The 40,977-nt window shown below is 48.6% G+C and carries 32 protein-coding genes (1 of these 32 running past the window's edge); 7 read left to right on the top strand and 25 right to left on the bottom strand.

The genetic code is table 11. The features are described from left to right. The first annotated feature begins 334 nt into the window (after positions 1-334). Both ASC49_RS12500 and mltA read left to right on the top strand, forming a co-directional pair. Positions 335-925, top strand: coding sequence for a DNA-J related domain-containing protein (locus ASC49_RS12500; RefSeq protein WP_055463583.1), 591 nt, complete (start codon positions 335-337; stop codon positions 923-925). 53 nt (positions 926-978) lie between these two features. Continuing rightward, positions 979-2,094, top strand: a complete 1,116-nt coding sequence (mltA, locus tag ASC49_RS12495) for a murein transglycosylase A (protein WP_055463594.1) — start codon at positions 979-981, stop codon at positions 2,092-2,094. 10 nt (positions 2,095-2,104) lie between these two features. Here the strand turns inward: mltA and ASC49_RS12490 are convergent, their stop codons facing one another. Genes ASC49_RS12490 through ASC49_RS12475 form a run of 4 tightly spaced genes read right to left on the bottom strand, consistent with a single transcriptional unit; the run spans position 2,105 to position 4,392 of the window. Beyond that, on the bottom strand, positions 2,105-2,875 hold the full coding sequence (locus ASC49_RS12490) for an energy transducer TonB (protein ID WP_245624710.1): 771 nt from the start codon (positions 2,873-2,875) through the stop codon (positions 2,105-2,107). Beyond that, a complete protein-coding gene (locus ASC49_RS12485) occupies positions 2,872-3,309 on the bottom strand; it encodes an ExbD/TolR family protein (RefSeq protein ID WP_055463582.1) in 438 nt (145 codons plus the stop codon). Before ASC49_RS12485 ends, ASC49_RS12490 begins: the two co-directional genes overlap by 4 nt. Further along, the gene (locus ASC49_RS12480) at positions 3,306-3,728 is read right to left on the bottom strand and encodes an ExbD/TolR family protein (protein ID WP_055463581.1); all 423 of its coding nucleotides are present in this window, start codon (positions 3,726-3,728) and stop codon (positions 3,306-3,308) included. Before ASC49_RS12480 ends, ASC49_RS12485 begins: the two co-directional genes overlap by 4 nt. Further along, positions 3,718-4,392 carry a MotA/TolQ/ExbB proton channel family protein gene (locus tag ASC49_RS12475; RefSeq protein ID WP_055463580.1) on the bottom strand — a complete coding sequence of 225 codons (675 nt, stop codon included), beginning with the start codon at positions 4,390-4,392 and terminating at the stop codon, positions 3,718-3,720. The genes ASC49_RS12480 and ASC49_RS12475 overlap by 11 nt, the downstream gene beginning before the upstream one ends. Before the next feature lie 141 nt (positions 4,393-4,533). Between ASC49_RS12475 and ASC49_RS12470 the strand changes: the two genes are divergently transcribed. Genes ASC49_RS12470 through ASC49_RS12460 form a run of 3 tightly spaced genes read left to right on the top strand, consistent with a single transcriptional unit; the run spans position 4,534 to position 8,887 of the window. Next, on the top strand, positions 4,534-5,853 hold the full coding sequence (locus tag ASC49_RS12470; protein WP_055463579.1) for a DASH family cryptochrome: 1,320 nt from the start codon (positions 4,534-4,536) through the stop codon (positions 5,851-5,853). Then, a complete protein-coding gene (locus tag ASC49_RS12465) occupies positions 5,850-7,340 on the top strand; it encodes an FAD-binding domain-containing protein (protein WP_055463578.1) in 1,491 nt (496 codons plus the stop codon). The genes ASC49_RS12470 and ASC49_RS12465 overlap by 4 nt, the downstream gene beginning before the upstream one ends. After that, positions 7,337-8,887 carry a cryptochrome/photolyase family protein gene (locus ASC49_RS12460; RefSeq protein WP_055463577.1) on the top strand — a complete coding sequence of 517 codons (1,551 nt, stop codon included), beginning with the start codon at positions 7,337-7,339 and terminating at the stop codon, positions 8,885-8,887. The genes ASC49_RS12465 and ASC49_RS12460 overlap by 4 nt, the downstream gene beginning before the upstream one ends. 28 nt (positions 8,888-8,915) lie before the next feature. Here ASC49_RS12460 and ASC49_RS12455 read toward each other — a convergent pair whose 3' ends face one another. The 6 genes from ASC49_RS12455 to ASC49_RS12435 all read right to left on the bottom strand — a co-directional run bounded on the left by ASC49_RS12455 (position 8,916) and on the right by ASC49_RS12435 (position 16,011). After that, positions 8,916-10,235, bottom strand: a complete 1,320-nt coding sequence (locus ASC49_RS12455) for an MATE family efflux transporter (RefSeq protein ID WP_055463576.1) — start codon at positions 10,233-10,235, stop codon at positions 8,916-8,918. Between the two features lie 60 nt (positions 10,236-10,295). Further along, complete coding sequence (locus ASC49_RS19620) at positions 10,296-10,463, bottom strand: DUF2256 domain-containing protein (RefSeq protein WP_072242103.1); 168 nt, start codon at positions 10,461-10,463, stop codon at positions 10,296-10,298. Further along, a complete protein-coding gene (locus ASC49_RS12450) occupies positions 10,435-11,697 on the bottom strand; it encodes a multidrug effflux MFS transporter (protein ID WP_055463575.1) in 1,263 nt (420 codons plus the stop codon). Before ASC49_RS12450 ends, ASC49_RS19620 begins: the two co-directional genes overlap by 29 nt. A gap of 90 nt (positions 11,698-11,787) precedes the next feature. Then, a complete protein-coding gene (locus ASC49_RS12445; protein WP_055463574.1) occupies positions 11,788-13,350 on the bottom strand; it encodes a cation:proton antiporter family protein in 1,563 nt (520 codons plus the stop codon). An 81-nt stretch (positions 13,351-13,431) separates the two neighbouring features. Next, positions 13,432-15,012, bottom strand: a complete 1,581-nt coding sequence (locus tag ASC49_RS12440) for an L-lactate permease (protein WP_055463573.1) — start codon at positions 15,010-15,012, stop codon at positions 13,432-13,434. A 117-nt stretch (positions 15,013-15,129) separates the two neighbouring features. Continuing rightward, entirely contained in the window at positions 15,130-16,011 is an 882-nt protein-coding gene (locus tag ASC49_RS12435; RefSeq protein ID WP_055463572.1) for a LysR family transcriptional regulator, read from the bottom strand. 135 nt (positions 16,012-16,146) lie between these two features. Between ASC49_RS12435 and ASC49_RS12430 the strand changes: the two genes are divergently transcribed. After that, complete coding sequence (locus tag ASC49_RS12430) at positions 16,147-17,709, top strand: NADH-quinone oxidoreductase subunit L (protein WP_055463571.1); 1,563 nt, start codon at positions 16,147-16,149, stop codon at positions 17,707-17,709. Further along, positions 17,709-20,111, top strand: a complete 2,403-nt coding sequence (locus ASC49_RS12425; protein WP_245624708.1) for a YbcC family protein — start codon at positions 17,709-17,711, stop codon at positions 20,109-20,111. The genes ASC49_RS12430 and ASC49_RS12425 overlap by 1 nt, the downstream gene beginning before the upstream one ends. Before the next feature lie 210 nt (positions 20,112-20,321). On the opposite strand, the gene xdhC is transcribed toward ASC49_RS12425, so the two are convergent. From xdhC to ASC49_RS12355, 15 genes are all read right to left on the bottom strand, one after another. After that, positions 20,322-21,164: a xanthine dehydrogenase accessory protein XdhC gene (xdhC, locus tag ASC49_RS12420; protein WP_055463570.1), complete on the bottom strand. Its 843-nt coding sequence runs from the start codon at positions 21,162-21,164 to the stop codon at positions 20,322-20,324. After that, entirely contained in the window at positions 21,161-23,524 is a 2,364-nt protein-coding gene (gene xdhB, locus ASC49_RS12415; protein ID WP_055463569.1) for a xanthine dehydrogenase molybdopterin binding subunit, read from the bottom strand. The genes xdhC and xdhB overlap by 4 nt, the downstream gene beginning before the upstream one ends. Then, the gene (gene xdhA / locus ASC49_RS12410; RefSeq protein WP_055463568.1) at positions 23,517-24,959 is read right to left on the bottom strand and encodes a xanthine dehydrogenase small subunit; all 1,443 of its coding nucleotides are present in this window, start codon (positions 24,957-24,959) and stop codon (positions 23,517-23,519) included. Before xdhA ends, xdhB begins: the two co-directional genes overlap by 8 nt. 220 nt (positions 24,960-25,179) lie before the next feature. After that, entirely contained in the window at positions 25,180-25,659 is a 480-nt protein-coding gene (locus ASC49_RS12405; protein ID WP_055463567.1) for a DUF2059 domain-containing protein, read from the bottom strand. A 73-nt stretch (positions 25,660-25,732) separates the two neighbouring features. Then, a complete protein-coding gene (locus ASC49_RS12400) occupies positions 25,733-26,281 on the bottom strand; it encodes a M23 family metallopeptidase (protein WP_082443831.1) in 549 nt (182 codons plus the stop codon). Positions 26,282-26,390: 109 nt separating this feature from the next. Beyond that, entirely contained in the window at positions 26,391-26,903 is a 513-nt protein-coding gene (locus tag ASC49_RS12395; protein WP_245624707.1) for a P-loop NTPase family protein, read from the bottom strand. 15 nt (positions 26,904-26,918) lie between these two features. Further along, the gene (locus tag ASC49_RS20055; RefSeq protein ID WP_245624706.1) at positions 26,919-27,074 is read right to left on the bottom strand and encodes a nucleotide-binding protein; all 156 of its coding nucleotides are present in this window, start codon (positions 27,072-27,074) and stop codon (positions 26,919-26,921) included. A 180-nt stretch (positions 27,075-27,254) separates the two neighbouring features. After that, on the bottom strand, positions 27,255-27,917 hold the full coding sequence (locus ASC49_RS12390; RefSeq protein ID WP_055463566.1) for an NADPH-dependent FMN reductase: 663 nt from the start codon (positions 27,915-27,917) through the stop codon (positions 27,255-27,257). 23 nt (positions 27,918-27,940) lie between these two features. After that, positions 27,941-30,163 carry a methyl-accepting chemotaxis protein gene (locus tag ASC49_RS12385; protein WP_055463565.1) on the bottom strand — a complete coding sequence of 741 codons (2,223 nt, stop codon included), beginning with the start codon at positions 30,161-30,163 and terminating at the stop codon, positions 27,941-27,943. 283 nt (positions 30,164-30,446) lie between these two features. Continuing rightward, on the bottom strand, positions 30,447-31,868 hold the full coding sequence (locus tag ASC49_RS12380) for an FAD-dependent oxidoreductase (RefSeq protein WP_055463564.1): 1,422 nt from the start codon (positions 31,866-31,868) through the stop codon (positions 30,447-30,449). 85 nt (positions 31,869-31,953) lie between these two features. After that, positions 31,954-36,405: a glutamate synthase large subunit gene (gene gltB / locus ASC49_RS12375; protein ID WP_055463563.1), complete on the bottom strand. Its 4,452-nt coding sequence runs from the start codon at positions 36,403-36,405 to the stop codon at positions 31,954-31,956. Between the two features lie 401 nt (positions 36,406-36,806). Further along, entirely contained in the window at positions 36,807-38,423 is a 1,617-nt protein-coding gene (locus tag ASC49_RS12370) for an SPOR domain-containing protein (protein ID WP_055463562.1), read from the bottom strand. A 28-nt stretch (positions 38,424-38,451) separates the two neighbouring features. Beyond that, entirely contained in the window at positions 38,452-39,552 is a 1,101-nt protein-coding gene (aroB, locus tag ASC49_RS12365) for a 3-dehydroquinate synthase (RefSeq protein ID WP_055463561.1), read from the bottom strand. 4 nt (positions 39,553-39,556) lie between these two features. Beyond that, a complete protein-coding gene (gene aroK / locus ASC49_RS12360) occupies positions 39,557-40,096 on the bottom strand; it encodes a shikimate kinase AroK (protein ID WP_055463560.1) in 540 nt (179 codons plus the stop codon). A 38-nt stretch (positions 40,097-40,134) separates the two neighbouring features. After that, a protein-coding gene (locus ASC49_RS12355; RefSeq protein ID WP_055463559.1) for a type II and III secretion system protein crosses the window boundary here: on the bottom strand, positions 40,135-40,977 show its 3' portion. It continues 357 nt past the right edge of the window; only the last 843 of its 1,200 coding nucleotides appear in the window; the start codon falls outside the window, past its right edge; it ends in the stop codon at positions 40,135-40,137.

Genomic DNA, 40,977 nt, shown 5'->3' with positions numbered 1-40,977 from the left:
GACTCAGAAAACCCAATCATGATTTATCTCCGTAAAAATGGAGAGGTTAGTGTGATTGAATTAACGAGTGAATGTGTAGATTACCGGACGCTTACATAGCGCTTTAGCAAGTGCTGAGCCAGCTCACCTCCGGTGCCTGGTAAGTCTGGGCGCGGGGATTGATACTGTCTTAGGACCCGTTTCACCCACAGCTGGGGACCCAAAAAAACCGCCATTAACGCCAAAAGTAACAGAATGTATACTAGCATACGTAAATAAACCTCGTGGTTACATGTCGTGCTTTGACCCTTCCAATTTACGTCATCTACACTTAAATGGACCTTGGAGCACCGATATGAGAAACCCTTTAATACCCGATATTTTAGCCTTTCTTCGCGATCACCCAGAGGGAATCGAAGAGTATGATCTACTCAAGGCACTGAAAGCCAAGCACCCTATGCTTAGCAAGCTGGCAGAGGATCAAAACTTGCTGCTGTTTCGCCAGCACTTTTTAATCATGAATGCTCTGTATCAGCTGAAAAACAGCCTCTGGGTTGAGGAACAAATCACCCTTAATATCACGGGTATGCGCGTCAACCTACAATACGCGCCGCCAGAAGCAACCAGTGACTGCACCACCTTATCCGATAGCCACGATGCCAAGTTAGGCGCTTACTACATGGACTGGGACGAATACGTCAACACTGATAAAGACGCTGTCGAGCAGCTACTGCAAAGCTTTTACAATGGCATTGCCACCATTGATGAGCGTAAAGATGCCTTAAAGACCCTAGCATTACACGTTGACTTCATTGATGATAAAGACGCGATTAAGCGTCAATATCGCAAGCTAGCACGGGATGCTCATCCAGACCGTGGTGGCGACCCAGAGCGCTTTATCAGTCTACGCCAAGCTTATGAATGCCTTATGCATGCATTAATCTGAACTTATTGCGCGATTCTTCAGTCTTATCGTTTTTATCTCTAGCCGTTGTTCCTATGACACCAAGATTCTTAGTTTTACTTTTACCTTTGTTGATTTTATCTGCCTGTAGCACGCGCGAAATTGATTCCTCAAATGACTTCCCAAATAACGGACGTGATAAAGAAGCGCCTAAGCGTGAGCAGCTGTACCTTGGCGAACGCTTACCGCCGGGCTTTCCTTACCCTGATGCGACTTTTGTAAATGGGATTCAGCAGCAAATACGCTATCTAGATCGTATCAAGCCGCAGAACTATGACTTGGATAATATTCAAGTAAGCCGTGATGATTTGCGTGCTACGGCGGAGGAAATCCGCACTTGGATCGACCACCCGACTTATTGGCCGCAGCTAAGTGCTCATCAAATCGCTGGCATGGATCAGCGTGGCAACGTGCAAATTACCGGCTACTATGTGCCAATAATGTCGGTTCGCCATCAGCCGGACGAGATTTATAAATACCCGCTCTATCGCAAGCCTAATTTACCCAAAGGCACTCCGCTACCGTCTCGAGAACAGATTGATTTTGAAGGCGCTTTGGACGGACAAGGTTTAGAGATCGCTTATACATCAAGCTTAGTCGATAACTTCTTCCTGCATGTGCAAGGCTCAGGCATGGTGGAGTTTGAGGACGGTGAGCGCCGTTTGCTATCTTGGGGCGGAGTCAATGGCCATGCCTATCGCAGCATAGGAAAAATACTGATTGAACGTGACGAAATTCCCCGTGCGGAGATGTCGGCTCAAGCGATCCGTGAATGGCTCGCGGCTCATCCGGAACAGATGCGTGAAGTCATGTCGACCAACCCCAGCTATTTGTTCTTTAGTGAAGGACTGACTCAGCCCGTCGGCGCTGCTAACGTACCGTTGACACCGCTTTACTCAGTAGCGGTTGACCCTAAAGTCATCCCCCTTGGCAGTATCTTGCTAGGTGAAGTGCCTAAACTCAATGCCCAAGGAGAATTGGTTGGCCATGAGTTTCGTCTGTTGTTGGCGCAAGACAAAGGCGGCGCAATCAAGGGTCCTGGTCATATCGACTGGTACCAAGGAATTGGTGAAGAAGCCCACTTTCACGCAGGACAGTTGAAGCACTTTGGTCGAGTATGGCTGTTGCTGCCACGCTCGACCAAGCAGTGATGGGCGTTTTTTAACGCAGCTCGAAGGCCACAGGTAAGGTAATATCCAGTGGCTTATCGCCCATATCCAAGCTGAACGCAGGCAGGGGTTGAGCACGATGCACCATATCCACAGCTGCAGCATCAAGTCGCTCAGAGCCAGAGCTTTTTACAACACGAACATTGCTGGCATCACCGCTAGCATGGGCGGTAAAGCGAATGGTCACAACCCCTTCTTCACCACGGCGACGTGATTGACGAGGGTAGCGCTTATTTTGTGCCAGCTTCGCTGCCAATTTTGCATAGTAGTTTGCCGTGGCTCCCGCCGCGCCGCCACTGGTTGCAGCATTAGAACTGCCGGTAGAGGCTTTCTGCTGCACCACGGTTTGCGTCGCATTTGTTTTTTCAGCCACCGGAGGCTTGGGCTCAGGTTTCGGTTCGGGCTTTGGCTTTGGTTTCGGCTTTGGTTCAGGCTTCGGTTCGGGCGCCACCACTTCACTGGTTTGCTTCACTTTAACCTCTTCAACCGGCGGTTCAGGTTCTGGCTCAGGTTCCACTTCAGGTACTGGCTCTGGCTCTTTAATCGGCTCAGGTTCTGGCGGAGGCGGAGTCACTTCTGCTTGAGCAACAACGGTTTCCTCTGCAACCCCCATATCGCCCATCATGCCTAGATCAAACTCAATCCCCTGTTGGCCAGCAGCCAAGCTACCTGAGTCTTGGTTATGATAAAACGCACCGTAGAAAGCCCCCGCATGAAGAGACACGGCTATACCTCCGGCAATCATCCAATGCTGTTTCTTCACAACGATTGCCCCTGTCCCAATTGCGTCGCCACACTCACTTTCGTCAAACCCGCTCGTCTAATGGCTGAAAACACCGGGCGCATGTCTTCCACCGCCAACGCGCCATCTGCTTTGATTTGTACCCAAAATGCTTCTCTGTCTTGCGCTTGCTCAAACCGTTGCGTTAAACGCCCTTCCAGCACATCCAACTCAATCGGCTCATCATTGAAATACAATTCTTGATTCGCGCCAATCAACAACAAGACATTTGGATCCGAAGTCGGACGCGCTTCGTTGATCGAATTAGGAGGAGTAATTTGGATCGGATCAGACTTTTGGATTTGCCCTGCCACCATAAAGAAGATCAACATCAAGAAAACGACGTTAATCAGAGGAATGACACTGTCATCCCCTTGGCCATCACGCTGGGCAATAAACTTTTTTTCAATGTTCATTTTGTCGCTTCGTTAAATGCGTTGGCAATGGAAAGCTTTTGCGCGCCTTGAAGTTTCAGTTGATCAGCAAGGGTCATCAGAGACTGAAGTGTCACGCCCTCTTCCGCCTGTAGTACAAACAAGCGATCGGAATGAGCTTGGACAATATCGCGAATACGATCACTGTCACTGAGTGATATAGCTTGGCCTTCAAACCAAACCATGCCGTCATTAGCTTGCAGGTCAAATAGCAGTGGGTCTTGCTTGTCTTCCATTACTTGCTCTGGCGTTGGTGGCGCTGCTAGGGGGGTATCCACAGTACGCCACGCTACGAAAGAAGACGTTAACATAAAGAACAGCAACAAGATAAACACCACGTCAATCAAGGGTGTCAAGCTGATCAGCTGCTTGCGACGCGGCTGTCCCAGCTTAAGCGGCATGCAGCACTCCGCGAGCAGCTACCGCAGCTAGGCGTTCACCTTCCTTCGAAGTAAAAACCTGTGTCACCGCATCGTTCATAATATGCGCCACACGCTCTACCTTACGCTCTAACCAAGCATGCATTGCTACGACAGGGATCGCTACCGCAATACCCACGGCAGTCGTCAGCAATGCCTGCCAAATACCACCTGACAGAACCGATGGATCCACTTGGCTACCGGCGGCTTCCATCTGTTGGAACGCAGTAATCATACCCAAGACAGTTCCCAACAAACCCAACAGTGGGCTTAAGGAAGCAATAATTTCCATAGGACGTAGAAATGAACGCAAATCATGCAACACATTCAAGGCACGACGCTCTGCTTCTTCACGCACCGTTGCTACATCACGATTTGCATGACGTAGCGCGTCCATGGAATACGCCACAATACTCTCAACTGGACGCTTGTCAGACAACTTTGCTAAAGCGCCATCGATATCACGATTACGCCATGCATCCAGTGCAGCGTCTACAGACTTACGGCTTTCAGCGCGCAATGTGGTTAACTGCCATGTTTTTGCCAAGACGATGGTCACCGCGACCACTGAAAACCCCAGCAAAATCCAAACGACTGGACCGCCGACGATTAAGAAGTCTTTGATTTGATCCATTGTGCTATTCATTGCACGCTCCAAGAAGGTAAAGATTAACTTAAAACAATGATATTCATTCTCACCTAGATTTACAAGAATATCCCACACAGATTATTACAATCCAAATAACACTTTTTTGCGTAATACTTGTTAGTAAAACAGGAGAGTCCTATGAGCATTGGAGTTATTTGGTTTGGTAACGATTTGCGCACTGCTGATCAAGTCATGCTGTGGCACGCTGCCCAAGAGGTAGAGCAGCTAATCTGCGTTTATTGCGATTCTCTTCTACCGCAGCATTCCGCGCTCAATAGTTTATCCGCCCCGTCTCCCAAACGGGATCGTTTTAACAATGATGCGTTAGACGAACTAGCAAGAAATCTCAGTGCCCTTGGTCAAACACTGTTTGTGACCCAGCAACACGCCCAGATCGTCCTCCCTGTATTGTTTAACGAGTTACCTGTTACCCACGTCTACCGAAATCATCACCCAGGATGGTATGAACAGCAATCACTCAACCAGCTTATATTTGATTTCCCTGATATTCAATTTAAACAGTACTCAGGGTTAACCCTATTTGATCGAACAGCATTGCCCTTTAACTTGGAAGAACTTCCCGACAGTTTCTCTAAATTCCGTAAATTGCTGGAATCTATCGAGGTCACTGCACCGGTGCCCGATGTCAACCAATTGCCGCCAACGGCGGTTTTAGCTTTACCAGGCTTTAAGCCTTGGCCAATTCGTACGCCGCAGGAACATGCCTTATTCAATGGCGGAGAACAGGCAGCGCTAACGCAATTAAGCGATTATTTTGCCACCAACTTACCCAGTACCTACAAAGACACTCGTAATGAACTAGACGGTTGGGAGAACTCCACCAAACTTTCTCCTTGGCTAGCCCAAGGAAGCATCTCGGCACGTCAAATTAAAGCCTGCTTAGAGGCCTATGAACGGGATCATGGGGCCAATGAGTCCACTTATTGGATTTTCTTCGAGCTAATGTGGCGTGAATACTTCCATTGGTATGCCAGCCGCTACGGCAGTCGATTATTTCGTAGTCAAGGTATCGGCAAAGGACATTACCAAGGCAGTTTTTACTCTGAGCGCTTTCGCAAGTGGTGCTCAGGCAATACGCACTACCCGATCGTTAATGCCTGTATGAAACAGCTCAATGAAACGGGGTTTATGAGCAATCGCGGGCGTCAGTTAGCAGCCAGTTGCTTAATTTATGACTTAGGCATTGATTGGCGTTATGGCGCGGCCTATTTTGAATCGCAGTTACTCGATTACGATGTGGCATCAAACTGGGGAAACTGGCAATACATCGCTGGGGTTGGTGCTGATCCGCGAGGTGGTCGTCACTTTAATCTAGAGAAGCAGACACAACTGTACGATCCTGAGCATCGTTTCATTGAAAAATGGCACGGCCATCAATTTGATCAACAACTGGACTCCTTGGACGCCGCCGATTGGCCAATCTCTCCGAATCCATGAGCGCGCCCCTTCCTGATACACCAGTGGTCGTATGGTTTAAACGAGATCTCCGGTTGAGCGACCACGAACCGCTGACTCGCGCCATCGAAACAGGCCACCCAGTGGTGCTCCTATACCTATTTGAGCCTGAGTTGCTTGCCGACCCTCATTACGATGAACGCCATTGGCGTTTTGTTTGGCAGTCGCTACAAGATATGCAACGCACCCTCGATAAATACGGTGCTACGCTACATATCCGTTTTGATGGCGCTCTTAGTGCTCTGCAGTCGTTGCATCACACACTCGGTTTTTCGGCGCTTTATAGCCATCAAGAAATTGGCATTGGCGTCACCTTCACGCGTGACAAGGCCATTCAAGCTTGGTGTCGTCAGGAACAGATAAACTGGCATGAAACACCTACCGGTGCCGTCATTCGCGCTTTGCAAGACCGTGAACAATGGGATAAGTCTTGGCAGCAAGTTATGCGCGCGCCCATCACGCCAACGCCGTTGGCCAAGGCTGTGTGGTGCCGCACGACAAGCCAGATCGAGCAGATCACCCCAAGTTGGCAAACGCCGCAAAGAGGCATGCAAACAGGTGGTTCTACGCTTGCTTGGCAAACCCTAGAAAGTTTCTATGCCGGACGTGGGCAAAACTACTACCGTGAACTATCCAGCCCTCTCACCAGTCGCAATGCCTGCACGCGTCTATCGCCTTATCTCGCGTGGGGCAATATTAGCCTGCGTGAGGTCTATCAGGATCTGCTCTCCCGCTGGCACACCAAGGGCTGGCGGCGTACTTTGGTGGCGCTGAGTTCAAGGCTGCATTGGCACTGTCATTTCATACAAAAATTTGAAAGCGAGTGTGCCATGGAATGGCGTCCGGTCAATCGCGCTTATGGTGATTTCCCTTATCGTCAAGACGATCAGGTCGAGCAAGATTTGTATGCTTGGCAGGTGGGCCAAACTGGCTTTCCTATGATTGATGCATGTATGCGAGCTTTACACTCTACTGGCTATATTAACTTTCGTATGCGCGCTATGCTGGTGAGCTTTTTGTGCCATCACTTGAATCTTGACTGGCGTTTGGGTGTACACCATTTAGCACGTCTGTTTTTAGACTTTGAACCGGGTATTCATTACCCTCAATTTCAAATGCAGGCGGGCATCACTGGTGCCAACACTATACGCATTTATAATCCAGTGAAGCAATCTCAGGAGCAAGATCCTGAGGGCATATTTTTACGGCGCTGGCTCCCAGAGTTAAGGGAGGTTCCTAGCCCACTGATTCATACACCTTGGGAAATGACGACAATGGAGGAAACCTTGTATCAATGCCGCATTGGCCACGATTATCCCAGCCCGATGGTATCCCTGACGGATGCTGCAAAATCTGCTCGCGAACGCCTCTGGGGATTCCGTAACTCCAATCAAGTAGTACGGGAAAAACAACGTATTTTGGCCACTCATGTCCGTACTAGCTCGCGTCGCCGCGGAGGCCGTTCATGAACCAATACCACACCCTACGCGTCATCCTAGGCGACCAACTCAATGCTGCTCATCATTGGTTCCGTAAACCTGAACCGGGGGTGCTGCATCTGATTGCGGAACTGCATCCTGAAGCCACTTATGTAAAGCACCATATTCAGAAGTTGTGCGCCTTTTTTTTGGCCATGGAGAACTTCGCCAGCGCCTTACAAGACGCGGGGCATCATGTGCAATATCTGACCCTCGATGACACTAAAGGCCAAACACTGGAATCTTTGGTTCTTGGTATGGCCGACGCTTATCAAGTGCGTCGCATTCAACTACAGCGGCCTGACGAATATCGCGTGATGATGGAATACCAGAACATTGCCAGCAAAGCATCGGTGTCCGTATCACTTACCGATACAGAGCACTTTATGCTGCCGTTTGAAGAAATTCCGCGCCATTTCAAAGCCAAAACGACGATTCGCATGGAGCATTTTTATCGTAAAATGCGCCAGCGTTTTAACATCCTAATGGAAGAGGATCATAGCCCAGTTGGCGGTAATTGGAATTATGATAACGCCAATCGCCAAGCCCTCAAGCCAAAAGACCTCGCACACATTCCTGAGCCACTGCTGTTTGGTCACGATGTGAGCCATATTTTGCAACGTATTGAGCGCCATGACATTCCATACATCGGCACACCCAAGGCAACATTGGTATGGCCAGTTTCACGTCATGATTCGCTGACCTTATTACAGTATTTCTGCGATCATCTGCTGCCCAACTTTGGCCGTTTCCAAGATGCCATGACCGATCAAACGCCCCATGGTTGGAGCCTTTATCATTCACGTCTGTCGTTTGCGCTCAACAGCAAAATGCTTCATCCAAGCCATGTTATCAAAGCGGCGGTGTTGAGTTATCGCTACCGTAAGGACATCGATATTGCGCAGGTGGAAGGCTTTGTGCGCCAGATATTGGGGTGGCGCGAATACGTACGTGGCATGTATTGGATCAATATGCCGGACTACCATGAGCAAAATGCCCTCAATGCTGAGCGCGATCTACCGGAGTATTTCTGGACCGGTGACACCAAGATGAATTGCTTGGCTAAAGCCATCGGCCAATCACTTGAGTTCGGCTACGCCCATCATATCCAGCGCTTAATGGTCACTGGCAACTTCTGTATGCTTACGGGCATTCATCCCGATCAAGTGGATGAGTGGTACTTAGGGATTTACGTAGACGCCATCGAATGGGTTGAGCTGCCTAACACGCGCAGTATGAGCCAGTTCGCCGACGGCGGTTGGGTCGCATCGAAACCGTATGCAGCCAGCGGCAGTTACATTCAAAAGATGAGCGATTACTGTTCATCCTGCCATTACGACGTCAAAGAAAAAGTCGGCGAACAAGCCTGCCCATTAAACAGCTTGTATTGGCGCTTTATGATTCAACATCGCAACAGGATGCTGAAGAACCCTCGTATTGGCATGATTTACGGTAACTGGGATAAGCAAGATAAAGCCCAACAGGATGCCGCCTTGGCACGCGCAGAATGGTGCTTGGAGAATATCGAAGCGCTGTAGCGCTTCGATATGTTTGTTTTTTCAGGGGCTAGGCTGACTTTAGAGGACAGACCTGCTTAAAGGTCGATTGGTAAATCCGCCAAGCCGCCGCGCCAGCCATGATATTGCCTAAGGTCGCGCCGATAAATAAGCCCCACAAGCCACCGATCTGGCCACCGATCCAAAGGCAAGGTAAGAAGAATGCAAACAAACGCAGCGCCGACATCCATAGCGCCCGGTAAGGCTTACCTAACGCATTAGACGCGGACACCATCATCATACAAATGCCCAGCGGCCCGAGACTGATGGGTAGCCACATTAAATGCCAAGTCACAATCTCAATCACATATTCATCACTCGACATCAGCCTCGCCAACCATGATGCAGCAAACCATACCAAGACGGCAACGAGGGTTTGAAAGACCAACACATAGACGACGGCAATACGAATCAGCTGCTTGATTTCCGCAAACTTACCTGCCCCATAGAGGCGCCCGACCATCGGCGGTAGGGTCATAGTCAATGCTAAGACCGTGACAATAGCAAAAAACTCAAAGCGTGAACTCACTGCCCAAGCCGCGACAGCCGCCGTACCAAAACCAGCTAACAGCTTAGTGGCTAGCACCGATGACACTGGTGGCAGCAGCTGACTGACCATCGCCGGCCCCATGATATGGCCAATTTTGCCGAGGGTTGCCATCAGGTCCAGACTACTAAAATCAAACGTTAGCCAATGGCTCGACAGGGATTTTGGTACAATAATCAGCATCCCCATGGTAAACGCCAAAATGGTCGCAATGGCCGCTCCCACAATGCCCATATCAAATACAAAGATAAACAGCGGATCCAAAGCGATATTGAGTAAACTCGTTACCACCATAATAATGCCCGGCAACATGGTGTTACCGTTGGAACGACAAATACTGTAGAAGAAGTAAATCATGGCGCCCATCCAAGTACTGAGCAACCACCAGCTCCAATACTCGTCAATGATTGGCGCCACACTGTCAGGCGCACTTAAGAGATCCAACACCGCACTACGGAAAAACCAGACCAATAAAGACACCACGAAAATACCCACAGCTCCCAACACCACGACCAAACCGCCCAGTTGCTTAGCAAATAGAGGATCGTTGGCGCCTAGCGCACGGGAAATCAGCGAGGTCGTGGCGATCCCCAAACCGACTTGTAAACCGATAAAGATCAAGGCAATCGGTGCTGTAAAACCTTGCGCAGCCAAGGGTAAAACGCCCAACTGACCAATGAAGGCGCTGTCCACTAACTGAAAGCTCATAATCGACAGAATGCCAAACAGCATCGGCCATGTCATAGAAAAGAGTTGTTTCGCAAGAGAAGACGAAGACTGCATTAAAGCTCCCGAAAATAGGCAAAAGTGGTCAGCGCAGAAGTATAAAAGATAAGCGTGACACTAAGGCGAACTTTCCCCGCTTTTTTCTTGGTTGGCGCGCTGTCGTCGACAACGCTCTGAGCAGTATTTTACCTCGTCCCAACTGCGCTCCCACTTTTTTCGCCAAGTAAAGGGACGCAGGCAGACAAGGCAAACTTTACTAGGAAGGTGTGGTTTCTTGTGTGACATGATCCGAAGTTTTCTTTATCTGATGAGCCAAGAGCATTAATACGAACGCTATCCCAGTAAAGATCACATATCCGGCCGCTAAGGGGATTACGGTAAAGTTATAAAAGGTTCCCACCAACACCGACAACACCACAGCAATGAGGCTCGATAATGACGCAGTCACTGATGAGGCAATGCCCGCCATGTTACCAAGGGGCTCCATCGCCAGCGCGTTCATATTACCAAACAGCAAGCCCATGCTAAAAAAGATCAGCATACCTAAACACAGGAACAACCAGAGTGGCGGCACACCGTCCAGAAGCCAAGCAGCCAACATTAGGCCATTGGCAGCGCTGAGTTTTAGACTTAACGCCACCCAAACGAGGCGCGTCATACCGAGGCGCATTACCAAACGACCATTGGTAAAGGACGCGATGCCTGCGCCGCCAGCTAAGATGGCAAAGTACAACGCAAAAGCATCGCCGGTATGATAGAGATCTTGGAAGATCGACTGGGACATGCCCAAATACAGCATCAGACCCGCAAAAGTTAGCCCTGAGATCCCCGTATAACACATCACTTCACGATGACAGACAATAAAACGCGCTTCGCCGAGCAAGCGCTTCAGATCAAAGCGGTGGCGGTGTTCAGGGGCCAATGTTTCCGGCTGACGAACCATTAACCAAACCGAAGCAACGATCCCCTGCAGCATCAGTGCAGCAAAGATCCAGCGCCAATCGCCGATCAGTAACACGAGCTGACCAAAAGATGGGGCCAACATGGGCACAAGGATAAACACCACCATGATGTAAGACATAATGCGCGCCATGGCGCGCCCCTTGTACAAATCACGTATCAAGGCCCGAGATACGGTTTTCGGTGCGGCAACCCCCAAGCCCTGCACAAAACGCCCCAGCAACAGCACTTCGAGAGTCTGCGCGCTCATGGCAATCAAACTACCAATTAAATAAATCCCTACTCCGATTAAGATACTGCGCTTACGCCCCATTATGTCGGACACCGGGCCAAACACCAGTTCGCCAAACACCATGCCAGCAATCAAAGCAGACACCACCCATTGAATTTGCGTGACATCCACCAACGCTAAACTCTGCGCCATATCCCGAAAAGCAGGTAACACCGCGTCCATGCTTAGGGCCGTCAGGGAAATGATGGTCGCAAACAAAGCGATAAATTCTTTTTCGGAAAGGGCTTTTGAAGAGGTCGATGTTGACTCGGAGATTGGGCGTTTCATGCTCGTGTCGCTGTCCTTATTTTTAAGTAAATAAGGCTAGCATGAAACGCCCCATGAAACGCCCTTTTTAGAAAGCAGTGAGAAAAACACTTAACGCAGTAGCGACAAGCTTTCTTCCGCGAAACCGGTACCGGCTTCAGTGTAGAAGTTAAACACGTTATTAATGCCCGCTTTCATCATGTCATCGCGCTCATCTTGATAACGGGCAATGGCGGCTACTTGGCCATTATAGCCGGTGCTGCGCAGCTGCTTCACCACATTGACACAATCATCGGATGACGGCAGCGCCAATAGGATCAACTTCACATTGGACAAATCCAAATGCTCCCAAAGGTCCACGTCTTCACCGTCGCCGAAGAACACATTGTGCTCTTCGGCTTGCATTTGTTTGATTCGGAATTTGTCTGCGTCCATGCCAGCAACGACGCCACCGACCATATTGGTCAAGGATTCAAATGCTCCACGACCCACGCGCCCCAGACCAACGACTAACACTTCCATACTCTTTGGCTGGGTAAAGCAGTCTTCTGGTAGCGGCAATGGATTTTCATAATGACGAATACGGTCTTTGTAACGGCGGAAGTAGCTGTGCGCTTTACGATAGAAAACACTGGTAATAACAAACGAGAACGATACAGCCAACGCCAAGATCACCAACCACTCATTGCTGATCCAACCTGCTTGCACGCTTAACGCCACCACGATTAAGCCAAACTCGCTGTAATTGGACAGCGCCAGCGCCCCCAAGAACGAGGTACGGCCGCGTAGACGCAAACTGGTAAAGAAATAAAAGAATAAAACGAACTTCGCCAACAGCAGAATCGTTAAGATCACACTCAATCCCACCATTTCCCAAGTTGGCAAGGCACTGAAGCCAATCGATAGGAAAAAGCCGATTAAGAAGATGTCCTTAAAGTTCATTAAGGATTTATTCAACTCAGACGCTTTGCTGTGTGACGCCAATAAAATACCTAGGATCAAGGCACCCAAATCACCTTTCACACCGACTAGGTAAAACAACTCATACGCCCCTAAAGCAAAGAAGATACCGGTCAGTGGCAACATTTCACCGTGACCAGATTTATCCAGAATACGGCCTAACACTGGACGAAGTGGAATCAGAGCGAACAACAATACCGCCCATAAGGAAGGAATCTTGCCCGTGGCCAGCACTAAGAACACCACTGCCACGATGTCCTGCATAACCAAGATACCAAGCGCCAATTGACCGTGACGTGTTTTCATCTCACCGGCTTCTTCGAGCAATTTCACGATACACACGGTACTCGAGAAACTTAGAGCAAAACCGATTAGCGCCGCGGTCCGTAGAGACAATACTTCGAATGCGTGCAGCCCCACCAAACCCAAAAGCGAGAACACCCCGATCAATAAAATCGTCCAAGCACCCATGTGTCCAAGGGTCGATGCCCACACTTCTCGTTTCAGCAAATCCTGTACGTGCAGCTTTAAGCCAATACAAAACAGCATCAAAGTGATGCCCATATTGGAGAGACTGTCCAACACGCTGGAAGGTTCAAACTGAAGAAAGTTAAGCAAAAATCCTGCCCCCAAAAAACCAATCAGAGGAGGCAAGTTGATTAACTTAACGGCAAGGCCACAAAGAAACGCAAACAGTATCCAAATAAATTCCATAACGACGACGTACTTTTCCTAATAAAACTGGCACCCAGCGTGCCTTTGGCAAGAAAGCATAACGGCAAAGCGAACGGCTTTCTATATCAGTAAGTGAAGAATTAGCTGCCCCATCAGAGCAGCAATCAAGGCATACACCAGCATTGGCACAATGGTGCGTTTGATCATGGCCCCCTCTTGGTTTTTGATCCCTAGAATCGTACACACAGCAATAATGTTATTGAGACAGATCATATTACCCATGGAAGCGCCCACAGACTGCAGCGCCAACACCAGACTCACTGGCTGCTGGGTTTGCTCGGCTATGCTGTACTGAATACCCCCAAAGGTTAGATTCGACACGGTAGCGGAACCAGAGAAAAACGATCCTAGCGCCCCTAACAAAGCAGCCACATAACTCCAATTCGCTCCCATAAGGCTAGCCAAGGTATTAGCAATAATAAAAATCGGCGCTTGCTGCTCTCCTTGCATCATAAAGTTCACCATCATCAATGCACCGATCAGTGCCAAAATCGGCAATTTTATCCGCTCCCAAGTGTCGCTCGCTGCTTGGCAAAGATGGCGTTTTGATAGGGCTAAAATGGGGATCAAGATCAATACGGTGAGCACAAATGGAATCAATGCTGGCACATAGAGGGTTTTATAAGACCAGACGACGTGCGTACCAAGAATGGACGACCAAGATAAAATCAGCGCTTGGCTAACCGCAAAATCACCCAGACTAAGCCAAGGTGAACCGTCGTTTAGCCATGCCTTAAACGGCCACTGCTGGATGCGTGTCACCAACAGAATCGCAATCAGCAAAATGAACGGAGAAAGCGCCTTAAAAATCGCGATCTTCGGCAATTTAGCCGTTTTATCCTGACCTCCTGAGATTTCTTTGCGTAAACCAATACGATATTTTGCCACCACGATAGAACCACACAAACCAATCGCACCACCGATTAGTGATGGAAATTCATAGTTCACTTGTGCCAATAGGTAATAGGGGATGGTACAACTCAAAGCGCTGATTAGAATGAAGACAAGGTTATGGCGAATGGCTTGCCAACTGACCAAGAAACGTAACGCTAAAACGGGTATCACCACACTGGCGACTAGATGAATCAGCGCTGTCCATTGGGATGTTTCCAACAATTGCGCTTCGCTCAGATCCAATGCAGCAAAGCCAAACCAAGCAGGCGTACCAACGGCACCAAAAGATACTGGCACGCTGTTCATGACCAACGTCAGTAACGCCACTGGCATAGCGGAAAAACCTAAGCCAACTAGGATGGGCGCTGCGATGGCCGCTGGCGTGCCGAAGCCAGATGCGCCTTCCAACATAAAAGCAAACGCCCAGCCAATGATCATCAGCTGCGCCACCTTGTTTTGACTAATACTTTCTAACCACAGCCGCAGCGTCTGTTCAGCTCCGGAAATCACCAGCACTCGATTTAAAAGGATCGCCCCAGCAACGATTGAGATAGGCGTTAACACCGATAAAGTAGCGGCGATGGCATTAGCCAATAGCGTCATCAGCTGTGCTTGAAAATAAAACGCCTGCAACAGGGCCACCAGCAAGGCGGTCAAAGGCAGTGCCACATGAGAAGCCAAAGGGCGCTGCTTCGTCATACTCCAAACCAAAAACACCACCGGGGCAAGAGCGACCATGGTTTCCATACACATACTCCAAATTAGCTATCGCCTCATTATCCCTTGGAGGGAATGCAATTACAGTGCAAAAATCAGCTAAGCCTTTCATTCTTGCTAAAAAATACCCTGCCGATGTGACAGCTATTATTCCAATTGGTGACTGCGCAACAAATGCAACAGCACTTCTGGAATAAATTTGCGTGGCATTTGCAACGCGTAAAAATGCTCATAAGCTTGAGGAAGCTCTTGATAAACCTGAAGTTTTTTAGCCTCAATTTCATCTTTTACCACCACCGGTGGCAGCACCGACAAGAAACCACTGTCACGGGCCAAAAGACGCATCATCGCCATATCATCCACTTCAGCTTTGATCTCAGCACGGTACTGCTGGGTGGCACAAAAGGATTCAAACACGGAACGAATGCCCATATTTCGCGCCGGCAAGATCCAAGTTTTATCTTCATAGCCCTCGGGAAAAGACTGCTTTGGCTGCTCTCCATAAGGACCCACGATGGCAACCGATTGGCGCGCCACTAACTGGTTTTGCCACAAGATGCCGTGCACATCATTGGCCAAGGCACGATTCGTTAAAGCAATGTCGAGCTCGTGATTTAAAAGCCCATCCATCAAGCCATCCATGGTGCGCGCATAAAGGGTAAAGCTAACCGTCGGCTCACTAAACAAAGGCGTGATAAAGGCTTCGATAAAGTTACGGGATAAGTGAGTCTCAAAGCCGATATTTAGGTGGGTATGGTCAGTATTGCCACTTTTCAGAAACTGCTCTAGTTCCTCCCCAGTGGAGAAGATATCTTGCGCATAGAGTTGCACTCGTTTACCGACATCGGTAAGCACTAAGCGGCGACCTTCCCGCTCAAATAATGGCTGACCAATGTTATTTTCCAATTGTTTAATTTGTGCCGATAACGCCGATTGAGACAGATGCAGTTGCTCAGCGGCTTGTGTCAGATGTCCGATACTGGCGACACGCCAGAAGTAATACAGATGATGATAGTTAAGACGCGCCATCGGCGACTTCCTCATAGAATAATGGAGCTCAATACATACATAAAATAGAACAGTTCATTAAAATATATGTATTTTTATTAACTTTAAAGTCTCTGCATACTGGCGCCATCTTCGATTATAAGTATGGCGACCCCAATGACCTTCATGACCTTTCTGTTACCAGCCCTGTTTGCTTTAACGGGAATCTTATGTGGACTTCCGAGACTTCGTGATCGCGCGGCCAGCATTGCCCTATTGAGTGCACGCATTGCTCCGTTTCTGTTGCTTGCTATTCTAACGTCTTGGTTCTTTATCACGCCTGACCCACAAGCACCGTTTCATGGCTCTTTACTAAGCGCTTTGATGCTGATTTTGGTAGTGTTTATGGCTTGGGTGTTGGTGCAGTTTTCGCAAAACTACATGGCTGGTGAGCAACGTGTAGCGCAATACTATCGTTGGTTAATGCTGACCTTGTCGGCGGTCATCTTGACGCTAAGCAGTAATCACCTGTTAGGTTTCTGGGCTGGCTGGGTTGGCATCAGCCTTGGTTTACACTTTCTACTGACCTTCTACCCAGATCGTCCACGTGCCATCTTAGCCGCCCATAAAAAATTTATTCTGGCGCGCCTCGCCGAGCTATCATTGCTGGTGGCGTTTAGCCTACTTTATCTAGATCACGGTACTTGGTACCTGATTGAACTGATGGCTGAAATGCAAGGTGGCTTATCCACTTACGAGCAAATCGCCGCGGTCTTGATCGCCATCGCAGCCTTGATGAAATGTGCCCAGTTGCCTGTTCATGGCTGGTTAATGCAAGTTGTCGAAGCCCCAACGCCAATCAGCGCGCTGCTGCATGCGGGCATTATCAACTTGGGTGGCTACCTAGTTCTGACCTTCTATCCATTACTGCACCTAAGCCCAGTAGCAATTTGGCTGCTCTTAATTGTTGCCGGACTGACGACCTTAATCAGCGCCCTAATTATGACGACACGCATCAGTGTCAAAGTACGCCTCGCTTGGTCTACCAGCGCACAGATGGGCTTGATGCTACTGGAATGTGCTTTGGGGCTATACGAACTGGCGGTGCTGCACTTGATGACCCACTCGGTTTACAAAGCACATGCATTCCTCAACTCCAGTAATGCGGTGCACGAGTTCTTGTTGCGCAACGTTGCACCGGATGACACACCAAACTTTTTATCTTGGATTGCCGGTGTAGTGTATGCTACCGCTGCGGTCATCCTTTCAGTCTGGCTGTGGCATTACCAAGGCCCAGTCAGCCCTTGGTTACTAATGGGGATCGCTTTAACGCTCCTCGTAGCACAGTGGCGCAGTGTGCCGCACCCAACATCACTTGCTCGCTTGGCCATCATTACCGTTGCTCTGTCGGCACTTTACGGTGGTTTAAAAACCGCTACTGGCTGGCTGCTTCAAGATCATATTGCGGAACACACTAGCCAAGCATTGAGCGCACCAGACCTTTGGGCATGTGCCCTCTTTATCGTACTGTTTGGCTTAGCGGTGTGCTTACGTTACTACGCGCATTTGCCTTGGGTACGACGATTCTCTGTCAATCTGTTCGCCGGTTTATATTTGGATGAGTGGTTTACTAAAATCACTTTAAAAATCTGGCCTGTGACACTGCCTGCGTACTCAAAAGCGAAGCATCACGGTGTTGCTCTACTGTTCCCTAACCTGTCAAAAGGCTGGAAGAAATAATGATGGATACTCAAGCAACTGCTGTTTTAAACGACTCACAAAAAGCATCGCTGCAAAACGCTACTCAATGTCTAGCGCCGAATTGGCCGCTAGACCGTATGATTGCCGTGAACCCATTATGGAAAATGGTTGATCGTCCGTTCGATCAGGTGGCGACTGAGATGTCTTTACTGGCGGGTATCCGTTGTCATATGCCTGTTGAAACCTATCTAGACTGGTACGAGCAAGGCCGCATCGACAACGATTGCTTATTGAAAGCCGCTGACGAGTACGGTCTGAGCCTGTCGGTTGAATCCTTGACTATGTACTTGAGCAAGGAGGCCGGCCGCGTCCAAAGCTGGCGCAATATTGCGGACTGGGCCGACTTAACCCGTAGCAATAATAAGATGTCTTGGCACGATGAAATCACCCATCAAATTAGCCAGTTCTGTGCTGCCCATTATCAAGAACAGCGTCCGATGCTGAATCGTCAGTATCGTCAGCAATCTCTCAATTTATACGAGCACTGGTTGCAAATCGCACGCTTGGATCGGGGCTTATCCATCATCATGTCAGAAGCTCATTTGGATGAGCAATTTGACCTACTGCCAGACGATCAAGAAAGCTTGTTTGCAGAAGCCATTAAGACTTTAAAGGTAACTCACACCAGCCTCGAGCAATATGGCAAAGCCTTGTTGTTGGATATTAACGGTTGGGGATCCTACCTAGCGTATCGCGCCTTTGAGGCAGAAAAACAAGGTAAAAGCCAAGACGATGTGCGCTCACTGCTTGCCATCAAAATGGCATGGGAACTAGTCGTGTGGCGCTATTTAGAGAAGCACAATACAGCAGACTTTGAGGCTCTTAATGAGCGCTGGGGACAACAACTTCTGCACATCAATGAATTGCGTGGGCAACATCACGATGCTCTCTTGATTCCAAGAATTTGGGCTCGCGCACTAGAGCTTAGTGAGCAGAAATCTTTACAGCGACAACTGACACAGGTTGCGCCTAACAGCCCAGAAGCCCCGGCGTTACAAGCCATTTTTTGCATTGATGTGCGCTCTGAAGTCTATCGACGTGCTCTTGAAAGTCAAAGCGCTAGTATTGAGACCTATGGCTTTGCCGGCTTCTTTGGGCTGCCGATTGAGTATGAGCAAGCGGGGACGCAAGTGGTTCGCCCACAATTACCAGGCTTAGTGCCAGCCACAATTCGCGTGTTTGAAACTCAAGCCAACGATGAGCAATTGGCCCAAGAGAACCGCAGCGCCAGCTGGAATCGCTGGGGCAACGCTGCCTCCGCAACCTTTTCTATGGTTGAGTCCATGGGCTGGTGGTATGCCTTTAAACTATTTAAGAAGAGCCTCAAAGGCGATACGTCTCATGCACTAGCACCCGCTAATAACAGCCATTGGACGTTGACTCGTCAAGGGCACACTCTGAGTGTTGACGACCAGGCCCAGCTAGCGAAAGGCGTGCTGGATACCATGGGGCTGCGTCATTTTAGTAGCACCGTCATGCTAGTCGGCCACGGCAGCCACAGCTGCAACAACTTGCAAAGCGCAGGCCTTGAATGTGGTGCTTGTGGCGGCCAAAGCGGTGAAGTAAACGTCAAGGTATTGGCTCAGCTACTGAATAACTTAAAAGTTCGCGAAGCCTTGAAGCCACTGGGCTATTCGATTCCCGACCACACCCAGTTTGTGCCAGCGCTACACAACACCATTACCGATCACATCACTTGCTACAGTGATGTAAACGACCTGAGGGTTCGCGATTGGCTGACACATGCTACCTATCTGGCGCAGCAGGAACGTGCACCACGAGTAGACGAAAACCTGATGCATATGACCAAGGAAGTACGCGATGCGGCTTATCTTCGTCGCGCCCAAGATTGGTCGCAAACTCGTCCAGAGTGGGGCTTGGCCGATAACAACGCCTTTATCATCGCGCCACGTCAATTTACCCGTGAGCTGGATCTTCAAGGTCGTAGTTTCTTACATGACTATGCCTTTGAAAGAGACACAGATGCAGCAGTGCTAGAACGCCTGATGACCGCGCCGATGCTGGTCACCCACTGGATTAACATGCAATATAATTTATCCACCACTGATAATTTTAAGTTCGGTAGTGGCAACAAGGTGCTACATAATGCGGTCGGTGATCATATTGGCGTGTTTGAAGGTAATGGCGGTGATTTGCGAGTTGGGCTAGCACTGCAGTCATTGCACAATGGCGAAAAGTGGATGCACACACCCGAGCGTTTGGCCGTGTATATTCGCGCACCAAAGAGCTTCATCGAAAAGATTGTTAAAAAGCACGAACTTCTGAAAAATCTCATTAACAATCAATGGCTATACGTTTTTCAGTGGGATGGTCAAGCGGTCAGCCGCTACAATCATGGCGAGTGGAGTGAGCAAGCTTGATAGAAATCAAAGACTAGCTATAAAAATTTCTAATGAAAATAATTCTCAGTTGTATATTAGCTTTTTCAAATGATTGTATATAATTCACTCATCGGTGTACTATTTCTCCGATCCCACCCAGCACAGAGGCATGCTCAGTGTCTTTGACAGGGTGAAACAAAAGCTGAGTTTATGCGGATGCTCTGTCATCCGCTTTTTTTTGCCTGCCGATTAATCTTTCAAAGACATATCCAATTCTTGTTTTAAGATCGACCAATCTATTGCGGTCTGCGGCACATGGCGAGGGGTCTCAGCTTGGTACAAAGAAATCAACTGCCCGACAATCGAAATCGCCACTTCCATGGGACGTTTTCCAGGAACTTCAGCAAGTCCAACAGGACAAATCAAGTTAGCAATGTCTGCTTCACTAAACTCGCGGTGAGCCAGACGCTGGCGGAAACGCAGCGCTTTGGTGTCTGAACCAATCACACCTATCAAACCCAAATCCGCACGTTTAAGTGCAGCTTCCGTTAACTCATAATCCAGCTGATGATTATGCGTCAGAACTAACATGTAGCTTCCGGCTGAGGCACGACGTAGCTCCCCCACTGGATCATCCGTTAGACATTGCTCAACATTATCAGGGATATACTCGGGGAATTGCTCAGCTCGACTATCGACCCAATGTACCCGCAAAGGCAGTTCAGCGAGTAACGGCATCATGGCTTTGGCGACATGGCCGGCACCAAATAGCCAAACATCTTTGCCACGCTCAGCGAAATACTCAAACAATACCGACACCTTACCACCACAGCATTGCCCAAGAGTTGCGCCTAGTGGGTACTCTTCGATATGTTGGCAATCTTGCCGCTTAAGCATTAACTCCCGCGCTTTGGCAATGGCCTTGTACTCCAAGTGCCCACCACCGATGGTGTCAAAACTGTGCTCGGTGGTCACCACCATTTTACTACCCGTTTCTCGAGGAGATGACCCTCGAGTGCCGATGACAGTGACCAAAACATACGCTTCGCCAGTACGTTGCAATTGTGCTATTACATCTGCCCAAGGCTTCATGATTGGCTTCTTCCTTCTTGCTGTTTAGCCAGTTCGCGCGTCACCATGACAGCATTAAGCACTCGCTCTGGCGTCGCCGGTGTATCCAGCGGCGGGCTAATACGATAGTCCGATATCGATGAAATAGCGTCTCGCAGTGCCGACCACACCGAGATGGCTAACATAAAGGGCGGCTCCCCGACGGCTTTGGAATGATAAACGGTTTCTTCATCGTTAGCGCGTTCAAAAAGTCCCACGTTAAAGCGCTTAGGTGTATCACTGATGGCAGGGATTTTATACGTGGCAGGGCCGTTGCTCATTAAGGCCCCTTTGTCATTCCACTTGAGTTCCTCTGTGGTCAACCAGCCCATCCCTTGAATAAAGCCCCCTTCGATCTGACCACGATCCACGGCGGGATTCAAACTGCGGCCCACGTCATGCAGGATATCTACTCCCACGACCTTGTATTCACCGGTTAAAGTATCCACGATCACTTCTGAAACGGCCGCACCGTAAGCGAAGTAAAAGAACGGTCGACCTTTAGCCTTGTCTCGGTCATACCAGATTTTTGGTGTTTTGTAGTAGCCCGTGGCCGAAAGCGACACACGATGCTCATAGGCAAACAGCGCGGCATCAGCAAAACTCATGGATTCATCTTGATCGCCCCAATAGATGCGCCCCTCTGTAAAGCAAACACTTTCAATAGCACACTCTTTGTGTTCCGCAATGCATTTCGCTATGCGCTGCTTTAAGATCAGTGCCGCATTACGTGCCGCTTGACCGTTCAAATCCGTCCCGCTGGAAGCTGCGGTAGGTGAAGTATTCGGTACCTTGTCCGTTCGTGTGGCAGTGATTTGGATCTCATCCGGATCAATCGCTAGGGCTTCAGCGACGATTTGAATGATCTTGGTATGCAGTCCTTGGCCCATTTCTGTGCCACCATGATTCACCTGAATACTGCCGTCAGTGTAAATATGGATCAGTGCGCCCGCTTGGTTAAGGTGTTGTAAAGTAAAGGAAATACCAAACTTAACGGGCGTTAACGCTAGGCCACGCTTGAGCACCCGACTGGTCTGATTCCATTGGCGGATCTCAGCCTTACGAGCACCATAGTTACTGCTTTGCTCCAGCTGCTCAATCAGCTCAAGCAGTAAATTGTGTTCAACTTTCTGATGGTAAGGCGTGGTATCGCGCCCCGCTGCGCCATACAAATTCAGCTTACGCACATCCAGTGGATCTTTGCCAACTGCACGAGCAATATCATCCATAGCGCGTTCAATAATCATCATTCCCTGTGGCCCGCCGAAACCTCGAAAAGCTGTATGGGAAACAGTATTGGTCATACAGCGATGACCCGCAATGCTGACATTTGGTAAGTAATATGCATTGTCGGCGTGAAACATAGCACGATCAACGATGGCATCAGACAAATCAGCCGAATGACCGCAGTTACCTGCCACCATAATGTCCGCCCCTTGAATCAAACCTTGCTCATCAAAGCCAATATCGTAAGTGTTGTAAAACGGATGGCGTTTACCGGTCATGGTCATATCGTCAACACGGGGCAGACGGATTTTTACTGGGCGTTTGGTTTTTAGCACCAAGGCTGCGGCCATACAGGCCCATGCGGCGGCTTGGCTTTCTTTACCGCCAAAGCCTCCCCCCATGCGACGCATGTCCACGGTAATACGATTGACCGGCACATTAAGCACTTCCGCTACCAGCTTTTGCACCTCACTAGGATGTTGCGTGGAACTGTAAACGAGCATGCCACCATCTTCGGCTGGCACAACCAAGGCAACTTGCCCTTCTAGATAGAAATGCTCTTGTCCTCCCACGTGCTGCTCTGCTTGCAGACGTTTAGGCGCATTTTCCAAGGCCACTTGAGCATCACCATGAGCCATATAATGGGATGGACGCACAAACTGCTTAGCGGTTAAGGCTTCGACCACATCCAACATAGGCGCTTCTTCGATAAACTCAATAACAGCTTGTTTGACTGCACGACGCGCTTGCTGCTCAGTGTCTGCCACTACGACAAAGATAGGCTGACCTTGGTATTTAATCTCATCTGAGGTCAGAATCGGGTCGCCATCAAATACAGCGCCAATGTCTGTATGCCCTGGAATGTCGTCCAGCAGCAATACGTCCACCACACCATCACTTTGACGCACCGCTGATAAGTCCATTGAGGCGATGCGACCTTTTGCGATCGAGCTGTAACCGACAGCGCCGTATAGCGTTCCACGCGGTTCCAGCATGTCGTCCACATAGACGGCTTCTCCTGCAACGTGTTTTGCTGCGCTTTCATGCTTGCGCGCCACACCGGTCGCGCCACCAATCTGTTTGGCTTGGCTGCCCGTCGCTTTCAAATTACGCATACTGCACCACCTCCAACGCTTCATCGCTTGGGTTAGCTTGCTCAAGCACCGCGCGCAACAATAGATTTTGCGCCACCTGCAAGCGATAAGCTCCGCTCGCTCGCACATCATCAATCGGACTGAAATCCTGTGCCAAAGCCTGTTGTGCAGCTTTAATGCCTTGCTCAGTAAACGGCTGGTCTTTTAGCGCTTGTTCAGCATTCAAGGCTCGTGCTGGCGTCGCAGCCATTCCACCAAAACCTAAGCGTGCATGACGCACAACACCATCCTGTAACTCTATCGAGAAGGCTGCACACACAGCTGAAATATCATCATCTAGACGTTTGGAAATTTTATAAACGTTCAAGATTCGCTCTGGTTGCAGTGGTATTTCAATGGTTTCAATAAAACCAGATGGCGGTAGTTTTGTTTGCCGATAGCCAGTAAAAAATTCGCGTATTGGCAGACTTTCGCGGCCTGCTGGACTGCGCACATGCAGAATGGCATCCAATGCCAGTAAGACCGGAGGGGTGTCGCCAATTGGCGACGCATTCGCAATATTACCGCCCAATGTGCCTTGGTTACGCACTTGGAGGGACCCTAAACGCTCAAGCATTTCAGCAAAGCTGACAAAGTGTTTGTGCAGCAACGACTGCATATCCGTGTAACTAACTGCGGCACCTATGCTGATCGACTCTTCACTTTCTTCGATTTGCAGCAACTCAACCACACGCCCAGTATAAATCACCACCTCTGGCTGCTGTAATTGCTGAGTGATGCTTAAAGCGAAATCCGTACCACCAGCCACCAACTTAGCATTCGGATGCTGTGTGAGGAGTGCTAGCAACTCATCACTGTTGCGCGGTATCAGGAACTGATGAAGGCCATCTTGCATTGAAGCTTGGGGACTTTGCTGCACCATCTTCGTTAATCGACTATAGATGACCGCTTCTTGTGCTGAAAATGCGTCCTGTGAGCCTTTTCCAGCCAAGCTCAACGCCGCATCAATGATTGGGCGATAACCAGTGCAGCGGCATAGGTTGCCCGCTAATGCCTGCTCGACATCGGCACGACTGGGCAACTCACAACTTTTATATAAGGCAAACATCGACATGATAAAACCGGGGGTGCAGAACCCACACTGAGAACCATGTAGATCAACCATGGCCTGCTGCACCGGGTGTAATGCGCCTTGCAGCTTTAGATGTTCAACGGTCACTAATTGCTTACCGTGCAAGCTGCCCAGCAGGGTTATGCAGCTATTGACGTTACGATACTGCAGGCGGTTACCAACAGCTTCAGCTATAACAACGGTACAGGCACCACAATCCCCAGAAGCACAACCTTCTTTCGTTCCACGCTGTTCTGCTTTGGTGCGCAAATACTCCAGCACTGTCATATCTGGAGCACAATGATCGAGGCAAACTTCTCGATCATTCATTAGAAAACGGATCATTGCTCAGCTACTCCTATCCAAACAAGGCGACTTCACTCTTCCTCGTCATAGTAACTTGTTCTTTTTAATAAAGTTTATAACGTATGCTGTAGCAGTCTCGCACAGTTAAGCGAATCACTACCAGTCGATACTTAATAAGTTAGCAGGATTCCTGCCAAATTTAACCAAATGGTTATATTTGACAGGAAGATTGAGCGATAGGTTGGATGGAGGCAAGTCGTTATTGTGCGGATTGAACGTTCTCTTCAAAGAACGCACGTATTTTTTCTTCTAGCAAATGCTGCTTCTTTTGGCCTTCTTGCATCCCAAATTGGGCTCCGGTTTGCGTCAATTCCGGCATCTTTTCCAGTACTTTTTGACCCGTTGGCGTTTGGTAAAACGTAATCATATCGCGCATCTCAGCTTCACTGAATGATCGGTCATAGGCTTCCGCTATCTGGTCTATGATCGCGTTTCGGTCAATCGCATTGTCAAACCAGTCACGGTAAATGGCACGTAGCTCTTGGCTTTTTTCTGGCGTCAGCTGCCATTGTTGTGATAACGAATCCACCATAGGCAGCATGGCATTAAAACCGGAAGACATTTGCTCCTCCATCTTCATCACATCCATTAACTCGAGTACCGTGTCACTTGGTTGCGCATACAACACAGCACTACTTAGCCCTGCCCAAATTGCGGCAGCCCATACTATTTTTTTCATTCCCTTTATCCTTTGATTGAGGTGTACTGAACCATGATACAAAAGCAAGGCACCTAATAATAGCGATTTTCATTTAGTGATTAATGACGGGGGCGAGGTACTCGATTGGATTCACCCAGTAGGCTTTACGCTCACCTTGGGTGCTATCATCGACATACGACTCGTCCGCTGATATGCGACGAATACCATAGTGAAGATGTGGCGGCTTGCCTTGAGCATTACCGGAACTGCCAACCGTCCCCAGAAGACTGCCAGCTTCCACATACCAACCTAACTCATCATTAATGGTGTCCAAATGGGCATAGTAATGCAGACGCCAATTAGGACCGAGTGCCCAGATGTTTTTTCCACCGCGACGGGTATCGTTGACAGAGATAATGATGTGATTGGTTGCGGCCACGACAGGCGTGCCTCGATCAGCAAAAATATCCATGCCTTTGTGCACAAGGGATTCACCCCATGGTTCATACCAAAAGGTTTCCGGGTGCCAGTCTCGAGCTGTTGCACCGACTACCGGCATCACTTTTGGCTCTGACCAGTTTTTTGCAGCTTGCCAAACGATACCAACCGTCCCTAGCGCGGCAACACTTAGTACACCGGTGATGATCACTAGCTTGTTCATGGTGGCCTCCTTCTTATTAAGGCGTCCTACCACTATCCCTAGCCGCTTCCTCTTTCTCAAGACGAAATAAGGAAGCGCTGTGATCTAACTTTGAAAATAACGTTTCAATCTAATCAAGGAAAGCAATCTGCTCGTAGGCGTTACGCAGCCAAACTTTCATGCGCTGACGTTCAGCAATATTCATTAAGCTTTTGTTGTTCGCTACGGCCCAGAAGCTGCTGTTGTTAAAGTCTATTTTCTGGGTAAGTTTGCTTTGTAACTTAGGCAGTTCAATGATAAAAGCTTCGCGCTGCTGAGCTTTTTTGAACGTCTCTGATTTTTGGAAACGCGAGAAATCACTACCACGACCAAGGTTCTGCACCACAATAAACTCTAGCTCAGGCTGCTGATAACGCTCTAATAGTTGCTCTAAAAGCGCTACCGAATCCGCACCATCATCCATTACATGCCACAGACACACTTGATAATCCATCTCATCCAGTAGGCCAAATACATCCGTGTCATCAATCCAATCACCCAAAGGTTTAGCCGCTTGTGCAGCAAGGTCAATAATCAAATCTTTATCTGGGTTGGCTTCCATCGCCTCTAACAAGCCATCCAGACTGTCTTCTTCGCCAATCACGACTGGCGATGCAAACTAACTGTAAAAGCGAGAAAACGTTCCATGGGAAGCATCACAGTCAAACCCTAAAAAAGGCAACTCTTTATCTATGTAGTATTGTGCCAATAATCGCGCAGTCATCGACTTTCCTACACCGCCTTTCTCTCCACCAACAAAGTGCACTTTACCCATGTATCGCTCCCTGTGTTATTAAATGATTGCCCTACTATAGGCATGGCTTTATGACGGAGTAATGACCCCATTTATTAAACATACAGCGAAGTTATTAGAATGGGAACAAGCGGCGTACTAAAGGAAAAAGCGCGCTGCAATCATTTGATAAAGTACTGATAAAAACGTCTCTAAAATTCACTATTTTGGGGCATTTCGCTCAGAAGGAGCCTTTTGAAAGGGGGCACTTTGAGCAAATGGGTCAATTTTTTCACGCTGCTCACAGGTCGCTTGCGCCCACCATAATAGCTGACTAAAGGTGCGTCCAAAATAGTCTTGCCAACGCTCGCTGTCCACACTGGCTAACGTTTGCCCCGTTTCACCAAACACTTCTTGCGCCTTAGGAACATGAATCATCGCAGACACCGGCAAACAGCCAAGTTCTGCGAGAAAGCTACGCATTCCCACGGCAGCACGCATGCCCCCCCACTGCCCCGCCGAATAAGTGACAATGGCACTGGGTTTAAAGGAAAACAGCGAGCTACCAAAGTGGTTTAATAAATTGGCTAGCGCAGGACTCATGGAGTGATTGTATTCAGGACTAACCATCACATAGCCATCGGCTAGGGAGATTTTATTGGCCAAGACGTCTAGCACTTGCGGAGCTTTATCTTTGGCATAAGAAAAGTGCGGCTTAAACACAGCGCCTTGGTCATAATCCAAGGGATCAATCAATTCAAAGTCATGTTCTGGGTAGGCATCGCTGAGCATACCTAGGCAGGCTTGGGCGACTCGTTCCCCCAACCGCGCTGGACGCGGCGGGGTTGAGGTACGAACAGAACCAAGGAAGATAAGGAATTTCATATGGCACTCTTAAGTGAATCGGTTTAAGCCACCTTAAACTTATCCACCAGTACATTCAAATCTCCAGATAGACGCGCAACCTCTTCGCTTGAGCGGGAAATCTCTTCGACGGTTTGTTCAATCTGAGAGGAGCTGCAACTTAAAGCTTCTATATTGCCGCTGATCTCAGCGGAAACAGACGATTGTTGCTCAGCTGAACTGGCAATTTGCAAAGTCATTTCATCAACATAGTCTACTTTAATCATGGCTTCACGCAGTTTCGTAGAGGTATTGCTGGTTTGATTTGAGACCTTACGAGATGTCTCGATACCACCGCGAACTAAGATCTGTGCCTGCTTCGCTCCATGCTGAAGCTGATTGATAATATTCGAGATTTGTTCTGTTTCTTGTTGAGTACTTTGCGCCAAGCTACGGACTTCATCGGCTACTACAGCAAAACCTCGACCGCTTTCACCCGCACGAGCAGCTTCGATAGCAGCATTAAGTGCCAATAAATTGGTTTGATCTGAAATACCTTGAATACTTTCTAAGACAGACGAAATCGACAGGACTTGCTGCGCTAAGATATCCACTTGCTCACCAGATTTTTCTAGCTCTTGCCCCATCTCATGTAGTGCCTGAGAAGCAGAGGTTGCAAGGTTCACACTCTCAATCACCTTATCTTTTGCTTCACGAGTTGCCCCTGCTACATTTTGAATAGTTTGCGATACTTCCGCTGAAGTTGAGTTCATCTGCGAAGTCGATGCTGCAATTTGCGCCGTATTCGCATGCTGTTCACGAATCGCACCAGAGGTTTGCTCAGAAATCACTGCCAGCTCATGAGCCGTTTCTGACTGATGCAGAGCACTTCTACGGATATCGCTAACCAAAGAGCGTAGGCCATCAGCCATCACAGCCATAGAACGATAAACACTGTTATCATTGCTATGGCTGAACTGCATAGTTAAATCACCGTTAGCAATTCGGTCCGCAATCTCACGCATCAGATTCGGCTCAGCCCCCAAAGGACGCAATACCATACGAGCCACCAAGATCGCCACAACCGAGCCCATCACAGCGGCCAAGATAACCAAAGCCACGCTAATCGCCAGCATCTGATTGCGAGCGGCCATAGCTTCCGCTTCATCCATCTCTGCTAAAATACTCCATCCAAGACCAGCGAATGGCAATGGTGCAAAGGATGACAAGACCGGATGGCCATTATAGTCAGTAATAATACGTGTACCCGTTAGCCCGTTTTGCGCCGCACGCACGGCTTCAGTCTCCACTCGACCTGCTTTGGGGTTGCTAAAGGATGCTAGCACCGAGCGACTCTTCGGATCTAAATAAGAATCTGAGCGCATCAAGCCATCCACTCCAACCAAGTAAGTTTCACCCGTTTCCCCTAAACCATCGCGCTCAGCCATAACGGCGTTTAGCTGCTCAATCGGAAACTGAGCAATCACAACGCCAATTTTCTGACCATCCTCAAAGACCGGAGATGATATAAAGCCCGCAGGGGCATCATAAGACGGAATATAGAGAGAGAAATCCGTTACGCTCACCTGTTTAGACCCAAGGTTCAAGGCTTTGTTATAAGCCTCTGCTAAACCGGAATTGGCATAAGGACCATTTTTCAAATTAGTCGCAAAGTCCAACTCTTTGAAGACGGAATATACAACGGAGCCCTTCAGATCCACTATGAACAAGTCATAGAAGCCAAAACGTTGCTGAATCGCTCGCATGTAGGGGTGAATACGTTTGTGCTCAGCACCGTAGGCAGTATTGCCATCGTCGACTAACAAATTATCCTTACTGCCAACGGGATGAGTGTTGTTAGAAATATATTGGTACTGAAGATATTTTGCTTGTGGCGTCAATGAACTCATAAGGTTCATAACATCTTGTGTACTGGCTTGCGCTTTCTGCTCACGCCAACGTGGCAAGAACTGCCTTTCATAGTAACTGCGTAGTGACTGCTGCTGAGCTGAGGAGATATCTTTCGGTACTGAATAAAACGCTGAGTCTAAAGCCTTGAACGCCTGCACTATATCTGGGCTTTGCGCTAGGATTTCAACTTCGTGAGAAAGCGTTTCTAAATATTGGGTGACCGTTGCAGCCTTAGCGCTGCGGATGGATGTTAAATGGTCAAATACAGATTGGGATAATGCTTGGGAAGATAGCCAAGTTAGCACCCCTGCCATGATAAGCGCCGGAAAAATACCAACGCCCAATAAAATTAGTACAATCTTACTTTTGAAGCTCATCATTCTGTCCTTTGTGACTAATAAAGCTACTGAAAAATCCCCCCATTTTCGCCACAAACATCATGACTTAGACTATTTCTTATTTTTTTCGATCCTAGGGTTCAGGGAAAAATCTTGCAACAAAATTATACGGTTACATTATGTAAACATCGTTGCATTTTGTTGCTTTGTCGCGATGTCTCAAAAATAGTCAAATCAGGTCGTTAAACCGCAAAAAAAAAGCCCCTATCATTCGATAGGGGCTTAGATGAGACACCACATAAGTGATATCACATAACGAAACTTATACGCCTAGGTAGTCCATAATGCCTTCCGCAGCTTTACGACCTTCGTCGATCGCGGTGACTACTAGGTCAGAGCCACGTACCATATCGCCACCAGCAAAGATTTTTTCATTGGTGGTTTGGAACATGAACTTGCCGTCTTTTGGTGCCAAAACGCGACCACGGCTGTCGGTGTTGATACCGAATTTTTCGAACCATGGTGCAGGGCTTGGTTGGAAACCAAAGGCTACCAGAACCACATCAGCAGGAATGATTTGCTCACTGCCTTCGATGATTTCAGCACTGCGACGGCCATTAGCATCCGGCTCACCCATTTGCGTTTCCACCACCTTGATGCCTTCTACTTTGCCATCACCGATGATTTCTACTGGCTGACGATTAAACAGGAACTGCACGCCCTCTTCGCGAGCATTTCGCACTTCTTTGCGCGAACCCGGCATGTTTTCTTCGTCACGACGGTAAGCACAGGTCACTGTCTTCGCGCCTTGGCGAATAGAGGTACGGTTACAGTCCATCGCCGTATCACCACCACCTAGCACCACCACTTGCTTGCCTTTCATGCTGATGAAGTCTGCTTCATCCTCTTCAAAGCCTAGGCAGTGGTTAACGTTGGAAATTAGGAAATCTAGGGCATCATACACGCCAGGTAGGTCTTCACCAGGGAAGCCCCCTTTCATGTACTTGTAAGTACCCATGCCTAGGAACACGGCATCGTATTCTTCTAACAAATGCTCAAACGGTACGTCGTCACCGACACTGGTGCCTAGCACGAACTCAACGCCCATTTCTTCAAACACTTCACGACGACGTGTCATGACTGATTTTTCAAGTTTGAACTCAGGGATACCGAAGGTTAGTAGACCACCGATCTCTGGGTTCTTATCGAACACCACTGGCTTAACGCCGTTACGTACCAAGATGTCCGCGCAAGCAAGACCAGCAGGACCCGCACCAACAATGGCCACAGTCTTATCAACGGGTACCACTTTTGACATATCTGGACGCCAGCCTAGGGCAAACGCCGTGTCGGTAATGTATTTCTCTACCGAGCCGATGGTCACCGCACCAAATCCGCCTTCGCCAAGCGTACAAGCGCCTTCACATAGACGGTCTTGTGGACACACGCGACCACACACTTCTGGCAGTGAGTTGGTTTGGTGGCTTAGCTCTGCCGCTTCTAAAATGTTGCCTTCTGATACCAACTTCAGCCAGTTTGGAATGTAGTTGTGTACCGGGCATTTCCATTCACAGTAAGGGTTACCACATTCAAGACAACGGTGTGCTTGATCTTTGGCTTGTGGCTCTTCGAATGGACGATAAATTTCCACGAACTGAGATTTACGCGTCAGCAGTGGCTTCTTCTTTGGATCTTTACGATCTACTTCAACAAATTGAAATACGTTGTTCAAGCGCTCAGACATAAGCTGCTATCTCCTGTGGCCGCGCTCTGCGCGGCACTCTTTCAAATGGGTCAAACTGGGTTAGGAACGTTCTCTTAAACCAAACTTATTCTGGACGCTGACGAGTGTTCGCCAATAGCTGTCCAAGACTTGCGGCTTTTGGTTTCACTAACCAGAACTTACCGATGTAATCGTAGAAGTTTTCTAGGATTTCATGGCCCCACTCGCTATCAGTTTCGCGAACATATTCTTCGATTACACTGCGTAGGTGAGAACGGTATTCTTCCGTCAACTCAGTCCCCACACGCTGAATTTCAACCAACTCGTGGTTGTACTTGTCAACGAAGGTACGGTCTAAGTCCAATACGTAAGCAAAACCACCTGTCATACCCGCACCGAAGTTGTAACCCGTATTACCCAGTACCGTAATCAAGCCACCCGTCATGTATTCACAACAGTGATCACCAGCGCCTTCGATGACCGCATGACAGCCAGAGTTTCGCACACCAAAACGCTCACCCGCGGTACCTGCCGCGAACAATTTACCGCCAGTCGCACCGTACAAACAGGTGTTACCAATAATCGCAGACTTGTTGGACGCAAACGCCGAGCCGCGCGGTGGACGTACCACTAGCTTACCGCCAGTCATACCTTTACCGACGTAGTCGTTGGCATCCCCTTCTAGGTACATGTTCAAACCACCGGCGTTCCATACGCCAAACGACTGACCCGCGGTACCTGTTAGTTTCAAGGTAATCGGCTGATCGTTCATGCCTTGGTTACCGTAACGTTTGGCAATTTCACCAGACAAACGGGCACCGATTGAACGGTCTTGGTTGGTCACAGAGAAACTAAACTCACCGCCTTCTTTCTCTTCTACAGCATTTTGTACCGTCGCCCACATTTTCTCAGCCAATAGGCCTTTGTCGTGTGGTGGGTTGAACGGCACTTGGCAGTACTGCGGTTTTTCCGCTGGGATCGCATCGTTACTGAGGATTGGCGATAGATCCAAGTTCGCTTGTTTGCTGGTTTCACCCGGCAATAGCGTTAGCAGGTCAGTACGACCAATTAGGTCAGCCATCTTAGTGACACCTAATTTTGCCATCCACTGACGGGTATCTTCGGCCATAAAGCGGAAGAAGTTTTTGATCATTTCAACTGTGCCGATGAAGTATTCTTCACGCAGTTTTTCGTCTTGTGTTGCAACACCCGTCGCACAGTTGTTTAGGTGACAGATACGAAGGAATTTACAGCCCATTGCCACCATTGGCGTGGTACCAAAACCAAAACTTTCTGCCCCTAGAATCGCGGCTTTCACCACGTCTAGACCTGTCTTGAGACCACCGTCTGTTTGTAGACGAATCTTGCCACGCAGGTCGTTGGCACGCAGTGCTTGCTGGGCTTCCGCTAGACCTAGTTCCCAAGGGGAACCAGCATGACGAATAGACGTAATAGGCGATGCCGCCGTACCACCGTCGTAGCCAGAAATGGTGATCAAGTCCGCGTAGGCTTTCGCTACACCCGCTGCGATCGTGCCCACACCCGGCTCAGATACCAGCTTCACCGATACCAAGGCATCAGGGTTTACTTGTTTCAAGTCGAAAATCAGCTGTGCCAAATCTTCGATCGAGTAAATGTCGTGATGTGGTGGCGGTGAAATCAGCGTTACACCTGGTACCGAGTAACGTAGACGAGCGATTAGACCGTTTACTTTACCACCTGGTAGCTGACCACCTTCACCTGGTTTCGCACCTTGCGCCACTTTGATCTGTAGCACTTCTGCGTTGACTAGGTATTCTGGCGTCACACCAAAGCGACCGGAGGCAATCTGCTTGATCTTAGAACGACGCTCCGTACCATGACGTGCAGGGTCTTCACCACCTTCACCAGAGTTTGAACGACAGCCAAGTTCGTTCATCGCTTGTGCTAGTGCTTCGTGCGCTTCTGGCGACAAGGCACCTAGCGACATACCCGCCGAGTCAAAGCGCGGTAGGATGTCTTCGATCGCCTCGACTTGCTCTACTGCAACCGGCTTAATGTCTTCTTTTAGACCAAATAGATCACGTAGCATAGACGCTGGGCGAGTGTTAACAAGCTCTGCGTACTTGCTGAAATCTTCAAATTTACCGCTGCTTACCGAAGCTTGTAGATTACGTACCACATCAGGGTTAAAGGCATGGTATTCCTGACCGTGAACATACTTCAGGTAGCCACCTTGGTTGATTGGCTTACGCGCTTTCCAAGCATTGTCAGAGATCACTTGTTGCTCACGTTGGAAATCTTCAAAGGTTGAACCTTGGATACGGCTTGGTACGCCTTTAAAACATAGATCCACAACCTTGCTGTCCAAACCAACGGCTTCAAACAATTGCGCACCACGGTAAGAGGCAACCGTCGAGATACCCATCTTAGACATGATTTTCATCAGGCCTTTGTTGATGCCTTTACGGTACTTCTGATGGCAGGCAATTGGGTCGCCCAATACTTCACCTTTGTCGATCAAGTCATTGATCAAACGGTAAGAAAGGTATGGGTAAACCGCTGTCGCACCAAAGCCTAGCAATACCGCAAACTGGTGTGGATCGCGTGCAAAGCCAGTGTCCGCAATGATGTTGGAATCACAACGTAGGCCCGCTTCTGTTAAATGGTGATGAACTGCACCGACCGCCATCGCCGCAGGGATTGGCAAGTTACCCTTATCAAATTCACGGTCCGTCAACACCACAATCACAGCACCATTGCGTACTACTTCTTCGGCGCTCATTTGTAGGTTGCGAATCGCTTGCTCTAGACTGATTTCGTCTGGATTGTAGGTTGTATTCAAACGCACCAAGCGAAAACGATGGTCTTCCATTGCCAATAGACGGCTGTACTTACGTGGTGACAACACTGGCGATGATAGAATGATACGGTTGGCATGTTTTGGCGTTTCTTCAAATAAGTTACGCTCCACACCAATCAATGTCTCAAGCGACATAACCACCGACTCACGTAGCGGGTCGATTGGCGGGTTGGTTACTTGCGCAAATTTCTGGCGGAAGTAATCCGATACTGGACGCGTCTGATTTGACATCACCGCCATCGGCGTATCATCACCCATTGACCCCACGGCTTCGTGCCCGCTCTCCGCCAATGGACGGAAGATCTGATCGCGCTCTTCAAAAGACACTTGGAACATCTTTTGATACGTCAGCATTTGATCTGGAGTGAAAGGTTCAAACTCCATGGAATGCTCTTGCAATAGCGCTTCAATACGCAAACCTTCTTGCTTCAACCACTTTTTGTATGGGTGCGCAGATTTCAGTTTGTTATCAATGTCTTCAGTATGCAGTACTTGGCCGGTCTGAGTATCGACCACCAACATCTTGCCAGGACCAACACGGCCTTTAGACACCACATCTTCTGGCTTGTAGTCGTAAGTACCGACTTCAGAAGCAAGTGTGATGTAACCGTTTTTAGTCACGACCCAACGAGCTGGACGTAGACCGTTACGGTCTAGCATACAGATGGCATGACGACCATCGGTCATGACTAGGCCAGCTGGGCCGTCCCATGGTTCCATGTGCATCGAATTAAACTCGTAGAAGGCACGGATTTCTGGATCCATGTTTTCCACGTTTTGCCACGCTGGTGGAATGATCATGCGTGCCGCACGGAAGATATCCATACCACCAGTGACCAATAGCTCTAACATGTTGTCCATCGAAGACGAGTCAGAACCGTTTAGGTTAACGATTGGGGTTAACTCTGGGATTTCGGGTAACAGAGGTGAACGCAGTTTGCTACCACGAGCGATCGCCCAATTACGGTTACCTTCGATGGTGTTGATCTCACCGTTGTGCGCCAACATACGGAATGGCTGTGCTAGTGGCCACTTTGGTAGTGTGTTAGTTGAGAAGCGTTGGTGGAATACACAGATCGCGGTTTTAACTTTTTCGTTACCTAGATCTTTGTAAAACGTTGGTAGGTCGACAGGCATCATCAAGCCTTTGTACGCCAACACTTTGTCTGACAAAGAACAAATGTAGAAATTTTCGTATTGCGCGAGAGCGATTTCAGAACGGCGACGAGCAACAAACAAACGCGTTGCAAAGGTACGTGCATCCATACGGTTGCTGTCAACAAAGACTTGTTCAATGCGCGGTAAGCAATCTAACGCGATGGTACCTAGGCAAGAAGGATCCACTGGCACATCTCGCCAGCCCACTACTTTCAAACCTTCCGTTTCAAGTGCTTTAGTTAGCGTTGCACGTTGCTCATCTGCTAGGGCAGCGTCTTGGTCCATGAAGACCATCCCTACGCCATATAGATCAGAGAAAACGTGGTTAAACAGTGTGTGCGCTTCTTCTCGTAAAAAAGCATCCGGTTTCTGAATCAACAAACCACAGCCGTCACCCGTTTTACCATCGGCAGCGATACCACCACGGTGTGTCATACTCGTTAAGGATTCGATTGCGGTTTTAAGAAGGTCGTGACTTGACGTACCTTCCATATGAGCGATTAGGCCAAACCCACAGTTGTCTTTGAACTCGCCAGGACGATAAAGGCCTGCATTCATACACCAACTCCCACAGTTAAAATGTAGAAAACTCTACTCGATTACTTCTTATAAAAGTTAGGTGGACAAGCAAACGAAAGTGCTCGTGAAATGGTTTTATAGACCCACCTAACCATTCAAACGGTAAGTCATACTACTCTGAGGCAAGTAAGCACTCAAATTGCGGCGTTTAAGAATTGACCAAACTGCAGGCTAAAACAGCACTAGATGAAAACCATTCTCATGGCAAAGGAGAATTATCTATGGTTGGCGGAATTGGGGGCAGAAAAAATCACTGGTAATGGAGGTTATTCAGTCGAATATGGTTTTTTTTACTTTTTTCACAATTTTTTTATAAAAAAGCGACAAAATTTCCCTAAAAAAAGCACCGATACGGCGGATACGGTCATATTTCTTACTCATTACCCATCTGCTTTACGGATATCCTGCTGAATACCGCGCACACTTCTTGCCCAAGGATTCAATTGGCGGAGCCCCTCAGGTAAATTTTCCACTGCCGCAATGGCCTCACTGCGGTTGCGGTATTCACCGTACACCACCACAAACCAATCACGACCATTGTGCTGGGATTGAAAGTAGCTAAACGCATCAAGGCTGCCTTGGGCGCGAATAAACTCTTGCACCGTGTCTCGATTGTGTGTGCCCAGTAACTGCAAGGTATAGCGGTTTGGGTTACGCCCCAGCCAAGCTTGAGTTTTATCAAAAGGATCTGCGCTGGCCGTCCGTTCTAACGGTATCCTTTCAGGTTCAGGAGGATTATTTATCTGCGTTTGGGCTTGTCCTTGTGTTTGCAAGATCGGAGTGGTCACTACAGGAGAATTATCTTCTGCAGGCAGTGGCGCAGAAGATTCCACTGGCGCTAGGCGAATCGGTGCAGTGGCAATATTCGACCCTGAATCTATTGGAGAGGTCGGAACATTGTTCTGATTTTGATTTGGCTGTAACGCCTCGGCAGGAATCGGCGGTAGTGAAACGGGCGATTCTTGGCCAATTTGTCGTTGCATGGCTTCGATACGTGCAAGGGTATCAGAGCTGGCTTGGCGTGGCGCATTTTGTCCAATCGGCGCCAAGCGTGTGCTGTTAGCTGGCGTGTCTTCGTCGCCATCGTTAAAGATCACCGCCACCAATATACCGAGCATAACAATCGACATCAGCGCCATATGCACCACAGGAAAGCCAAACGACAATCCGGTTCTTGGCAGTTTAAACCAGGATTTCTTCTCACCCGCTAACGACTCTGCGGCTTTTGCATCCCCCATCATGGCTAACGCGGCTTTATTAATACCCCCAGGCATTCCTGCAGACTGCTGATAAATTTTCTTCACCTGACGCTCATTAAACGGCAAGTTAATTCCACCACCGATGGCACGCACACGGTGCAATAAATAGGCGCGCGTCTGCTCTAGAGTAAATGGCGCCAATTCTAATTCGTGACTGAGCTGCTCATACCGACTGCGCTGATAGGCGTCTAAATTACGAGCCAAAGAGTGCTCACTGAACAAGGCGACATGAGGGACTTCTTGTGACTCAGTGGCTAACGACATCATGTCCATCAGCATGATCACGGCATCCGTGTTCAACTCATGGGCATTGTCGATCAGAATGATAGCCTTTTGCCCTTTGGCTTCCGCGTCGTGAGCAAACTTCAATAAGGGGCCAAACGTGGTGTCCGCGTGACTACTGTCCAAAACGTCGGCGTAACCCGCATAAATGGCTTGTAGCAATTGCCCCGCCGTCATCAGCATACTGGCTTTAACGTGGCTAATGATCGCGGTATCGTTTTGTAGGCGAATGAACTCTTGCAGGAAACGTGTTTTACCACTGCCACTGCCACCTTCGACCACAGACAACAAATTAGAATAGCGGCTTAGGTGCTCCAACATTCCCAATTGTTGGTTACGTTCTTCGCTAGAAAAGAAGACTTGAGAGTCATTTGAGCCAAATGGATTCCTCAGCATCACTTTGGGTTGCTGATCTAAGGCTTCCTCCAGATTGAACTGAAAGTTTGGCTCCGCCATGGGTGTCCTCAAGTCTTAGTTTGATGGTTTAACTGGCGTTCGTCGCCGCTTCAATCGCATCGTCCAGACAACCATTGAAGTCATCCATTGAAAAATCCGATGTTACACAAGCATCGCCCAGTGCATTCAATAATACGAGACGCAAACTACCGTCGAGCACCTTTTTATCCAATAACATACGATCGATAAAAGCGTCTCTACTCATACCTTTTGGTGGCAATACTGGTAATTTGGCTTTCGCTAACAATGCGACACTACGTTCCACGTCTTGTTCCGTTAGATTGCCCATACGCCATGAAAGATCGACTGCCAATACCGTACCCGCAGCAACAGCCTCCCCGTGCAACCATTCACCATAGCCCATTTCAGTTTCAATCGCATGGCCAAAGGTGTGTCCCAAGTTCAAGATAGCACGTATGCCACCTTCTCGTTCATCTTGGGCGACCACACGCGCTTTCGCAGCACAGGATTCATAGATGGCGTGGGTAATTTTCTCACCATCTAATGCCATAAGTTCGTCAACATTCTCTTCCAACCAAGTAAAGAATGGGGCATCACAGATCAAACCGTACTTAATCACTTCCGCCATACCAGCTGATAACTCGCGCTCTGGCAGCGTTTTTAGCGTATCGTTATCGATGATCACCGCCTGCGGCTGATAAAAAGCGCCGATCATATTTTTACCCAGTGGGTGGTTAACACCAGTTTTTCCGCCCACAGAAGAATCCACTTGTGAAAGCAGCGTTGTAGGCACTTGGATAAATGGCACACCACGTTGATAAGTCGCGGCCGCAAATCCAGCCATATCACCGATTACCCCACCGCCTAAAGCAATGATGGTCGTAGTACGGTTGTGCTTGGCCTCCAACAAGGAGGTCATGATGGTTTCATAAGTCTCCAGCGTTTTGTATTGCTCACCATCCGGCAGAATACAAGTATCCACTTTATAGTCATCGCCCAGCAGTGTGACAAGATCGGCCAAGTAAATGTCCGCTACGGTCGTGTTGGTCACGATCATCACTTGCTTGCCAGAGATGGCCTTACTAAATAAATCTTTTTGCTGGCGAATCCCCGAGCCAATGTAGATCGGGTAACTGCGGTCACCTAAGTCAACGGTAAGAGTGCGCATTGGATTAAACCTCCGTAGCCAAATGCTTTTTAATGGCGTCCATTACTTTGTTTGCAACGGTCTTAGGATGACGTGAATCGGTTTCCACAATCACGGATGCAACCTCACGATAGAGTGGATCTCGGATTGCAAACAAACGCGTTAAGGTTTCCTTAGGATCACCCTGCTTTAACAGCGGGCGATTATTACTTTTCGATGTGCGTTGTAACTGTTGTGCCACGGAAGCAAACAAATAGACCACCAAAGGCTGCTGTTTTAGCATTTCGCGGTTTTCTTCCATCATTACAATGCCACCGCCTGTGGCTAGCACAATAGGCAGCTGCTCTTCGCTCAGCATGGCTTCTAAAGTCTGTGTTTCACGGCGGCGGAAACCTTCTTCACCTTCTTTTTCAAAGATCCAAGGAATGTCGGCACCTGCATTTTCTTCAATCACCCGATCGGAATCGAAAAATTCTCTGTCTAATTGTTGCGACAGAAGGCGTCCAATAGTGGTTTTTCCTGCTCCCATTGGACCCACAAGTATAATAGTCGGGGCGTTAATCATTATTTTGTACTTCGAAGTTAACTGTTTTCGGCTAGTGCCTAGTTTACCGACATTTTTAGCAGTTTTGGCGTGATAAATACAAGTAGTTCCCTTTTTTCTTGCTGTTCAGTACGTTGGCGGAACATTGCACCGAGTAATGGCACGTCTCCAAGCACAGGAACCTTACTGACGGTGATTAAACGTTCCTCTCGAAATATGCCGCCAAGCACTAAGGTCTCACCACTTTTCACTTCTACTTGAGTTTGTACTCGATTGGTTTCCAAGCTCGGAACACCATTGACCATATCGCCAACGGAATCTTGGTGAATTCTAAGATCCAGAAGCAATGTCGACGCATCCTTCACCTCAGGAGTCACTTCTAACACCAGCCCCGCTTGACGAAATTCAACACTGAGATTGTCGTCGTTCATCACCTGATAGGGGACTTCCGTACCCGATTCAATACGCGCTGGCTGACCTTCAGAGGTGACGATCTTCGGTCGTGCAATAATATTAGCGGAGCCATTACGCTCCAACCAATCCAAGGTCGCCGATAGATTAATCAGCCCACTGCTGCCAGCAATGCCAACATTCACTGGCGCCGAGGCGATCCCTAAGTCCACGTTGGCAAACACTCCGTTTTGCGAGGCATCAAGTAGCCGAGTTTGCCAATTCACTCCTAGCTGTTCCTGTACCGTATCGCTAACCTGAGCAATCTCAGCAGCGATTTCAATTTGCCGCATAGGACTGTCTAGCCAAACAATAGCACTGTTCAAGACACTTTCCGGGCCACAGTAGTGCGTCATGATGGCATTAGTTCGTCCATCAATAATGACACGGATATCATTGAAAAACTGTTTTACATGCTCGCCTACCAAGGTGGCTTTCGCATGTTTTAAGTG

It is taken from the genome of Marinomonas fungiae, assembly GCF_001418205.1.
In the GTDB taxonomy this organism is placed as follows: domain Bacteria; phylum Pseudomonadota; class Gammaproteobacteria; order Pseudomonadales; family Marinomonadaceae; genus Marinomonas; species Marinomonas fungiae.
The sequence above is the reverse complement of the archived record's forward strand: the minus strand, read 5'-3'. Positions and strand labels throughout refer to the sequence as shown.

Coding starts and splice junctions, on each gene's coding strand:
- ASC49_RS12390 (WP_055463566.1), bottom strand. CDS start 27,917: ATGAAATTCCTTATCTTCCTTGGTTCTGTTCGTACCTCAACCCCGCCG.
- ASC49_RS12450 (WP_055463575.1), bottom strand. CDS start 11,697: ATGAAACGCCCAATCTCCGAGTCAACATCGACCTCTTCAAAAGCCCTT.
- aroK (WP_055463560.1), bottom strand. CDS start 40,096: ATGATTAACGCCCCGACTATTATACTTGTGGGTCCAATGGGAGCAGGA.
- ASC49_RS12400 (WP_082443831.1), bottom strand. CDS start 26,281: ATGAACAAGCTAGTGATCATCACCGGTGTACTAAGTGTTGCCGCGCTA.
- ASC49_RS12370 (WP_055463562.1), bottom strand. CDS start 38,423: ATGGCGGAGCCAAACTTTCAGTTCAATCTGGAGGAAGCCTTAGATCAG.
- gltB (WP_055463563.1), bottom strand. CDS start 36,405: ATGAATGCAGGCCTTTATCGTCCTGGCGAGTTCAAAGACAACTGTGGG.
- ASC49_RS12465 (WP_055463578.1), top strand. CDS start 5,850: ATGAGCGCGCCCCTTCCTGATACACCAGTGGTCGTATGGTTTAAACGA.
- ASC49_RS12380 (WP_055463564.1), bottom strand. CDS start 31,868: ATGTCTGAGCGCTTGAACAACGTATTTCAATTTGTTGAAGTAGATCGT.
- ASC49_RS12435 (WP_055463572.1), bottom strand. CDS start 16,011: ATGGCGCGTCTTAACTATCATCATCTGTATTACTTCTGGCGTGTCGCC.
- ASC49_RS12445 (WP_055463574.1), bottom strand. CDS start 13,350: ATGGAATTTATTTGGATACTGTTTGCGTTTCTTTGTGGCCTTGCCGTT.
- xdhC (WP_055463570.1), bottom strand. CDS start 21,164: ATGAAGCCTTGGGCAGATGTAATAGCACAATTGCAACGTACTGGCGAA.
- ASC49_RS12480 (WP_055463581.1), bottom strand. CDS start 3,728: ATGCCGCTTAAGCTGGGACAGCCGCGTCGCAAGCAGCTGATCAGCTTG.
- mltA (WP_055463594.1), top strand. CDS start 979: ATGACACCAAGATTCTTAGTTTTACTTTTACCTTTGTTGATTTTATCT.
- ASC49_RS20055 (WP_245624706.1), bottom strand. CDS start 27,074: ATGGGTAAAGTGCACTTTGTTGGTGGAGAGAAAGGCGGTGTAGGAAAG.
- ASC49_RS12460 (WP_055463577.1), top strand. CDS start 7,337: ATGAACCAATACCACACCCTACGCGTCATCCTAGGCGACCAACTCAAT.
- ASC49_RS12500 (WP_055463583.1), top strand. CDS start 335: ATGAGAAACCCTTTAATACCCGATATTTTAGCCTTTCTTCGCGATCAC.
- ASC49_RS12475 (WP_055463580.1), bottom strand. CDS start 4,392: ATGAATAGCACAATGGATCAAATCAAAGACTTCTTAATCGTCGGCGGT.
- ASC49_RS12455 (WP_055463576.1), bottom strand. CDS start 10,235: ATGCAGTCTTCGTCTTCTCTTGCGAAACAACTCTTTTCTATGACATGG.
- ASC49_RS12405 (WP_055463567.1), bottom strand. CDS start 25,659: ATGAAAAAAATAGTATGGGCTGCCGCAATTTGGGCAGGGCTAAGTAGT.
- aroB (WP_055463561.1), bottom strand. CDS start 39,552: ATGCGCACTCTTACCGTTGACTTAGGTGACCGCAGTTACCCGATCTAC.
- xdhA (WP_055463568.1), bottom strand. CDS start 24,959: ATGATCCGTTTTCTAATGAATGATCGAGAAGTTTGCCTCGATCATTGT.
- ASC49_RS12425 (WP_245624708.1), top strand. CDS start 17,709: ATGATGGATACTCAAGCAACTGCTGTTTTAAACGACTCACAAAAAGCA.
- ASC49_RS12385 (WP_055463565.1), bottom strand. CDS start 30,163: ATGAGCTTCAAAAGTAAGATTGTACTAATTTTATTGGGCGTTGGTATT.
- xdhB (WP_055463569.1), bottom strand. CDS start 23,524: ATGCGTAATTTGAAAGCGACGGGCAGCCAAGCCAAACAGATTGGTGGC.
- ASC49_RS12430 (WP_055463571.1), top strand. CDS start 16,147: ATGACCTTCATGACCTTTCTGTTACCAGCCCTGTTTGCTTTAACGGGA.
- ASC49_RS12440 (WP_055463573.1), bottom strand. CDS start 15,012: ATGGAAACCATGGTCGCTCTTGCCCCGGTGGTGTTTTTGGTTTGGAGT.
- ASC49_RS12485 (WP_055463582.1), bottom strand. CDS start 3,309: ATGAACATTGAAAAAAAGTTTATTGCCCAGCGTGATGGCCAAGGGGAT.
- ASC49_RS19620 (WP_072242103.1), bottom strand. CDS start 10,463: ATGTCACACAAGAAACCACACCTTCCTAGTAAAGTTTGCCTTGTCTGC.
- ASC49_RS12470 (WP_055463579.1), top strand. CDS start 4,534: ATGAGCATTGGAGTTATTTGGTTTGGTAACGATTTGCGCACTGCTGAT.